Source organism: Acinetobacter sp. ANC 3903, from assembly GCF_002135315.1.
Lineage (GTDB): Bacteria > Pseudomonadota > Gammaproteobacteria > Pseudomonadales > Moraxellaceae > Acinetobacter.
Map to the genome: position 1 here is coordinate 1 of NZ_NEGA01000020.1, position 57,671 is coordinate 57,671.

At 40.9% G+C, this 57,671-nt stretch carries 52 protein-coding genes and 1 pseudogene (1 of these 53 running past the window's edge); 17 read left to right on the forward strand and 36 right to left on the reverse strand.

Annotation, left to right across the window (positions count from 1 at the left end; genetic code table 11):
• From galE to tviB, 29 genes are all read right to left on the reverse strand, one after another.
• A partial coding sequence (galE, locus tag B9T29_RS14090) for a UDP-glucose 4-epimerase GalE (RefSeq protein WP_086176528.1) occupies window positions 1-623 on the reverse strand: 623 nt, incomplete at its 3' end.
• Window positions 616-2,289 carry a glucose-6-phosphate isomerase gene (pgi, locus tag B9T29_RS14095; protein ID WP_086176529.1) on the reverse strand — a complete coding sequence of 558 codons (1,674 nt, stop codon included), beginning with the start codon at window positions 2,287-2,289 and terminating at the stop codon, window positions 616-618. The genes galE and pgi, both read right to left, overlap by 8 nt.
• Window positions 2,289-3,545, reverse strand: coding sequence for a nucleotide sugar dehydrogenase (locus B9T29_RS14100; protein ID WP_086176530.1), 1,257 nt, complete (start codon window positions 3,543-3,545; stop codon window positions 2,289-2,291). Before B9T29_RS14100 ends, pgi begins: the two co-directional genes overlap by 1 nt.
• A gap of 11 nt (window positions 3,546-3,556) precedes the next feature.
• Window positions 3,557-4,432 (reverse strand): UTP--glucose-1-phosphate uridylyltransferase GalU, encoded by an 876-nt coding sequence (gene galU, locus B9T29_RS14105; protein WP_086176531.1) that lies wholly within the window; start codon window positions 4,430-4,432, stop codon window positions 3,557-3,559.
• 25 nt (window positions 4,433-4,457) lie between these two features.
• Complete coding sequence (locus B9T29_RS14110) at window positions 4,458-5,078, reverse strand: sugar transferase (protein ID WP_086176532.1); 621 nt, start codon at window positions 5,076-5,078, stop codon at window positions 4,458-4,460.
• 164 nt (window positions 5,079-5,242) lie between these two features.
• Window positions 5,243-6,364, reverse strand: coding sequence for a glycosyltransferase (locus B9T29_RS14115; RefSeq protein ID WP_171264061.1), 1,122 nt, complete (start codon window positions 6,362-6,364; stop codon window positions 5,243-5,245).
• 1 nt (window position 6,365) lies between these two features.
• Complete coding sequence (locus B9T29_RS14120) at window positions 6,366-8,000, reverse strand: heparinase II/III family protein (protein WP_086176534.1); 1,635 nt, start codon at window positions 7,998-8,000, stop codon at window positions 6,366-6,368.
• A 12-nt stretch (window positions 8,001-8,012) separates the two neighbouring features.
• On the reverse strand, window positions 8,013-10,154 hold the full coding sequence (locus B9T29_RS14125) for a bi-domain-containing oxidoreductase (RefSeq protein WP_086176535.1): 2,142 nt from the start codon (window positions 10,152-10,154) through the stop codon (window positions 8,013-8,015).
• The gene (locus B9T29_RS14130; protein ID WP_086176536.1) at window positions 10,151-11,494 is read right to left on the reverse strand and encodes a hypothetical protein; all 1,344 of its coding nucleotides are present in this window, start codon (window positions 11,492-11,494) and stop codon (window positions 10,151-10,153) included. The genes B9T29_RS14125 and B9T29_RS14130 overlap by 4 nt, the downstream gene beginning before the upstream one ends.
• Window positions 11,481-12,626, reverse strand: coding sequence for a glycosyltransferase (locus B9T29_RS14135; RefSeq protein ID WP_086176537.1), 1,146 nt, complete (start codon window positions 12,624-12,626; stop codon window positions 11,481-11,483). The genes B9T29_RS14130 and B9T29_RS14135 overlap by 14 nt, the downstream gene beginning before the upstream one ends.
• Window positions 12,623-13,699 carry a glycosyltransferase family 4 protein gene (locus tag B9T29_RS14140; protein ID WP_086176538.1) on the reverse strand — a complete coding sequence of 359 codons (1,077 nt, stop codon included), beginning with the start codon at window positions 13,697-13,699 and terminating at the stop codon, window positions 12,623-12,625. The genes B9T29_RS14135 and B9T29_RS14140 overlap by 4 nt, the downstream gene beginning before the upstream one ends.
• Complete coding sequence (locus tag B9T29_RS14145) at window positions 13,696-14,523, reverse strand: O-antigen ligase family protein (RefSeq protein WP_171264062.1); 828 nt, start codon at window positions 14,521-14,523, stop codon at window positions 13,696-13,698. Before B9T29_RS14145 ends, B9T29_RS14140 begins: the two co-directional genes overlap by 4 nt.
• Before the next feature lie 307 nt (window positions 14,524-14,830).
• Entirely contained in the window at window positions 14,831-15,916 is a 1,086-nt protein-coding gene (locus tag B9T29_RS14150) for a hypothetical protein (RefSeq protein WP_086176540.1), read from the reverse strand.
• Window positions 15,903-17,117 carry a polysaccharide biosynthesis C-terminal domain-containing protein gene (locus tag B9T29_RS14155; RefSeq protein WP_086176541.1) on the reverse strand — a complete coding sequence of 405 codons (1,215 nt, stop codon included), beginning with the start codon at window positions 17,115-17,117 and terminating at the stop codon, window positions 15,903-15,905. The genes B9T29_RS14150 and B9T29_RS14155 overlap by 14 nt, the downstream gene beginning before the upstream one ends.
• 2 nt (window positions 17,118-17,119) lie before the next feature.
• The gene (gene wecC, locus B9T29_RS14160) at window positions 17,120-18,358 is read right to left on the reverse strand and encodes a UDP-N-acetyl-D-mannosamine dehydrogenase (protein ID WP_086176542.1); all 1,239 of its coding nucleotides are present in this window, start codon (window positions 18,356-18,358) and stop codon (window positions 17,120-17,122) included.
• Window positions 18,359-18,374: 16 nt separating this feature from the next.
• Window positions 18,375-19,499 carry a non-hydrolyzing UDP-N-acetylglucosamine 2-epimerase gene (gene wecB, locus B9T29_RS14165; RefSeq protein WP_086176543.1) on the reverse strand — a complete coding sequence of 375 codons (1,125 nt, stop codon included), beginning with the start codon at window positions 19,497-19,499 and terminating at the stop codon, window positions 18,375-18,377.
• Window positions 19,500-19,678: 179 nt separating this feature from the next.
• Entirely contained in the window at window positions 19,679-21,526 is a 1,848-nt protein-coding gene (locus B9T29_RS14170) for a polysaccharide biosynthesis protein (protein ID WP_086176544.1), read from the reverse strand.
• Window positions 21,527-21,589: 63 nt separating this feature from the next.
• Window positions 21,590-22,759, reverse strand: coding sequence for a DegT/DnrJ/EryC1/StrS family aminotransferase (locus B9T29_RS14175; RefSeq protein WP_086176545.1), 1,170 nt, complete (start codon window positions 22,757-22,759; stop codon window positions 21,590-21,592).
• A gap of 22 nt (window positions 22,760-22,781) precedes the next feature.
• A complete protein-coding gene (locus B9T29_RS14180; RefSeq protein WP_086176546.1) occupies window positions 22,782-23,438 on the reverse strand; it encodes a NeuD/PglB/VioB family sugar acetyltransferase in 657 nt (218 codons plus the stop codon).
• Entirely contained in the window at window positions 23,431-24,039 is a 609-nt protein-coding gene (locus tag B9T29_RS14185; RefSeq protein WP_086176547.1) for a sugar transferase, read from the reverse strand. The genes B9T29_RS14180 and B9T29_RS14185 overlap by 8 nt, the downstream gene beginning before the upstream one ends.
• Window positions 24,040-24,060: 21 nt before the next feature.
• Window positions 24,061-24,600 (reverse strand): serine O-acetyltransferase, encoded by a 540-nt coding sequence (locus B9T29_RS14190; protein ID WP_086176548.1) that lies wholly within the window; start codon window positions 24,598-24,600, stop codon window positions 24,061-24,063.
• Window positions 24,601-24,646: 46 nt separating this feature from the next.
• Window positions 24,647-25,795 (reverse strand): glycosyltransferase family 4 protein, encoded by a 1,149-nt coding sequence (locus B9T29_RS14195; RefSeq protein ID WP_086176549.1) that lies wholly within the window; start codon window positions 25,793-25,795, stop codon window positions 24,647-24,649.
• Window positions 25,792-26,892: a glycosyltransferase gene (locus B9T29_RS14200; protein WP_086176550.1), complete on the reverse strand. Its 1,101-nt coding sequence runs from the start codon at window positions 26,890-26,892 to the stop codon at window positions 25,792-25,794. The genes B9T29_RS14195 and B9T29_RS14200 overlap by 4 nt, the downstream gene beginning before the upstream one ends.
• Complete coding sequence (locus B9T29_RS14205; RefSeq protein ID WP_086176551.1) at window positions 26,889-28,007, reverse strand: glycosyltransferase; 1,119 nt, start codon at window positions 28,005-28,007, stop codon at window positions 26,889-26,891. Before B9T29_RS14205 ends, B9T29_RS14200 begins: the two co-directional genes overlap by 4 nt.
• 24 nt (window positions 28,008-28,031) lie before the next feature.
• Window positions 28,032-28,580 carry an acyltransferase gene (locus B9T29_RS14210; protein WP_086176552.1) on the reverse strand — a complete coding sequence of 183 codons (549 nt, stop codon included), beginning with the start codon at window positions 28,578-28,580 and terminating at the stop codon, window positions 28,032-28,034.
• A gap of 93 nt (window positions 28,581-28,673) precedes the next feature.
• Complete coding sequence (locus tag B9T29_RS14215) at window positions 28,674-29,261, reverse strand: acyltransferase (protein WP_086176553.1); 588 nt, start codon at window positions 29,259-29,261, stop codon at window positions 28,674-28,676.
• Complete coding sequence (locus B9T29_RS14220) at window positions 29,261-30,433, reverse strand: lipopolysaccharide biosynthesis protein (protein WP_086176554.1); 1,173 nt, start codon at window positions 30,431-30,433, stop codon at window positions 29,261-29,263. The genes B9T29_RS14215 and B9T29_RS14220 overlap by 1 nt, the downstream gene beginning before the upstream one ends.
• Window positions 30,430-31,455, reverse strand: a complete 1,026-nt coding sequence (locus B9T29_RS14225; RefSeq protein ID WP_086176555.1) for an NAD-dependent epimerase/dehydratase family protein — start codon at window positions 31,453-31,455, stop codon at window positions 30,430-30,432. Before B9T29_RS14225 ends, B9T29_RS14220 begins: the two co-directional genes overlap by 4 nt.
• 26 nt (window positions 31,456-31,481) lie before the next feature.
• Window positions 31,482-32,759, reverse strand: a complete 1,278-nt coding sequence (tviB, locus tag B9T29_RS14230; RefSeq protein ID WP_086176556.1) for a Vi polysaccharide biosynthesis UDP-N-acetylglucosamine C-6 dehydrogenase TviB — start codon at window positions 32,757-32,759, stop codon at window positions 31,482-31,484.
• A 412-nt stretch (window positions 32,760-33,171) separates the two neighbouring features.
• Between tviB and B9T29_RS14235 the strand changes: the two genes are divergently transcribed.
• The 12 genes from B9T29_RS14235 to ahr all read left to right on the forward strand — a co-directional run bounded on the left by B9T29_RS14235 (window position 33,172) and on the right by ahr (window position 43,822).
• On the forward strand, window positions 33,172-34,251 hold the full coding sequence (locus B9T29_RS14235; RefSeq protein ID WP_086176557.1) for a polysaccharide biosynthesis/export family protein: 1,080 nt from the start codon (window positions 33,172-33,174) through the stop codon (window positions 34,249-34,251).
• Window position 34,252: 1 nt separating this feature from the next.
• Window positions 34,253-34,681, forward strand: coding sequence for a low molecular weight protein-tyrosine-phosphatase (locus B9T29_RS14240; protein WP_086176558.1), 429 nt, complete (start codon window positions 34,253-34,255; stop codon window positions 34,679-34,681).
• 18 nt (window positions 34,682-34,699) lie between these two features.
• Window positions 34,700-36,892: a polysaccharide biosynthesis tyrosine autokinase gene (locus B9T29_RS14245; protein WP_086176559.1), complete on the forward strand. Its 2,193-nt coding sequence runs from the start codon at window positions 34,700-34,702 to the stop codon at window positions 36,890-36,892.
• Window positions 36,893-37,164: 272 nt separating this feature from the next.
• Window positions 37,165-37,869, forward strand: coding sequence for an FKBP-type peptidyl-prolyl cis-trans isomerase (locus B9T29_RS14250; protein ID WP_086176560.1), 705 nt, complete (start codon window positions 37,165-37,167; stop codon window positions 37,867-37,869).
• Between the two features lie 48 nt (window positions 37,870-37,917).
• A complete protein-coding gene (locus tag B9T29_RS14255) occupies window positions 37,918-38,619 on the forward strand; it encodes an FKBP-type peptidyl-prolyl cis-trans isomerase (RefSeq protein WP_086176561.1) in 702 nt (233 codons plus the stop codon).
• Window positions 38,620-38,974: 355 nt separating this feature from the next.
• Window positions 38,975-39,715 carry a dienelactone hydrolase family protein gene (locus tag B9T29_RS14260; RefSeq protein WP_086176562.1) on the forward strand — a complete coding sequence of 247 codons (741 nt, stop codon included), beginning with the start codon at window positions 38,975-38,977 and terminating at the stop codon, window positions 39,713-39,715.
• A gap of 72 nt (window positions 39,716-39,787) precedes the next feature.
• A complete protein-coding gene (locus tag B9T29_RS14265) occupies window positions 39,788-40,150 on the forward strand; it encodes an HIT family protein (protein WP_086176563.1) in 363 nt (120 codons plus the stop codon).
• Between the two features lie 122 nt (window positions 40,151-40,272).
• Window positions 40,273-41,307 carry an A/G-specific adenine glycosylase gene (gene mutY / locus B9T29_RS14270; RefSeq protein ID WP_086176564.1) on the forward strand — a complete coding sequence of 345 codons (1,035 nt, stop codon included), beginning with the start codon at window positions 40,273-40,275 and terminating at the stop codon, window positions 41,305-41,307.
• Between the two features lie 63 nt (window positions 41,308-41,370).
• Window positions 41,371-41,913, forward strand: coding sequence for a M23 family metallopeptidase (locus B9T29_RS14275; RefSeq protein WP_086176565.1), 543 nt, complete (start codon window positions 41,371-41,373; stop codon window positions 41,911-41,913).
• A gap of 16 nt (window positions 41,914-41,929) precedes the next feature.
• Window positions 41,930-42,175, forward strand: a complete 246-nt coding sequence (locus B9T29_RS14280; RefSeq protein WP_086176566.1) for a hypothetical protein — start codon at window positions 41,930-41,932, stop codon at window positions 42,173-42,175.
• 21 nt (window positions 42,176-42,196) lie between these two features.
• Entirely contained in the window at window positions 42,197-42,781 is a 585-nt protein-coding gene (locus B9T29_RS14285; protein WP_086176567.1) for a DNA-3-methyladenine glycosylase I, read from the forward strand.
• 18 nt (window positions 42,782-42,799) lie between these two features.
• Window positions 42,800-43,822, forward strand: a complete 1,023-nt coding sequence (gene ahr, locus B9T29_RS14290; RefSeq protein WP_086176568.1) for an NADPH-dependent aldehyde reductase Ahr — start codon at window positions 42,800-42,802, stop codon at window positions 43,820-43,822.
• A gap of 83 nt (window positions 43,823-43,905) precedes the next feature.
• Here ahr and B9T29_RS14295 read toward each other — a convergent pair whose 3' ends face one another.
• A complete protein-coding gene (locus tag B9T29_RS14295; RefSeq protein WP_086176569.1) occupies window positions 43,906-44,796 on the reverse strand; it encodes a LysR family transcriptional regulator in 891 nt (296 codons plus the stop codon).
• Between the two features lie 117 nt (window positions 44,797-44,913).
• On the opposite strand from B9T29_RS14295, the pseudogene B9T29_RS14300 reads away from it, so the two are divergent.
• Window positions 44,914-45,360, forward strand: a pseudogene (locus B9T29_RS14300) (MFS transporter); the annotation flags it as partial.
• A gap of 53 nt (window positions 45,361-45,413) precedes the next feature.
• Here the strand turns inward: B9T29_RS14300 and B9T29_RS14305 are convergent.
• A complete protein-coding gene (locus B9T29_RS14305) occupies window positions 45,414-46,058 on the reverse strand; it encodes an START domain-containing protein (RefSeq protein ID WP_086176570.1) in 645 nt (214 codons plus the stop codon).
• A gap of 60 nt (window positions 46,059-46,118) precedes the next feature.
• Window positions 46,119-46,940 (reverse strand): 4-hydroxy-tetrahydrodipicolinate reductase, encoded by an 822-nt coding sequence (dapB, locus tag B9T29_RS14310; RefSeq protein WP_086176571.1) that lies wholly within the window; start codon window positions 46,938-46,940, stop codon window positions 46,119-46,121.
• A gap of 281 nt (window positions 46,941-47,221) precedes the next feature.
• Between dapB and B9T29_RS14315 the strand changes: the two genes are divergently transcribed.
• A complete protein-coding gene (locus B9T29_RS14315; protein ID WP_086176572.1) occupies window positions 47,222-47,473 on the forward strand; it encodes a hypothetical protein in 252 nt (83 codons plus the stop codon).
• Between the two features lie 71 nt (window positions 47,474-47,544).
• Here the strand turns inward: B9T29_RS14315 and dnaJ are convergent, their stop codons facing one another.
• The 4 genes from dnaJ to B9T29_RS14335 all read right to left on the reverse strand — a co-directional run bounded on the left by dnaJ (window position 47,545) and on the right by B9T29_RS14335 (window position 53,539).
• The gene (dnaJ, locus tag B9T29_RS14320) at window positions 47,545-48,657 is read right to left on the reverse strand and encodes a molecular chaperone DnaJ (protein ID WP_086176573.1); all 1,113 of its coding nucleotides are present in this window, start codon (window positions 48,655-48,657) and stop codon (window positions 47,545-47,547) included.
• A gap of 106 nt (window positions 48,658-48,763) precedes the next feature.
• Window positions 48,764-49,141 carry a hypothetical protein gene (locus B9T29_RS14325; protein ID WP_086176574.1) on the reverse strand — a complete coding sequence of 126 codons (378 nt, stop codon included), beginning with the start codon at window positions 49,139-49,141 and terminating at the stop codon, window positions 48,764-48,766.
• A gap of 133 nt (window positions 49,142-49,274) precedes the next feature.
• The gene (locus B9T29_RS14330; RefSeq protein WP_086176590.1) at window positions 49,275-52,412 is read right to left on the reverse strand and encodes an efflux RND transporter permease subunit; all 3,138 of its coding nucleotides are present in this window, start codon (window positions 52,410-52,412) and stop codon (window positions 49,275-49,277) included.
• An 8-nt stretch (window positions 52,413-52,420) separates the two neighbouring features.
• Entirely contained in the window at window positions 52,421-53,539 is a 1,119-nt protein-coding gene (locus B9T29_RS14335) for an efflux RND transporter periplasmic adaptor subunit (protein WP_086176575.1), read from the reverse strand.
• Window positions 53,540-53,685: 146 nt separating this feature from the next.
• Here B9T29_RS14335 and B9T29_RS14340 point away from each other — a divergent pair, with 146 nt between their 5' ends.
• From B9T29_RS14340 to B9T29_RS14350, 3 genes are all read left to right on the forward strand, one after another.
• Window positions 53,686-54,309: a TetR/AcrR family transcriptional regulator gene (locus tag B9T29_RS14340; RefSeq protein ID WP_086176591.1), complete on the forward strand. Its 624-nt coding sequence runs from the start codon at window positions 53,686-53,688 to the stop codon at window positions 54,307-54,309.
• Window positions 54,310-54,456: 147 nt separating this feature from the next.
• Window positions 54,457-57,141 (forward strand): phosphoenolpyruvate carboxylase, encoded by a 2,685-nt coding sequence (gene ppc / locus B9T29_RS14345; protein ID WP_086176592.1) that lies wholly within the window; start codon window positions 54,457-54,459, stop codon window positions 57,139-57,141.
• 292 nt (window positions 57,142-57,433) lie between these two features.
• A protein-coding gene (locus B9T29_RS14350; RefSeq protein WP_086176576.1) for a solute carrier family 23 protein crosses the window boundary here: on the forward strand, window positions 57,434-57,671 show its start. Its footprint extends 1,064 nt past the window's final position; 238 of the gene's 1,302 nt are visible here — the first part of the coding sequence; its start codon is at window positions 57,434-57,436; its stop codon lies off the right edge, out of view.

A 57,671-nucleotide genomic window follows, 5' to 3' on the forward strand; every position in this document is an offset into this window, starting at 1 on the left:
ACTTGAGTGACAAATGGCATCAGGTTATTCGGAATGCCTTGCGGATCTTCTCCAATACGACCACTTTTATGCGCACCGACCGGGTTGAAATAACGCAGTAAGGCAATCGACCAGCGTTCATCTGCCACGGATAATTTCTGTAAAAGCTGTTCAACAATCAGTTTGGTATAACCATAGTTATTACTTGGCATACCTGTAGGCATGTCTTCATTTAAAGGCGATACATTGGCTTCATCATACACTGTGGCCGATGAACTGAAGACTAAATTAAATACCCCAGCACGCTGCATGGCCTGTACCAGTTGAATGGAGCCAGAAATATTATTGTCAAAATAAGCCAGTGGAATTTGCTGGCTTTCCCCTACCGCTTTTAAACCGGCAAAATGAATCACGGCATCAATGTGATGCTGCTGAAAAACCTGATCTAAAACCTGTGCATCACGAATGTCACCCTGCACAAAAGTGAGGGTTTTTCCACTGATCTGTTGTACACGGTTTAAAGATTCTTCCGAACTATTGCAGAGATTATCCAGCACAATGACATCATGCGCTGAATTTAACAGTTGCACGCAGGTATGTGAGCCAATAAAGCCTGCACCGCCGGTCACTAAAATTTTAGCCATGGGTTTTTCCTAATAATATATGTATTAAGCCTTGAGTCGAGGCATCTAAATCTGAAATATTCTGACTTTCACCACTTAAAATCGGCAGCAGCTGATTGGCAATTTCCTTGCCTTTTTCAACCCCCCATTGATCAAAGGGATTAATATTCCAGAGTACAGACTGCACAAACACTTTATGTTCATACATGGCAATCAACATACCCAGACTATAAGGTGTCAGCTCTTTGAGTAAAATGGTGCTACTGGGCTGATTGCCTGCATATTGTTTATAGGCAGGTAAATTATTGAGTTCAGTCTGATCTAATGCCTGATTACCAAATGCCAGCAAGCGTGACTGTGCCAGACAGTTTGATAAGGCCAAATGATGCTGCTCAATCAAGGCATCGGCATTGTCCACATAAGTAAATTGCTGGGCATTATAACGTTTTACTGGTGCAATAAAATCACAGCTGACTGCTTGTGTACCTTGATGCAATAACTGATAAAAAGCATGCTGGGCATTGGGTCCGACCTCACCCCAAACAATCGGGCAAGTATTGGTTTCAACGTGTTCACCTGTACGTTGAATCGATTTACCATTCGATTCCATTTCCAGCTGCTGTAAATAGGCTGCAAAGTATTTTAAACGGCCATCATAAGGCAAAATGGCATGGGTCTGGATATCTAGAAAGTTGGTATTCCAAGCGCCCAGCAAGCCCATCAATACCGGAATATTGTGTGTAAAAGGAGCATTCTGGAAATGCTGATCCATCGCATAAGCTCCGGCCAGCAGCTGCTTAAAGCCCGCAACCCCTATACTGAGCGCTACGGGCAAACCAATACATGACCAGAGTGAATAACGCCCGCCGACCCAGTCCCAAAGCAACAACTGATTTTCAGGAGCAATACCCCACTCGGTCATTTTCTCAGGTTTGGTCGAGACTCCGATAAAATGGTGTTTGAGAATATGCGGATGCTGACCTAAAGCTTTTTCCAGCCATAAACGCACGGTTTGCGCATTGGATAAGGTATCGATGGTGCCAAAAGACTTGGATGAGATAATAAATAAAGTGGTTTCAGGGCGCAGCTGATGCAGCAATGCTGACAGCTGGCTGCCATCCATAGTCGAGACAAAATGTACATTTAAAGGCTTGGTGGTCTGTTTTTTAAAATCAGATAGCGCATGACTGACCATCACTGGCCCAAGATCCGAACCGCCAACACCAATATTGACCACATCCTGAATCACTTCACCGGTCGCACCGCGAAATTGACCGGCATGGATTTTTTCCACCAAGGCATACATGCGCTGAAGTTGCTGATGAACCTGCGCTGCAACTTTAGCATGCTGTTGATTATGTAGAGGCAAACGTAATGCCCAGTGCATCGCCGCACGCTGTTCGGTATAGTTAATGGCTTCACTAGAAAACAGCCGTTTAATCCAGGACCTGAGTTCTTGTGCATTGGCCCATTCAACCAACCGGTCAATTACCGCCTGATTGACCCGATGCTTGCTAAAATCAAAAACCATATTGTCTAAATTTACAGAAAATTTTTGAAAACGGTCATCTTCTTCTGCAAAAAAATCGGTTAAATGCTTGTTCCCAAGTTCATTTTTCAAGTTCAGCAGCTTGCTTAAAACTGTATCAGTCGCTTCTACTGGATAAGGTTGTATTTGATTCATCATTAACGCCCTACCCCCATATAGGCAAATCCCTGCGCTTTTACATAGTCTGGATCATAAATATTTCGACCATCCAAAATCACGGGATGCTGCATTATTTTTAATAAAGTCGGGTAATCGGGACTCCAATATTGTTTCCAGGCGGTTAACAGGCATAAAGCATGTGCGCCGTTCGTGGCTTCATACTGGTCGGTACAATAAATCAAGTCCTCACGATGACCATAGACTTTCTCAATTTCCGCCAATGCCTGCGGATCATGCAGTTTGACCGTCACCCCTTGCGCCCATAAGGCTTTCAGCATGATATGAATAGGGGATTGCTGGATACGTGCCGTATTTTCTTTAAAAGAGGCACCCCAAATTGCCACCGTTTTAGCTTTTAAATCGCCATGGTAATAATTCCACAGTTTTCTAAACAGCAGCTCTTTTTGTTGTTCATTGATTTCCCACACCTGCGCCAATAGCTGACTTTTAGCCCCTGTCCCGGACACGGTATTGGCCAAAGTGAGAATATCATGCGAGAAGTTCTCTCCACCAAAACCCGCACCTGGATACAGATACGACGACCCTATCCGACTATCTGCTGCCATACCCTGACGCACATGCTCGATATCAATGCCCAGTTTTTCCGCAACTACGGCGAGGTCATTAATATAACTAATGCGTGTCGCCAACATGCCTGAAATGCTGAGTTTGGTAAATTCAGCATCTAAAATGGGCATAAATAAATATTGCTGATGACGCGGAAATAATGGACGCAGTAATTCCTGGATTTTGAGTTGAACCTTACTTTGCTCACAGCCCACAATCAACTGTTCGGCTTGAGTCATGCTGGTCAAGGCATTTCCCTCCTGAATGATGTCAGGTAAATACACCCAGTCATCTTCAGGTAAATACTTTTGTAATTTGTCCGTACCATGCAAGCCTAGCGTGGACGCATTAATCATCAGTTTAGGATGAATAATTTGACGCTGACCGATTTCTTTTAATATTTCAATCCCCAGATGTTCTTCAGTCGGATTAAAACTAAAGAAATAAGCATCCATATCCAGGGCAATATCATTCAGGTGACAGTATTTTAAAAATCCATTTTGTTGCTGTTTATCCAGTAACTGTTTGACAGCATCATCTTGGGCATAAGCTTGTTCTAAAGCACTTTTTTTTAGAAAATCACACCAATACACCTGATGCCCACATTCGGCCAACAATGCTGACAGGACACCTGAATACAGGGTTTGTCCAAAGACTGCAACCTTCATCATTTACCGCCTTATAATGCAAGTTCCTGGATAAGCACTTTAAAGTCCTCACCCAATTTAGGATGATCTACACCATAATGTAACACGGCTTTGAGATAACCCAGTTTGCTGCCGCAGTCAAAGGTTTGACCTTTCATTCGATAGGCTTCAACCGTTTCCGTCTTTTGTAATTCTGCAATCGCATCGGTCAGCTGAATTTCATTCCCTGCACCTTTAGGTGTTATTTCTAAAAGTTGCATAATCTTGGCAGGCAGGACATAACGACCCACGACAGAAAGATTGGAGGGTGCCGTCCCAACCGCCGGTTTTTCTACAATCCCTTGCATTTTAATACTTTCACCTTCTGCAGGGGATGCAACCACATCCACAATACCGTATTGATCAACCAGATGATCCGGCACAGCTTCCACCATAATTTGTGAAGATTGAGATGCGTTAAAACGTTGAATCATCAAACTTAGGTCATTGACCGGATCATTGTCTTTAACCAGTACATCAGGCAGTAAAACAGCAAAGTCATCTTCTCCAATGACATCTTTGGCACAGAGCACGGCATGACCTAGACCTAGTGGTTGTGGCTGACGTACGCTAATCACACTGACATGCGGGGGTAAAATCTCGGTAATTTCTTTCAGCAAATCGAATTTCTTTTTGTTTTCTAAAGTGGTTTCCAGCTCAAAGTTCCGGTCAAAATAGTTTTCAATGGAGGCTTTGGAAGAGTGAGTCACCAAGATGATTTGTTCAATCCCAGCTGCGACAGCCTCACGTACCACATACTCAATGGCTGGACGGTCGACCACAGTGACCATTTCTTTAGGGATGGATTTGCTGGCAGGTAAAAAACGTGTACCGAGGCCTGCGACTGGGAGAATGGCTTTTTTGATCATAAGATTTGACTTGCTAAAAATAAGGTTATTTCTGGGAAGAATCTGCTTGAGATATACTTTGACTGGAAAATCTTGTAGCACCTACTTCTTGATCTGGCGCATTAATGCCTTCTTTAGACCGCATAACTTTAACTGTTTTAATCATGATTTTAAAATCGAGCAATATCGATTGTGTATCGACATATTGAACATCAAGATCAAATTTTTCTTCCCAGGATAAATGATTCCGACCACTCACTTGTGCAAGTCCTGTCATACCCGGCTTCACCTCATGGCGACGCATTTGGTGAGGAGTATAATGTTCAAGAAATTCTTTCATTTGAGGACGAGGGCCCACAATACTCATGTCGCCTTTTAGGACATTAATCAATTGTGGCATTTCATCCAGGCTTGTAGAACGCAATTTATGGCCAAAAGGAGTAATGCGTTGATCATCAGGTAAAGGATTTCCTTCTTTATCCGTTGCATTCAACATAGACCTGAATTTAATCATTTTAAAGATTTTTACATCCTGCCCTGGTCGTTCCTGCAGAAAAAATATAGGTGAACCTATATTTTTACGAACTTTATAAGCAACCCAAAGGAAAATTGGACTCAACAGAGCTAATGCTGTTAAAGCTATTAGAAAATCAATTAAACGTTTCATTTATATAACCTTAATTATCCTTATTTAGTCCTCAAGAAAGTTATTAAACTAAAATTATTCAATGCTTATTGATGCAGCAATTTTTATGAAGATGCTCATATTCCACAACTTTTCTCTTAAAAAGTATTATATCTTGAAATGGTTTATTTTTGATGTAAATTTACTTAAATCATAGATATAAGCTTTTCAACTGTAACATCACGTAAATACTCAGCTTTTATTTTTTCTCTATTTTCCAAGCATAATTGCTGATATTTACCGCTTTCCTGAATTTGCTGGATTTCATTCCTCAAGGCCTGAATATTGCAAGGGGCAATTAAAGACACATTCTGAAAATTTTCTAATGTTTTTCCAGCTACACCAACGCCACCATATAAAACATATTTTCCGGTAGATAAATATTCATATAATTTAGAAGGCATAGCAGTAGCAAATTCTGGAGTCAATTGTGCATATAGAATGTCAGATTGATTATATATTTCTAAAAGTTCATTAAATTGACGACGGCCCCAGAAATTTAAATTCTGTTGGTCAGAATCAACTAATGTATTAATTCTTTCAAAATCTGTGCCCGCACCCACAATATTAAATTGAACATGCGGTAACAGTTTGCTTGCTTCAATCAGTGTTGATAAATCTTGCGCCAAACCTACATTACCAATATAAGTTACAGTAAACTGATTAGAGTGATTCTGCTGAACGTGACTTAACTTTTCAAAAACTGAAAGTGAGACTCCATTTGGAACTTTAACGATTAATTCTTTATTAGAGATATATTTAGAAATATAATCAAACTCATGATCATTAGTCACACTGATAAGATCGAACTTCTTTAAATTAACCAAAGCACTTTGAGTAAAAACTCTTTTCGCAATTCTATTTACTAATGACTTTGTATCCAAATACTCCCAGCTTAAATCACGAATATCTAAAATTTTAGTTTTTCCAGATTTAAGTAAAAAGCTTAAATGAAGTAAAAACATCGATGGAATTGTGATTAAGTTTACCTCACAATTGAGTTCATTAGCTTTATTTAATGCCAATGAAGCTATTTTCATTTCCAAAAAAGCACGTTTTATAAAAGATGAAATTTTTGTATCAACAAATGGAATTTTAAAATGTGAAAAATTTTCATGCTCTAAAAGCTGAAATTTTTCATCATCCATAGAAATCAGTTTAACTTGGTGTCCCGCTGCTAGAAACGAATTTACAAAACTAAGTACACGATTTCTTGAAGCATTTTCATTTTCCAGACTATTGGCACTAATAATACATATATTTGACATTTTAAAAATCTGTATCTCTGCAAGAAATTGAAATCTCATAAGTATTTGATAATAAATTTATTTTCAAACACTTATTTGAAATTGATTTGCCAAACTCAGGGTTCCAATAACCATCCTTAAATATAGTTTCAACCTCACCTTTGATTTGAATATCAATGATGTGACCATTTAATTCACATACAAAATCGTGATTTGATTCTTTTTTTATTTTCACGTCAGGATGAAAGTGAATATATGAAATTGCAGATTTAAATGTACCACATAAATTATCTTTCAAGAGAATTCGGTTTTCTTGGAAAACCACAGAACGAGTATGAGTCACGCCTGTTAAGCTTTTATAAGATGACGAAAAATCGATTATTTTATTATCATTATAATGGATTGTATTTAATTTAGGACTTACCCTTCTCGCAACTCTAAAACCAGACCAAATTTCACTGGAATTTTGCTGATCGATTTCAACTGTATTATGAGCAGACGTTCCGCGCTGATATAGCCTTTCAGCACCTAAACCGTATTGAGATATGCCAGAATTTACTATAAATCTTGAATCCCCGATACTTAATTCAAAACTGAGAGTATCTGCATGGGCATGTCCTGGCTGATAACTTGGACCGACTTCAGCAACATCCATAATAAATTTATAAGCTTCACGTTGGACAGCAATATAGCCACTGTTAGTTAAACTGACATCCGTCATATCTGTTAAGGCTACATTTATTTCTAAGTTTTCAGCATAATTTCGCAAATTTTCATAGGTGGATGCAATACCAAAGGCAGCATCATTAAAAAAGGAAATTTCGCCATCTGGATGGGATAGATGCTTCAGCCATTCAAGCATTTTAATAATTTTATTTTTTAAATGGCTAACATCAATTAAGTCATTAGCTGAATAACAAACAGCAATTAATTGATAAATATCTAAAAGATCTTCTAAAAAAATTGCATGGTACATTGGTGTTAATTCAAAATTTGCACCATCGGCAAGAACCTGTTCGTCAATTTCTTTTTTATAAATTTTTAGCCCCAAGTTCAGCCATTTTTTCGATTCCATAGTATCAAAATACAGTCCTGCAAAAATCAGCGCTTTTGCATTGGCAAATAAATGATTAGCCAAGATATGCCATTCAACGGTTTTAGATAAATGTTCAGCTTGTAAAGCTAAACTCTGGAGCTGAACCTCGTTGAGTGTATTTCCTTGAAGTGACCATTTAACCCAATTCACGATTCTTAAAGAATTTGGATAAGGTTCCCAGGCATTACCTGAAGAATAAGGATTTTCATCAATCCATTTATGAATTAAATCATTATGCCAGTGTTTACGCTCAATTGTATTTTTTGCATTTAAATCATCAAAATAATGCAGGTTGTATAACCATAATTTTTCTTGCTGCGGAGTATTCCAATCCTCAGCCGTGTTTAACTGACCTAAATGATTTAAGAATAAAAATTGGGTTGGACTAAGCATACTAATAGGCTTAGCGATTTTATTTTCCCAACTTTTCGAACAATTTCTAAGCTGAATGTTAAATACGGTTTGCTTGGTTTTTGGCTTAAGCAAAAGATAGTGCAGCCGATAAGACAACTGCACAAATTTTAAATATTTAATAGTATGAATTAATTTTAGTAGTTTCATAGCAAATAAAACTTATGCCTGCTTTTCTCTAAGTAATTGCGCTGCTTGGATTGTGACTCGTGCAACCTCTAAAATTTCCTCTAGAGGAATTGGAGTATTTTCTCCTTTTTCAATTGCTTCAACAAAAGCTTGGACACAGTTTTCCTGCCCTTTATCCTGCCGCCATAAGTTCATTTTCTTAAAGCCTGACCAGCCATAGCCAACCATTTTTCTAAAATTATCTAGTTGAAGAACTTTACCCCCAGTAAAGACCTCAATTCGTTCTTTTGGAAAAGCATTAGAGCCATTAGCTAAGTAGAAAATTGTACCAAACGAACCATCTTCGAATGCCAAAGTAATACAAGCCTTATCTTCAACCAAGTCTTGATCGAATTGACTTCCCAGCCCTTGTGCTTGATAACTTACAATTTTTGAACCCGCAAGAAATCTCATTAAATCAATAAAATGACATGCTTCCCCAATAATACGGCCACCCCCTACTTCAGGATCTTGAGTCCAATGATCTGCTGGTATAGCACCTGCATTCATAGTCATGATAAAAGTTTTAGGCTGTTTTACTGTTGCTAGCAGTTGCTTCATTTTTTGAATTTGAGGTGAAAAACGACGGTTAAAACCAACCATTAAATGCGGTTTAGCTGTAGATGGATTAGAATGATAGAACTCTTCAATCGCATCTACTTCTGCTAAATTTAATGCTAAGGGCTTTTCCACAAAAACATTTTTATTCGCATTCAATGCGTCCAGAACAAATTTTGCATGTGTATTATGACGAGTTGCTATAATACAGGTATTAATTTCGCTATTTTGCCAAATATCATTGAGCTCTGATGAGGCAATTTTGAAGCCAGCTTTCTCACCATGAATTACACTATTCATGCCACTTGCTGTCACAATGGTATGCAAATTAACATTGGTTTTCTTAAATGCCGGAATGAGTACACGTGACGCATAGTTACCAGCACCAATACAACCCAAAGTAACTTTAGCAACTGAGTTGATTTGATAATTCGGTAAATCTAAACGTTTGAAATGTCTATTTTCGACCTGATGTTCATATTGTAAAACAATACCTAGACTATCACGCACATTGGTAAGCACCTCATATGCAGAAACTGCATCTTCAAATTTGAAACGGTGGCTCACTAATGTTTCAACATCTAAAGCTCCTGATGCCATCATATCCAATACAGCAACAAAATTACGCTGCTCTGTCCACCGAACAAAACCGATTGGATAGTCATTACCTTTCGCTTCATAGAATTCATCATAACGGCCTGGACCATATGAACATGAAACCTGGAAACTTAATTCTTTTTCATAAAAATCAGCACGATTTAATTCTAAACCCACAACACCAACAAGAATAATACGGCCGCGTTTACGACACATTAATGCTGCCTGATGTACAGGATCATTTGACTTGGTTGAGGCGGTAATAATTACGCCATCCACACCTAAGCCGCGTGCAAATACTTCTGCCACTGTTACTGGATCTTGACCTAAAGCAGGATTACAAATCTCAGCCCCATATTTTTTTGCCAACTCTAATTTTTTTTGATCAAAATCGACAGCTAAAACACGACAACCATTTGCTTTAAGTAATTGAATCGCCATTAAGCCGATAAGACCAGCACCAATGACAACAAAACTTTCCCCTAAAGTCGGCTGTGCCAAACGGATACCTTGTAAAGCAATTGCACCTAATACGGTAAAACTTGCAGCTTCATCAGAAACATTATCTGGAATTTTTGCACATAAGTTTTTAGGTACTTTAACTACATCAGCATGATGACCATTGGAAACAACTCGATCGCCAACTTTAAAACCTTCAACTTGTTTACCAATTTCTTGAATCACCCCTACATTGCAATATCCTAATGGCAAAGGCTGATTAAGTTTTGATTGTACAGCTTCATAAGTTGTAAGCAGACCATCTGTCTTTACCTTATCTAGTACCATACGTACTTTTTCTGGTTGTTGGCGTGCTTTATCAATTACATTTGCTTTACCAAAATCAACCAACATACGTTCTGTACCAGCAGAAATAAGAGAAATTCTGGTAGAAATAATAAGGTGACCTGTATTTACTTGAGGAGATGGGGCTTCAACAATTGAAGTACCGCCTTTAGATAAATCTTGGAAAATTTGTTTCATGATATATTCTTCAACATTAAAGGTACTTTACCAGCACTTGTTTTTACAGGTTCAGGTATAAATTTATAACTAAAAATTATGTCAATATTACTAGAATCGAAAGTGCTATTGATAAAATCATCAGAATATATATTTTTAGAACTGAAATAAATTGTTGCATAACCTGGTTCCGATTGATGCACTTGTATATGCTTGACACAATCAAAAATTTTATGATGCCTACCAAAAATAAATCCAGTTAAATAAATTTTATTATTGCTCTTATCTAATATATATTCACCAGATCGTCCTTCAGAAATTTCAAAACAATCTAAAATATTTTCTTTATAATTAGGAATTACTATATCTTCCGTATTATATCTAATTAGGGGTGATACCATATTATAATAACTAGTTCCGACAAGATTTTCGGCATTATCTATACAAATAGTCTCAACAAAACCATACGTATGGAATGGCGTATAGCTATACTTTTTGTTTTTTTCATAAGCTAGAATACATCTTTCAGTATGACCATACCATGAGATAGATGAACATTGAACTAACTGTTCTGCATTATTTCTGGCAATAGGGGATGGAAGTTCAGATCCCAAAAACATTCCTTTTATATTGTTTTTAAAGTAACTAAGTAATGGATGATTATTTTCATTCAGCCAAAAAATTAAATCAAAAATAGCACTAGGATAGCCATGTAAATAAACAGGATTATATTTAATACAAGCTTTAAACAAGTGATCTGCTATTACAGGAAATGGCTTATAAATATCAACAGTCAATTGATGTCGAATAGAATCGTAAGAAACTACATTTTCTATATCAGACCGCCCACCAAACATAATTTTTAAATGATATTGTTTATAAGCTAAATTAGCCCAAATGTGATGCATATGTGCCCACTCATGAGGTACTGAACTAGGCTCAATATAAAATGCAAATGGTTTTCCACTACTACCACCTGTATTAGCTAAGCTTTTCTTTAATTTATAATTAGAACGATATTCTAATGGTACATCTTGTAAAATTAATTTATTTATAACAGGAATTTCTTTAATATCATCGTATGATTTAAGATCAACAGGTCTAAAGTTACAATCATTATAAAAATCATTATAAAATGGAATATTATCATATGCATACATAGAAATATATTTAACTTTATTAAATATAAAATCTTTTTTCTTTGCAGCATTATATTTATCAAATTGATTTATCTCTATAATTCTCTTTTTATAAATCCCCCCCATAAAAGGCCTTATACCATATGGAATTTTAGCAACCATATTACCGACACTATAAGGCAAATTGACTAAATTTTTCTTCATAAAATCAATGTAATTCATCTTGCTTACCTTCATGTATATTTAAAATATTGTGAAAAATTTCCCTCTGCTTTAACCATTTAGTTTCTGGTGTAGTATAGGTACTTAACTGATGTAAGCCATTAGCTATTAATAATTTTTTTAAATTTTCATTTTCTTTAAGGCTAATTATTTTTTCAACAATATCTATTGCATTAAACGGGTCAAAATAAATTGCAGATTCTTCACATAACCCACGCGAAAAATCTCTATCTGAAGTCAATAATGGTCTTTGGCTAATAAATGCTTCAGGATAAGCACTGGTAGAAGATTCCGCTAATGTAGGCAAAAATACTGCATTATTTTCTAAATACTTTATAGCCAACATTTTATAATCGACTGGGCCATAATTATTTAATAGATTCTTCGCTTCTTGATTTTTGCATAAGCTTTTAATTTTATCAAAATCAGATTTTTTCAACATGAAGTTAAAATTAATATCAAAAATTTTTCTCTCTACTAAAATATCACATACTACTGCAACAACTTCTAAATTTTTATGAGGATAATAAGAAGAAGGCACTATTAAATTAAATTTATCTTTATTATTAGAAATATTATTCTCTTTAATATTTTTTTCAAAAATAGGTGAGTAGCAATTTTCAACGACAAAAATATTATCTAAACTAACATTTAATAATTTAGATAAATTTTTTCTGACAACATTTGTTTCTACCACATAATAATCTGCATTTTTTTTGAATAAATACTGCTTAACAACATACATTAATTTAATTCTTATTTTTTTTAAAAAGCTATATTTTAAGTAATCCTGTACTTCAGAATAAAACATTAGACCTAAAGCAAAACCTTGTAAATTTGGTGCCTTAGAACGCCAATATGAAGGGCCAAAGACTGTGAAAACTAAATCTGGATTATATATAGCTTCTATATTTTTCATTATTTTAGATAGTTTTATTTTATTTTTGCTTTGTATAACTTGATAATTTTTAAATGCTAACTTGGCTTTATCTGAAAGTTGCTGATCTATTTGTACTGTAGCGACTACAATAGCCTCAATAGATTTATCATTAGATAAATTTTCTAAAAAACTAAGACCTACTTGAACCCCTCCACCAATATTAAGAAGGCTACAATCAACTAAAATTTTCATCTAATGGTCCACATATTAATTACATTAATTAACTTTTCTGAAAAAAATGTGCTTGTGAATGATTCAAATACTTTCTTTGAATTTAAACTATGTGAAATGATTAACTCATGATTATCATAGGCTTTCATATGATTGGCTAGTTCAATTATATTTTCAGATTTAAAAATCAATCCATTATCTTTTGTTGCTAAATGAGTTGAAGCTCCAACTGCATCAGAAACAATAACAGGTAGGCCACAACAAATTGCCTCATTGACCACCATCCCCCAACCATCATATCGACTTGGTAATACAAATATTTCACAAGCATAATATGCTGATGAGATATTTTGTGCTGGTATTACCCCACGAAATAATACCTGTGATTCAATCCCCAAATCACTTACTAATTTTCTATAATTATAGCCTTCTTTCTCATTACCGACTAAGACAAGGCACCATTCTGGATCATTTTTATAACTTTGTGCGAAAGCTTTAATTAATAAATCAATTCCTTTACGAGGATAAAGTACACCTATGCATAAAAAGGCTTTACGACCTGCCTTAAATTTAATGATTTCATTATCAGGATCTTTAGAAATTAATGAATTAAACGAATAAGGTAAAATCTCTATTTTATTAGACTTAACTCCCCATTTGATAAAATCATTTTTTGCATGCTCACCAATTGCTAAAGCACCTAAAGCAAAATTATTAATATAATGAGCATGAATAAATTTTCTATAGCAGGAAAGATACCATTTCCACCCCGGCGTCGCATTTTCGCTCCAATGAATCCACTTAATACCATTTTTTGAAAATTCTTTGCGCAATTTCAGCAATAATGAATGCCCATAACCCGGTAGAATATGAATATAATTTTTAAGTTCATCTAGATTAATTTTAAATTCTTGATGATCTATATATTTTTCATAGGATTTAATTTGAAAGTCTTTGTTCCAACCCATTTCACTACGTGTACTAGGAATTTTATCATAGTAATAAACTTGAAAATATTCACACTTTTCATTTAACTCATCAAAAAACTGTGCCTGATGATGGGAAGGTTGATTCATCCAAATAACTAATTTCATAAAAAATTTCTAGACCTAGATAAAAAACCAAGAGTAAACCAAAAAATTAAAACATGATAACCATTTGAAAAAATAGTATCTGGTTCTAATAAAGTTGAAAACAAACCGCATAATAAAACCAGATATAAATTATAATTTATTTTTTCAAAATTAATAATTACCTTTCTTAAAGAAATAAATAAAAATAGAAATAATGGAGAAAAGCCTATTAAACCATAATTTAAAATAAAATTTAGCCAAGCATTGTGAATTTGATTATACTCAAAACCATAATTAGTTAAACTATAACCACCACTACTATAATAACCAAATAAATAATTATTTTTAAATAATTCTAAAAAATATACATATTGTGAAGATCTACCCGTAGTAATATCTTCCACTCCGGATAATCTTAAGTATTTACCAAAATAAATAAAAATCGTTAAAAATAATCCTAAAGTAATTAGAAAAGTTAAAAACTTACTTCTCCAACTTACCTCCCACATAGTTATAAATACACATAATGCCAAACAAAAATAGATCATCCCCCCCCTTGAACCTGTTGATAAAACACACAGAAAAGCAGATACAAATAGTAGTTTTTTAAATTTTGATGACCTTGCAAAGTTTAGTAAGTATAATGTAAGTAAGGCGACTCCAATTCCCCAACTAGTTCTAGCGATAGAAAAACCAGAAGAGCTAAGCATTACCTCAGAAAATTCATAATCCAACCATAGTTGATTTTTATAGTTTAAAGTTGGAAAAAATAATGATAAAAATACCCATAAGAATAAAATACTAGTTAATAATAATACTTTATTTGAGAGATATAAAAAACTCATACTTTTACCAAAAAAATAAAAGATTACAAATGAAGTAAACATTATAATATATTTTAAATCATTAACACTTGAAATTAAATTATAAAAAATAGCAATAATTAGACAAAATATAATAAAAATATCATCGTTATTATAATAATTCTTTTTCATAAAAAAGAAAATTAGATATAAAACCACAATACCACTCAGCATTATAATTTTAAAATCAGATATTAATTGGCTTGATACAAAAGGAAACCAATACAAGTTAGCAATTATAAAAAAAATTGAAATAAAATAAAATAAAAATTTTCTTTTTAATATCATTTTAAACTAACAACCCTTCAACTATTGATCTTATATCATTATCTTCGAAAAAGTCTTTATTTTTATCCATATATAAATTATAAGATTGATTGATTATATTTACTGCATTTTTAAATTTTTCAGTAGTCCAATATATAACTATACCAATCTTATTAATTTCAGATAAAATTTCTAGAGAGATACAGTGATTAGAAATAAAGGGTATACCAAAGCCACAGTATTCCCATACTTTATTTGGAGCACAATATAAATTATTTAAATTGATAAGGTCATAACTCATAATACCTATAGAAGCATAGCTGGTAATTTCTAAATGAAATGGTGCTGGAACCATTCCTAAATATTTAATATTATTCGAAACTTTAACTAAACTTTCTGCATAACCATGATCTGGTCCCATTAACCAAAACTCATATTCAGGCAGCTCTTTCATTGCCGCCGCTATAGGCATCAAATTACGATCACCACCAATATGCCCCTGATACAAAATAATTGGTTTATCAGTAGCAAACTTCTCCAAAATCGCTTTTGTTTTCTCATGCGTCGGCTGCATTCTCTTTGTACGAGGATGACTATAAGGTTTATTTGGAAAAACAATCGGTCTTTCCTTTAATTCCAACCAAACTTGTAAAATAGCAGCACGATTTATTTCAGGACTTACGACTTTTTTTGCTTTCTGAGCAATTGGCTTTATGCTTTCTAAAAGACCACGATGAGTATCGTATAACTCATGTAAATGAAGAATATATTCATTAGTCTCTAAGAATTCTAATCCTTTACATGCACGTGCTGTATCTAAAGAACCCAGCCAAATTAAGTCTTCATTACTTGCAAACTTACTTAAAGTTTTTTTAACAAAGGATCTATAATCAATATAATTTTTTAGTTTTCTTAACTTATTAACTTGATGTGACTGCTGCAATATAAATTCTTGAAAATTTTCTTTATTTAACCCACTATCTTGAGTAGAAATAAATTTTACTTCATATTCTTCAAAATCAAGTAAACACTGCATAACTGTCATTATGGGTGGTAAATTTACAACATGAGACCTTAATAAAACCCAAATTGTTTTAGATTTTTTCATTGCTCACCCCCTTATAGAACAAAAATTGTATAATCGTTAATACTAAATACGAGGCTAGAAATGCCCATGCCAAACTTTCAGCTACATTTTGGCTTGATAAGATATAGGTTACAGACAAAAGAGTTACTGCCCAAATCAAATTCATCCACATACCAAACCAAGCCCGGTTGACAGATGGCCAAAGGCTAGCAAATATGGCATTCACACTAAAAAATATAATAGTTAAAAGCATGATATAAAAATTATTTATAATTACATCATTTTTGCTATCAATGATGTAAAAGTATAAATCTTTAAATAAAAACAGCATTACTGCAACAATTATGGAAAAACCAATATTGTATTTTGCAATTTTCGAAAAATCTTTTTCACCATTTTCACTTGAAAACTTAGAAATTAAATAACCATTTAATGCATTTGGAATAAAAACTGCCACCAGATACATTTGATATATAATATTAAAATAAGCTAAGTTTTCATAACCATCTTGTTGACTTGACATTAACTTAAATGAAAAACCAATTACAGGTGCAACCAATATTCCAGAGAATATTACTGGAAATGTTAAATTTCTAAAACTACTTTTTATAATACTTAAATCAGCTTTCGAAATTTTAGTGGCTTGAATACTTAAAATCTTCTTTGCAGAATAAAAATTAAAAACAAACAAACTAAATCGATATAAGATTAAAGATAAAAATACACCTAAAACACTAAATTGATATATAAAAAATATACTTACAGGTAAAAAAATAAAAAAATTAATTAGATTATTTTTAAATATTTTATCAAAACCTTTCATTCCATTAAGTACAGCTTCGCTTATTGAATTATAAGCACTGAATAATGTAAATAAAAGTAAAAATAAATATACTCCTAAATCAACAATGCTTCCTTGTCGGTCAACAGATAAGAAAAATATTAGAGTACTTAAAAATAAAGAAAGAAATGTAGATAATATATAGTTATATTTCACATACAATTTTGACAAATTGGTATTTTTATTTTTTGCTACAAAACTGTTAACTGCGACAGATGCTCCCATATTTGAAACAGCACCAATTGTTGCTGTAAGCGCAAGCACAAGCGCAATAAAACCATATTCATCAGGTAAAATATACCTAAAACTAATAATATTAATTAATAATATTATTAGTTTAGAAAATACACTTGCACCTAATGAATAAATAACTTTATTCATTATTAGATACCAACAGCATTCACATTATATATAATATTTTGTTCTTTAAACTGTTTATGAGCAACTAATACCACTTTGATGTCAGCATTTAAAGATTCTGTCAAATCGACTAAATTTACTTTTTCTAAATTTTTAGGTAAGGTCTTAATATTCGGCTCAATGGCTAAAATATTTAAACCTTGTTCTGCCAATTTCTTTGTAATTTCTAAAGCTGGGCTTTCACGCAAGTCATCAATATCTGGTTTAAATGCTAGGCCATAACAGGCAACTGTTACATCTTTAATGGTTTTTTCTGGGTGTGCCTGTAAAAAATCTGCAATTTTAATTTTTACCTGATCAATCACCCATTCAGGTTTTGCATCATTCACTTCACGTGCAGTACGGATTAAACGCGCTTGCTCAGGTGTTTTTGCCACAATAAACCACGGATCAACTGCAATACAATGCCCACCCACACCTGGCCCCGGCTGTAAAATATTGACACGTGGGTGACGGTTAGCCAAAGCAATCAGTTCCCACACATTAATATCGAGCTTGTCACAAATCACAGATAATTCGTTGGCAAAGGCAATGTTTACATCACGGAAAGAGTTTTCAGTAAGCTTGCACATTTCGGCTGTACGTGCATTGGTTTCAATGCAACCGCCTTGCACAAATGTTTTATACAAATTACTTGCTGCTGTTGAACTCAGCTGATTCATCCCGCCAATAATTCGGTCATTACTAATCAGCTCTTGTAAAACTTTACCTGGCAACACACGTTCAGGACAATGTGCTACTAAAATATCTGCTTCACCTGCCTGCTCAGGGAATGTTAGATCAGGACGTGCTTCAGCTAACCAGGCCGCCATTTGTTCGGTTGCGCCTACCGGTGAAGTTGACTCAAGAATAACTAAATTACCCGGTTTCAAATAAGGTGCTAACGCTTTAGAAGCTGCTTCAATATATTTAAGATCTGGCTGATAATCATCTTTAAACGGTGTCGGTACGGCAACAATATAAGCATCTGCTTCAACTGGTGTTGTCCGTGCAGATAACATACCTTTTGCAACAACCACTTTCACTAAGGCATCCAAGTCTGGTTCAACAATATGTACTTTACCTTGGTTAATCATATCGACAGCATGTTGATTGACATCTACCCCTGTAACTTTAATGCCATGCGCAGCAAAAGTCGCTGCTGTAGGTAAACCAATATACCCTAAGCCAATGACACAAATATGTTTAAATTGATTATTCATAATATTACTTATTTACTCAGTTATTCTTTAAAAATTCAATAATTTGCTGACATGCAGTTCCATCACCATAGGGGTTATGAGCTTCTGCCATTTGTTGATACAGTTCAGTATTTATTAATAAATCCGTTACAGATTTTTCAATCACAGCCGCATCCGTTCCTACCAGTTTAACCGTCCCTGCCTCTACAGCTTCAGGGCGCTCAGTGGTATCACGCATAACCAATACCGGCTTGCCTAATGAAGGTGCTTCTTCCTGAATACCGCCAGAATCGGTCAAAATTAAATAACTGCGATTCATTAAATACACAAATGGCAGATAATCCTGCGGTGCAATTAAATGAATATTTGAAATTCCGGATAGAAGCTCATTTACAGGCTTTTGCACATTTGGATTTAAATGCACCGGATATACAATCTGTACATCTGAATATTTTTGAGCAATATTTGCCAATGCCTGACAAATATTCAAGAAGCCTTGACCAAAATTTTCGCGACGGTGACCAGTAACTAAAATCAATTTTTTGCTTTCATCTAAAAAGCTGAATTGGGCTTTAAAATCTGCAATAATTTTGTGATCAGTTTCTACTTTTTCTTTCACCTTTAATAAAGCATCAATTACAGTATTTCCTGTAATTGTTATATTTTCCGGATTAATATTTTCTTTTATTAAATTATTATAAGACAACTGAGTCGGTGCAAAATGATAATTTGCCAATGCTCCCGTTAACTTACGGTTTGCTTCTTCCGGCCACGGCGAATAAATATCACCTGTGCGTAATCCAGCTTCAACATGACCGATCTTCACTTTATGATAATAAGCAGCCAGTGATGCTGCAAATGTGGTTGCTGTGTCACCATGCACCAGTACTACATCTGGTAACCATTCTTCAAAAACAGCTTCCAAGCCCTTTAAAACACCAGAAGTCACATCAGAAAGTGTTTGACCTGGCTTCATTAAATTTAAATCAAAATCAGGAGTTAAATTAAATAGTTCAAGTACTTGATCCAACATTTGACGATGTTGACCCGTTACACAAACCTTTGTTTCGAAGTTTTCATTATTTTCTTTTAACTGCAACGCCAAAGGCGCCATTTTAATTGCTTCGGGCCGTGTACCAAAAACAAGTAGAACTTTTTTCACGTAAAATCCCTATCTAAATTATAGTAAAAATAAAATTTAATTAAGGCTAATATTCTAGCAATATTAATTGGTATTTTAAATAAAAGATTTTGTTTACTTTTTTTTATCACGACTTTATTTATGGGACTACTGGACTAAAAAATATAATGATGCCCCCACTAAAATAACCGCATTCATACTTAGCGATTAAAACCAACTACATATTTATTTAATAATGTATATAATGTTTTTGTTTCAGCATTTTCTCTACTCAGTATATTCAATTGATCAAAAACATTTAAAATCTCTTGCAATGAATAATATTTTTCATAAGACTTCAATATTCGAGAATGCTGTGTATTTTCAACATCTTCCTGATCAATCAACAATTCCTCATACAGTTTTTCCCCAGGACGCAGTCCGGTAAACTGAATCTCGATATCCCCTATGCCATTTTCATCGATCGGGCGGAAACCACTTAAACGAATCATTTGCTTGGCTAAATCGACAATTTTTACCGGCTCTCCCATATCCAGCAAAAATACGTCACCACCCGTACCCATGGCCCCTGCCTGAATTACCAGCTGTGCAGCTTCTGGTATGGTCATAAAGTAACGAGTCACTTCCGGATGCGTCACCGTGACTGGTCCACCTTGTGCAATCTGCTTTTTAAACAGCGGCACTACTGAACCCGATGAACCTAAAACATTACCAAAACGCACGATACTGATTTGTGTTTGCGGTTTTGTTGCAGCCAAACCCTGACAGTACAGTTCCGCCATCCGTTTAGACGCCCCCATAACATTGGTCGGGCGCACGGCTTTATCGGTGGAAATCAAAACAAAAGTTTCCACTCCCTGATTCACCGCTGCATCCACACTGCGTGCGGTACCAATCGAAGTATTATAAATGCCTTCAAATGGATTCGCTTCCACCAATGGTACATGTTTATAGGCTGCGGCATGATAAACTGTTTGTACCTGATATTCGGTAATAATACGTTCTAATTTGGCCTGATTGGTGACAGAACCCAGAACAGGAACAACCTGGATACCCGAATTTTGCAGCTCACGGTCAATCGAATACAGCGCAAACTCAGACATTTCAAACAGAACCAATATTTTGGGCTGATGTTTGACAATTTGACGACACAGTTCCGAACCAATCGAGCCCCCTGCGCCGGTCACCATCACCACTTTATTTTTAATGTTTTTTTCTAGAAGCTCAGGCTTTGGCGGTACAGGGTCACGGCCCAGCAAGTCAATAATATCTACCTCACGGATATCGGAAACCTGCACCTGCCCCCCGACCAGTTGGGTCACACCGGGCAATTCCATGATTTTGACATCAGCCAGCTCAAAAGACTCGATTATCTCTTTTTTACGCGCCCGGCTGACCGAGGGCATAGCTAACAAGATTTCTTCAATATGAAATTTACCTAATTTACCCAAAGCTTTTTTCGGCGCATAAATTTTTAAACCGCTGAGGGACTGACCGTGCAGCGAGGCTTTATCATCAATAAAACAAATTGGCAGATAATCATCCGATCGATGCAGGGCAGCCGCAATCTGTTGACCTGCCAGCCCTGCGCCATAAATGGCCACCCGCTTACGGTTCTGTTTTTTGGCAAAAGTCCGCAGCGTGGCATAACGAATCACCGCGCGGCTCCACCACATGTAAGAAAACAGCACAAAGCCGTACATGAGTGGAATACTCATGGGAATAAATGCCAAGTTAAGTTTTTTTATGGCATACAAACCCACAATCTGGATAAAAGTCGCAATGGATAGACGCAGTAAATAGTCTTCGTTAAATGAACGGACAATGGCACTATAAATACCCAATAAGGTAAAAACCAGAACGCCAAAAACACCCACATAGACATACCAGAAATCCAGCCCTTGCATGACTGCAACGTTTGGTGTGGCCAAACGGATGGCATACACTAGCCACATGATCACAGGCAAAATACAGATATCCATCGCCCCTAACACGATTTGTTTTTGACGACGCGGCAAAGATGCTAAATATCGGATGATGTCTTTCACAAAAGGCTCTAAATCGGTAAAAGTCAGATAACTGAATGGCGCATATTATACGCCCATTCCGCTTTAAATATCTGCCATCACCGTCTGAATTGCGGTTATGGTTTTTTGCATGCTCTGTTCAGACAAAGTGGGGTGTACCAGGAACATCAGACTGCTTTCACCCAAAGTTTGCGCATTGTGCAAACGCTGTTCAGGACGCCAAGGGGTATGGTCAAATGCCTTTTCCAAATACACTTCCGAACATGAACCGCTGAAACAGGGTACACCCAAAGCATTAATTTCAGCCATGATACGGTCACGTGACCAGCCTTCAGGCAATGCAGCGGTATTGACTTGCACATAACATTTATAAGCCGCATGCACATAGTCACTTGAAGGTTGAGCAACGGTAAAATAGGGACTATTGGCAAATGCACTTTGAATTTTATGCATATTCTCAAGGCGTTTTGCTGTCCATTCCGGCATTTTTTGCAGCTGTAAACGGCCGATCACCGCCTGCATTTCCATCATGCGCCAGTTGGTACCAAAGGAGTCATGCAACCAGCGGAATCCTGGTGGATGCTGTGTGTGGTAGACACTGTCAAAGTTTTTGCCGTGGTCTTTATAGGACCACATTTTTTTCCAAAGTGCTTCATCATTAGTGGTGACCATGCCACCTTCGCCACCTGTGGTCATGATTTTGTCCTGACAGAAGGACCATGCACCAATATGACCGATGGAACCGGCAGATTTGCCTTTATACATCGCACCATGCGCCTGGGCACAGTCTTCAATTACGAAGAGGCCTTTTTCCTCGGCCAATTGCATAATCGGGTCCATATCACACATCCAGCCGGCCAGATGCACGCAGATAATCGCTTTGGTCTTTGGTGTTAATACGGCTTCAATACTACGGCTTGAAATGTTTTGTGAATCCAGTTCAACATCGGCAAAGACCGGATTGGCCCCGGCCGTAACAATTGAACTTGCCGAAGCCAAAAAGGTACGTGAGGTGACAATCACATCATCACCCTGACCAATGCCCAGTGCTTTTAAAGCCAGATCCAGTGCTACAGTGCCATTCGCCACAGCGACGGCATAATCCGTTCCGGCAAATTGTGCAAATTCCTTTTCAAATTCACGACATTCCTGACCGGTCCAATAATTCACTTTATTGGATAAGAGAACTTTTGAAACCGCATCCGCCTCAATTTGCGTGAAACTTGGCCACGGCTCAAATGCACTGTTTAACATGGAATTTTCCTAGCTTTAAATTCTATCTGGATTCAACTATACGCGCCGGATTGCCCACCACGGTAACGCCAGCCGGGACACTTTTGGTCACCACGGCGCCCATACCGACAATCGCACCACGACCGATAACCAAAGGTTGACCGGGGCTGCCCTGCTTGATCATGGCACCTGCACCAATATAGGCATGGTCTTGAATATGAATATTGCCGTTGCATTTTACCCCTGGCGCAAAGGTAACGAAATCCCCAATCACGCAATCATGCTCCACATAGCTGTATAAATTGGCATGAAAGCATTTACCAATTTTAATATTCGAGGTAATAGTCACAAATGGACTCAGGGCTGCGCCAGCTGCAATCTGGGCATTATCCATCAGCACCACATTATCTGCCTGAACTGACCAGAGCTGAATATCATCCGCTTGCAGGCGATTGGCGATTTTTTCACGGACTTGGCTATTGGCAATCCCAATCAGCACATATTTTTGCGCAGCGGGTTCAGCCAGAAAGCTTGCATAGTTCATGGCTCGATGAGCATTGACCGTTGTGATGGCTGTCTGTGCATCATCAATAAAGACAATTTCAGAACTGTCTTGTTCACGGGCCAACTGCTGCCGCGCCACCGGCATCAGGCTACGCCCACAGCCTGAAGCACCATATATGGCATAGAGTTTAGTCATTTTTCTGTTCCGGTGTACCGGTAAATTTGGTCATGGTTGCCTCGCCTTCGGCACTGATGTCATCCTTGGCCAGCACTTTTTTCACGGTTTTTAGCATAATTTTAAAGTCCAGCCACAGCGACTGATTTTCGACGTACCAGGTATCCAGCTTGAATTTTTCTTCCCAACTGATGGCATTGCGCCCATTGACCTGTGCATGTCCTGTCATGCCCGGACGTACGTTATGACGCTTGGCTTGTTCGCTATTGTATAAAGGCAGATATTCCATCAATAATGGCCGTGGTCCAACTATACTCATCTCGCCTTTAATCACATTCCACAGTTCCGGCATTTCGTCCAGACTGGTGGCACGCAGCATTTGACCAAATGGGGTGAGACGCTCACTATCGGGTAATGGATTTCCGTTCTCATCCACCGCATCTTTCATGCTGCGAAACTTGATCATTTCAAAGGGTTTGCCATGCAGTCCCGGGCGTACCTGACGGAACAGGACAGGTGAGCCTAAATTTTTACGTACCTTATAGGCCACAAAAAAATAGACTGGAGACAGCAGCAGCAAGGCCGTCGAAGCAATCACCACATCCAGAACACGCTTTAACATTCATTTCACTCATTATATATATTAAAGATCAGTCCAACGTCTATTCACTAATCCACCCGGATTGTTCATATGCAACACTTTTGCATAATTGCCCGCAGCGGTGGCACCTTCTGGAATATCTTTGGTGACGACACTGCCCGCGCCAATCGTTGCATTAGAGCCAATTTTAACCTGATTCACAATACAGACCTGAGGACCAATATAAACATTATCACCAATTTCGGCAGCCTGACGTCCCCCATTCGCACCAATGGTACTAAATTGCGACAAATTTACATTATTCCCAATGACTGTTGAAGGATTGACCACCAATGGGCCACCATGACCGATATACAGGCCATAGCCAATCTTTGTGGTGATGTGAATATCAATGCCGTATTGCTTTTTCTTGTAATAATAAATGGGATACGCAAATTTTGCCCAAATGGTTTTTGCGCTGGCGAGTCGCAACCAGACTGAAAAGTTAAAACCACGATTAAACAAATAGTTTTTTAAAAAGAGTTTAAAGCTGATCTTTCCGGTATAGCGATACAAGTCACTTTTAATGTATTTCACGATCATAAGACCATCTCTGAATTATTTATCCTGTCCAGCCAATTCATCTCGGTCATGGCTTAGCAATGATCTGCATTTCTGTCAGCATATGTCGGTTCACTTGATGCACATCATATTTATTGAGTGCCATTTCCCGTGAACGCTGTCCCATATAGGTAATCAGCTGGGGATCTTCAATAAAATACTGCATGCTTTGCACCAAATCATCGACCGATTTAACCGCCACCAGATACCCATTCACGCCATTACTCACCGTTTCACGGCAGCCTGGGGCATCGGTGGTAATAATGGCTCGACCCATTGCCATGGCCTCCAGCACGGTACGTGGGGTTCCTTCCCGGTAAGAAGGCAATACATAGACCGAACTTGCTGCGATGGCTGGACGTACATCACTCAGTTTACCCCAATACTTCACGGTTTTTTCCTGTACCCAGGTATCCAGCTCAGCTTGCGAAATCGCAGAAGGATTGTCATCGATCCAGCCGACCAGATGAAATTCTGTTTCAGGATATTGGGCCTTGATGATGCGGGCTGCTTCAGCATATTCGCGTACACCTTTATCACCGAGTAAACGGGCAATCAACAGGAATGAGGCTTTCACTTGTCCATCTTCATTTAGCGGTAAAGGCATGAGCTCAAAATCCTGCACATTCACCCCTGAACCATTGACCACCACAGTCAGTTTGTTTGCAGATAAGAGCTGCATGTCCTGAAAAAGTTTTAAATCGTCAGGATTCTGGAAAAACACTTTATCGGCATGTTTCAGTGCCTGGGCATATAAGCCATGCACCAGTTTCTGGAACAAGCTGCGTTTGCCCGATTCAATATTTTGAAAGGCATAACCCAGTCCAGTGATTAAGGCAAAACGCTGTGGTACCCGCGCCAGCCATGCCGCCAGTGTTCCGTAAATCACCGGTTTAATGGTATAGCTCAGCACTATGTCCGGCTGAACCTGGCGGATCATCTGATACAGAGTGTGAAGCAGCTTGAGATCGGCCAGTGGATTGGTGCCTGCGCGTTGCATGGGGATGCAATGAACCTGATAGCCCAACTGCTGCAACTGCTTTAATTCATCGGGAAAATCCGTCAGGTCCGGTGCAAACACATGAATTTCATAACCTTGAGCATGAATCGCTTCTAACAGTTTGCCCCTAAAGTTCAAGGCTGAAGGCAGATAGCTACAAATCATCAAAAACTTCATGCACCTTGTCTCCACATGCCCAGATACTGCTGACTCACGCTCTCAATACTAAAATGTTGTTCCACCCGTGCACGAGTGGCTTGTTTCAACTGTAATTTGTCCGCCTGGCTCGAATGGACATAATCCAAAATGGCATTGGCCAACGCCTCAGGATCGCGTGGCGGCACAATGGCACTCAACTGATCGACAATATATTTGGCATCGCCCACATCAGTACTGATACAAGGCAGACCGGATGCCATGGCTTCAACCAGAACATTAGGGAAGCCTTCGGTAATCGAGGTCATCAAAAAGGCATCCACCGACTGATAAAATGCCGGCATATCAGAAACCTGATCGAGCAAATGGACTTTATTTTTATCCAGTTGATATTGCTCAAATAAAGCTTTTACTTCGGGATTCTCTAAGTTTGCCCCACTGCCGGCAATTTTAAAAATAATCGGCTGATCTTTCAGTTTTGCCAGAGTCGCAAAAAGATAGGGATAGCCTTTTGCAGTGTGATAACGCCCGGCAAAACCAATCACGCAGGGTTCATGCAATTCAGGGTTGGGCTGGAATGTGTCCAGAAACACGCCATTGGCAATCACCTGAGCATTGTTGTTTTTCAGGCCAAAGCGTTGATGCTGTTGCAAGGATGAATGCGCACAATAAATCACGCCTTTGGGCTGCGCAGCGAGAACTTTACTCATGACCAAGGCGACTTTGGTACTCAGCGACTCCTCTTTAGGAGAGGCCAGTGAATGATGAATGCCCCAAAAAATCTCGGGTTTTGGGCTGAGACCGATGCAACTTAAACTGGTCAATACATTGGCATGATACATCCAGCATTGCACCGTTTTTGGCGCAATAGACTTGAGTAAATGCCGCAGTTTGCTGATTGTCTCCAGTGTATTCAGCCCATTCCAGCCCAATGCATAATAGGATTGGCATTGTCTCAGGGTTTCGGCATACACCTCCGAAGTTTTCATCAGCGCAATAATCACATGCGCATACTGATCCTGGGTCTGCTGAATCAGGCGTGCCAGCATCATTTCGGCCCCACCCACTCCGGCAAAGTTGGTAATCACATGCACCACAGTTGGTTTCTGCTGATTCATGCGGAAGACTCCATCAGCTCCAGATAACGCTGTTGCACGGTATGTTTATGGAATTGCAGACAATGTTCGGTCAACTCAGTGTCATCATAAGTGACATATTCACCGAAAATTGCCTGCTGCATTGCCGCAGTCATGCCCGCCTGATCATTACATTCCACCAGTAAGCCAAATTTAGCATTAGCCAAAATTTCCATTGGACCGCTCGGGCAATTGGTACTCACCACTTTAACTTTTGAGGCCAAAGCCTGAATCAGCACCCCGGGCAAGCCTTCCCAGTTGGAACTCAAGACAAACAGCTCGGCATATTTAAAATAGGCATAGGGGTTGGGATCGAAGCCGGGCAGATCGACCACATCGCTTAAGCTTAAGTCATGAACCAATTGCTCTAGTTCACCGCGTAATTCCCCTTCTCCCAGAATAATCAAACGGGTTTTCGGGTGTTGTTGATACAAAGCATGGAAAGAACGAATCAGAAAACCGAAATTTTTGGCTTCGGTTAAACGCCCCACCGCCAGAATGACTTTATGCGCAGGCTGGAAGAAACGATGCTCAACCGCAACTTGCAGTTTTTCAGCATAGGTCTCGTCAATCACCGGGTTATAAATGGTGACTAAATTGTCTTGGGCATAGGCATAATATTCACGAAAATCATCTAGCACGCCATTGGACACACAAACCACCTGACTCGCGGATGGATAGGTCATTTTGACCAAGGTTTTCAGCAGCCACTTTGCCATGCCCTGCAATTTCAAATTTTTCGAAGGCGTGGAAACCTCACGCAAAATCAACCGGACCTGACTTTTAGCTAAACGTCTGGCCAAGGCAGTAATAATATTCGTATGGGTCTGGGTCGCCACCAGCACATCATAATCCACAGCCTGCAACAACTTTTTCAGTGGGAAAATGGCATTGGCAACACGGCCACAGCTTAAATCAATCAATTGAATCTGCGGATCTACCTCAGGCAGTAATTTACCTTTTACCCCGCTGATGTCACAGACCACCACATCCACTTTACGCCCCTGCTGGACCAGGTTATTGGCCAATTGAATCACGGTACGTTCTGCCCCACCACCACCTAAGGTCGGCAAAAAAAACATGATTTTATTGAGCATAACAATACCTAAAAATGGAAGAAATTAATCGGTGCTTTTAGAAGCTTGCAGAACCATTGCACGTTGCACACGCTGCTGATAATCACTGATGTCAGCCAATTCAGAATCGCTGGCACAGCTGGCTTGAATCTTAGTGGCGTAGTCCGCAAAACTTGAAACCACCTTGGCGGGCACACCAATCGCAACACTGTTATCCGGAATATCTTTGGTCACCACCGAACCGGCACCAATGACGACATTGGAGCCAATCTTCACCCCCGGCATAACAATAGTATTAACCCCGATAAACACATGCGAACCAACCTGAATCGGGGCAAAGCGTTGATAGCGTTTGCCGTACTGATCTTTGACCAGACAGGTACTGCCATCATGGGTAATAAATTTTACCCCGGAAGTCACTGTGACATGATCACCAATAGCAATCAGAAAGGGTTCTGAACCCCAGCTTTTAATATAAATTCGGCAGTGTTCACCTATGCTGACACCTTTTTTCCGCGCATAAGCCACACTGCCTTTGGCCATAAAATAAACCAGGTCAAAGAGTGTATTGAAGACGGATTTTATCAATGCCATGCGCATGACCTTTAGAGCAGCAAAACAAAAAATGCGAGAAGTGGGCTATTTTACGCCTAAATTGGCTTTAGGCATATGATTGTATTGCCGGGCTTATTTGATTTTTCTGGCAGGAATACCGACATATATTCCCGGCTCAGCAAGCGTTTTGGAAACCAGACTGCACGCTCCAATTACACTATTGTCCGGAATCTTGACGCCATCCAGGACCGTCACCCGGGCACCGAGCCAGATGTTTTCACCTAGGCTGACCCCTTGCTTGGTAATTGCGTCTTTAACTAAAAGATCAGGTTCACCAAATTTATGGTTACTGGCAATAATAATACTTTGCGTACCAATACGAGTGTTATCGCCTATGCTAACCCCACCACAGCCATTGATAAATGACTTGGAATTGATGCTGACATCCTGACCAATGCTGACAGTACCGCCAAAACATTTGATATAGCAGCTTTCACCAATAAAGCTGTTGTCGGCAATAGTGAGCGTTGCGCCTGGTTCCACAATCAGGCTGACCTGATCGCCGATATAGACGTTTTTACCAATACGCACCTGTCCGGCAATTTCAAGCATGGTGCCTTTGCCAAAATATTTAAACCGAGTAGCAAAGGCCTGATTATAAACAACCTTGCGGCATTGTGCAGTGAACCAGTTCATGAGTTTTAAAGCTTTAAAAAACATCACTTGTTGCTACTCCACACAGAGAATAAAATGGAAAAGTTATAAAAAATCAAGGAAACTGGCACGGCAAGCAGCATATAAATTTTATCTTCTACCAGAATATACAAGCTGAAAAATAAAACGAATTTAATCAATAATTCGATGATCTGCAATCTAAACAGCACATGGCTGTTGCGCTGCGCAATCAGGAAGGCCGAACTGGGCGGATTACAGAAAATGGCCCAATAGCCCAAAGCCAAAATCTGGAAATAAGTGGAGATGCCGACCCAGTCTTTGCCAAACACCCATAAATACAGCGACTCTGGCAGCACAAAGAATGCAGCAAATAGCGGCAAAGATAGCAGGCTGAGCAGCACACTGCTTTTCAGGGCTTCCTGGCTATTTTCCAGATGTTTAAATTTGCGGATAAAGAACTGGCGAATGGTTTGCGACATTAAATTAATCGGCACCCGCAAAGTCCGCTCCACAATGGCATAAAAGCCCATCGCCTGCACACCGACAAAATGTGACACCACATAATAAGGCAAGTTATGCGAAAAGCTGTTCAGCAAGGCATGCGGAGTATTGGAATAAATAAAATCTTTATAGTGCTTAAATGCCTGCCAACTGACCTGATAAAGCTGATTTTTTATAATATAAATCAATATAAACAGGAGCATCAGCACTGAACTGATGCTGTAACTGTTGACCAGACTGATGCTCATCAAGAAGGGCAAACCCAGCTGTACCAGCACCACAATCAGGCTACGCAAAATATTCAGTCCGGCACAGAAATATTCGGCATGCGCGGCAAATTTATAGTTATAGATAGTTTGAATCAGGGTATTAGCCAACACACCGCTACAGATGGCAGCAACCACAGCCGCATTAAAAATAAAACTTAAGATGATGGCACTGACCGCCACAATACCTGTGGAGAACATCATTCCTTCAAAGATCAGGCTTTTTTTGTCCTGCTCTTCCGCGACCAATAAGGCTTGATCGAGACGCAAATTGGCAATGGTCGATAAAACGCTGACCACAGCCAATGCAATGCCATATTCACCAAAATCCTGAACCGAATAAAGACGCGTTAAAAAAGGAAGTGCGATAAATGTGATTATCGCACCTACTAATAAACTCGACGTGATTAAGCCAATCGACTGATATTTGGCGAAAATACGCGCAATCATGTCAGATTTTTAACATACCAGCGCATCGCCAGCTGAATACCGGCATCAATTCGAAACTCAGGTGCATAACCCAAGGCTTGCTCAATTTTGGCAATGCTGGCTTGGGAGTGACGCACATCTCCGGCACGGAAGTCACAGTATACTGCATCTTTGGTATAATTTACGCCATTTTCCGCAAGTGCCGCCTGAATTGCACGATACAAATCATTTAAGGTGGTACGGTCACCCACTGCGACGTTATAGACCTGATTTTTTGCGACATTATCTTGTGTGGTCGCTGCCAGAATATTGGCTTGCACCGTGTTATCGATAAAACAGAAATCCCGGCTGGTTTCACCATCACCATTAATGAATACATCATCACCGGCAATCATGGCTGCGGTCCATTTCGGAATCACCGCCGCATAAGCCCCGTTCGGATCTTGGCGCTGACCAAAAACATTAAAGTAGCGCAAACCAATCGCTTTAAAACCATAAGTTTTAGCAAAAACATCAGCGTAGAGTTCATTGACATACTTGGTCACGGCATAAGGCGATAAAGGCTTGCCAATGTTTTCTTCCACTTTCGGCAATGCCGGATGGTCACCATAGGTTGAGCTGCTGGCTGCATAGGTAAAGCTGGAGACTTTGGCATCACGCGCAGCAGTCAGCATGTTTAGGAAGCCGCTGATATTGGTGGCATTAGTGGTAATCGGGTCAGCAATCGAACGTGGTACTGAACCCAGAGCGGCTTCATGCAAAACATAATCCACACCAGAACAGGCTTTTTGACAGTCTTCGATTTTACGGATATCGCCTTCATAAAAGGTGAATTTTGCCCATTGCGCCGCACTGACCAATGACTGTACTTCATCCAAGTTATGTTGATGACCTGTAGCGAAGTTATCCAAACCAATAACAGTTTGATCAAGTTTTAATAGTGTTTCTAACAGATTGGAGCCAATAAAACCGGCAACCCCCGTGACCAGCCAGGTTTTCGGTGCTTGCTTTAACTGTTCACAAACCAGCTGATATTGACTCATGACGATACTTCCTAACACTTTTTAAATTACAAACGAAGATCAGATTCAGACTGTGCAAGTACATATTTCAAATCATATAAAACATGTTCCGCTTTGCCCAAGGCACGAATTTTCTCTACGCCCATCTCTTTAAACTGATGATGTGCCACCGCCAGAATAATGGCGTCATAGCTGTTTTCTGTTAATGTCGAAACAGGATCAATCCCATATTCATTCTCGGCCTCAGCACGATCTACCCATGGGTCATAAACATCTACATTCACGTGATATTCTTTCAGTTCATTGACGATATCAATAATGCGGGTGTTACGGATATCGGGACAGTTTTCTTTAAAACTTAAGCCTAAAATCAGCACCTTGGCATCTTCCACCTGAATGCGTTTTTTCAGCATGCCTTTCACCAGCTGAGTCACCACATAAGCGCCCATGCCATCATTCAAACGGCGGCCGGCCAAGATAATTTCAGGGTGATAACCAATCGCTTGTGCTTTATGGGTGAGATAGTAAGGATCAACCCCGATACAGTGACCACCAACCAGACCCGGACGGAACGGCAGGAAGTTCCATTTCGTTCCCGCAGCCTCAAGCACCGCTTCAGTATCAATCCCCATTTTATTGAAGATCAAGGCAAGTTCATTAATCAGCGCAATATTGACATCACGCTGGGTATTTTCAATCACTTTTGCCGCTTCGGCGACTTTAATATTGGACGCTTTATGGGTTCCAGCTTCAATAATCAGGTTATAAACCTGATCGACAAAATCAGCGACTTCTGGAGTAGAACCTGAAGTGATTTTGAGAATATTGGTCACGCGGTGCAATTTGTCACCCGGATTAATGCGCTCTGGGCTATAACCAGCAAAGAAATCCTGATTGAATTTCAAGCCTGAAACTTTTTCCAGTTCAGGAATGCAGACTTCTTCAGTGGCTCCCGGATAAACCGTCGACTCATAAACAACAATATCGCCTTTTTTCAGCACTTTACCAATACTTTGCGAGGCTTTGACCAATGGCGTCAAATCCGGCTGTTTATATTCATCAATCGGAGTCGGCACTGTCACAATAAAGAAGTTGCAGTCTGTTAAATCTTCTAAATTTGCACTATAGGCTAATTGATGGGCTTGTTTTAATTCTTCAGGCGAAACCTCTAAGGTATGGTCTTGACCGCTTTTTAATTCATCAATACGCTTTTGATGAATATCAAAACCAACAACAGGGACTTGTTTTCCAAACTCTACAGCTAAGGGTAAACCGACATAACCTAGCCCAATAATTGCTATTTTCAGTTCAGAGAGTTGTAACATATAGAAGCCTATGCGATCGATGAATTCTTGATCATCGTGACGTTGTAAATAGCATTATAATATAACAGAAATTGTAGTAATTTTAATTGTAAAATATTGTCTTTATGGGAGAGATCATTCAAACGGGCAATTTATGTGAATCTTAAAATGAGAGCTTATAAATGCCAAAAATATCACACAATAAATAAATTTAATTTTCTTGCTATTCCTTATTTAAGGATAACCCAGTAGTATTTCCACGCCTATACCCAACATCTTACGATTCAACAACATCTTAAACTAGGTAACAAAACATTAATGGTATAAAATATTATTGTTCAAATTTTATTTATTGGACAAGTTACGCCTATATATTAATTTCAAATTATTTTTATAAACAGGATTTAGAGTGAGTTACTACCGTTATAGCGTTATGTTTGCACTGAGTTTAGGAATGACTGGTTGTGCAATCACTTCTGGTTTACAAACTTATGATTTACCTAGTGAAGGGGTTTATCAAACGGATTTGGGCACTCAAGTCAATGTAATAAAACTCACCCAAGACTCTTTATTTGCCGTACAGCCGGCTGAAATTAATATTCGTCAGGATTATGCCCATTTATTTCATACTTCCCATAAAAATTATAAATTGAGTCCCGGAGATATTCTTTCAATTTATCTTTGGGCTTATCCAGACATAACCCCTCCTACAAGTTCAATTAGTAGTGAACAATCTGCTCAAGCTAATGGTTATCAAATTGACCAAAGTGGTTATATTCAATTTCCCATGATTGGCCGTTATAAAGCAGCAGGAAAATCATTAACACAGGTTAATCAGGAATTACGCAATCAGCTCTCTCGTTATTTAAAAACACCGGATGTCATTGCCCGGGTATTGTCCTATCAAGGCCAGCGCTTTTCTGTACAAGGTAATGTGATGAAAGGTGGACAATTTGCACTCAGCGATCAACCTGTCAGTGTGTATACCGCTTTAGGCATGGCAGGTGGAGTGAATTCCCAGCAAGGAGATAATACCTCCATTACCCTGGTCAGACAGGGCCATAGCTATCAGCTCAATAGTATTGAGCTGGAAAAAGCTGGACTGTCCTTACATAACCTGCTGATCCAACCTAATGACACCTTATATGTCAATTCACGTGAAAACCAAAAAATTTATGTCATGGGGGAATCGGGTAAAAACCAATCCCTGCCGATGCGTGATCAGGGTATGAGTTTAAGTGATGTTTTAGGTGAAAGTTTAGGTTTAAATCCGCTGTCTGCGAGCCGAAGTAAAATTTATGTCGTCCGTAGCAATGCGATGAATCCCTTGACTGAAGTCTATCAGCTGGATTTAACCAGTATTGCAGATTTTGGTTTAGCCAATAAGTTCAAAATGCGCAGCAATGATATTGTCTATGTCGATGCCTCTGGCCTGGCGCGTTGGCAACGTATAATTAACCAGATGGTGCCTTTTTCTAGCCTAGTTAATACGGCTAATAATTTGGGCAACTAATATGAATATTCAAAATATTCTTGTGGTTTGTGTAGGCAATATCTGCCGTAGCCCGATGGCTGAATATTTCTTAAAACAGCAGTATCCAAACCTTCATATTGAGTCTGCAGGTATTGCCGCTTTAGTCGGCCATACCGCAGACTCCAAAGCGACACTTTGTATGCAGCATCTAGGTATTGATATAAGTACTCATATTGCAAAAAAACTGGATGCAAAGCAAATCAAGCAAGCAGACTTGGTTTTAGTGATGAGTCAAAATCAGCAAAAGCATATAGAGCAGACCTGGCCTTTCGCGAAAGGAAAAACTTTTCGCTTAGGGCATTGGCAAGGCAGAAACGTTCCTGACCCTTACCAGCATGAGCAATTGGTCTTTGATGAAACCTGTCAGTTAATACGGGATTGTATTAGTGACTGGACACAACATATTTAACTTTTTGATAGCAAAATTATGAGCCAAAATACCAATACTGAAGATACTATTGATTTAAAAGAGCTGTTCTTTTCACTGATTGCGCAATGGAAACTTATTGCACTCTGTGTCATTTTAAGTCTGGTTTCTGCACTGCTGTATTTAAAAACAACGCCTGATACCTATTCAGTGGATGCTCTGGTACAAGTAGAGGAAAGTAAGGGAACATCTGCTGCTTTATTGGGTGATTTATCCAATATGATTGAGCAGAAGCAACCGGCTCAAGCTGAAATAGAACTGCTAAAATCCCGTTTGGTGCTGGGTTCTGTCATTAAAAACCTAAACCTGGATTTAAAGATTTCTGGGACAAAAAACGGTTTTTTTGATCGTTTGTTAAATCCACACAATTATCAAACCCAATATCAAAACAAATCTGTTTTATTTAAGGATGATGCCCAGTCCTTTGAGATTCGCAAGTTTGAAGTTCCAGCTGACTATTTAGACAAAAATTTGTTGCTTGATTTTAATGGCAATAAATTCACTCTAACGGATGCAGCAACCCAGCAAGTAGTTATTAGTGGCCCTATCAACCAGGAGAGCCAACACAGCTCAGCATCCGGAACCTGGAAAGTCGCCATTTACACTCAAGACCAGTTAAAAGACCGCTATAATATTCAAAAAATGTCTTTACCCGCAGCAATGGGTTCTATCACAAATAACTATTCTGTGGCCGAAAAAGGCAAACTGACCGGCATCTTGGGCCTAAATTATCAAGGTCAAGACAAAGAACATATTACCAAAGTTCTCAACTCAATTCTGGTTGCCTATAGCCACCAGAACATTGAACGCCGCTCTGCTGAAACTGCGCAAACGCTTAAATTTCTTGAAGAACAGTTACCAGAATTAAAACAGCAACTTGATGTAGCTGAACGTGAATTCAACAAATTCCGCCAACAGTATAATACTGTTGATGTGACTAAAGAATCCGAACTGTATTTAACCCAGAGCATTCAGCTTGAAACCTCCAAAGCTGAACTGGAGCAGAAACTGGCGGAAGCTTCTGCAAAATACACCAATGAACATCCGGTGATGGAGCAAATGAATGCTCAACTGGGCGCAATCAATAAGAAAATTGCCGAGCTGAATGACACCTTAAAACAGTTGCCAGACTTGCAACGCCGCTATTTGCAGCTTTACCGTGAAGTTGAAGTCAAACAGCAGCTTTATACGGCCCTGCTTAACTCATACCAGCAATTGCGTATTGCTAAAGCCGGTGAAATTGGCAATGTCCGGGTTGTAGATACAGCCGTTGAGCCAATTAAGCCAATTGCGCCGAAAAAAATGCAAATTTTAATTTTGGCCATATTCCTGGGTGGTTTCCTGGGAACCTTACTGGCTTTATTACGCAATATGATGCGCTCAGGGATTAAAGATGCCGATCAAATTGAAAATGAACTGGATTTACCGGTCTATGCCACTGTTCCGCGTTCACCGATTCAAGAAAGTCGAATTAAGCTTCTGAAAAAGAAAAAGCATATTCCTATTTTAGCCGTTAAAAATAGTGATGATATTGCCATCGAAAGCTTACGCAGTATGCGTACTGCCATTCACTTTGCTTTAAGCAAAGCTAAAAACAATATCATCATGATTTCCGGCCCTGCTCCAGAAGTCGGTAAGTCCTTTATTTCGACCAACCTAGCGACAATTTTGGCACAAAGTAATAAGCGGGTATTAATTATTGATGGTGATATGCGTCGTGGTTATTTACATAAGTATTTCAACCATGACAACCAATCCGGTTTGGCTGAGTATTTAAATAGTCAACAAACACTTGAAAGTATTGTTAAATCTACTGACGTTACCCACCTGGATGTAATTACTCGCGGCAAAAGTCCAGTGAATCCTTCAGAGCTTTTAAGTTCGGCAAAATTCTCGGAACTTTTAGAGCAAATTTCGCCCCGGTATGATCACGTTATTATCGATACCCCACCTGTACTGGCAGTAACAGACGGTATTATCATTTCACAATATGCGGGTGTAAATTTAGTCATCGCACGATATGCAAAATCACAGATGAAAGAACTGGAATTGACGGTCAATCGTTTTGAACAAGTCAATGTTAAGGTCAATGGCTTTATTCTGAATGATATTCAACGTGGCCCGGGCGCTTATGGCTATGGCTATGGCTATAACTATACTTATGGTTATAAGGCCTCGAAAGATAATGATTAAATCTTTTTTATCGATATCGTTTAAAGCGGTGTAGGCTAAAAGCCAGTGGAAATCACTGGCTTTTGCTTTTGAGGCTTATTTTTATGGAAAATAAAAAACAGATATTTTATTGTATGAGAAATGTTTTATATATTCAGACTGTTATAGAATAGTTGGGTTGATAAGAATATATTGGATTTCTGTACACCACGATTCCCTCGAAACGTGTTGAATAGAAAAGTCTGCTAAAATTAATGCAACTTTTTTAATATAAAATGATTTTGGGAAAACCTATGAGTAAAGCCTTACCCATCGCTGTCGCTGTTATTTTAGGCGGTGCTGCACTTGTACCTGTTTATTATGCAACTCAAAACCCGGCTACTGCGACATCAAAAGCATCAAAAAATGCCTCTGCTGTTGAAAAAATCAGTTATGCACTTGGTTATGAAGTCGCACATCAAACACCACCTGAATTAGATATTAATAGCTTTGTTACAGGTGTACGTGAAGGTCATGCTCGTAATAAACCGGCTTATACAGAACAAGAGCTTCAACAAGCTTATCAGCAGTTCCAAAAAGAGATGCAACAGAAACAGCTTGATCAAGCAAAAACAGCTCAATCATCAAGTGACAATTTCTTGGCTGAAAACAAGAATAAACCAGGTGTAATCACCACGGCTTCAGGTTTACAGTACAAAATTATCAAAGAAGGTACAGGTAAGCAGCCGACTGCAACTTCTGTTGTTACCGTGCATTACAAAGGCCAACTGGTCGATGGCAAGGTATTTGACAGCTCGATTGAACGTGGTCAACCTATTGAATTCCCCCTCAATCAGGTGATTCCGGGTTGGACTGAAGGCTTGCAACTGATGAAGGAAGGCGGTAAAGCTACCCTTTATATTCCTTCACAATTAGGCTATGGTGAACAGGGCGTTCCTGGCATGATTCCTGCCAATAGCACCCTTATTTTTGATGTTGAACTGATTAAAGTAAAATAAAAAATGAAGGAGAGCTTTTGCTCTCCTTATTTATCTTGAGATAAGAAAATGAAAACACCTATAACACTACTTTGTTTATGCATGTGCACCACGGTAAGTTTTGCAAAACCGGTGACCAATACCAGCAGTTTAAAGGAACAAGTTGGTTACAGCTTTGGTTATTTAATGGCACGTAGCAATGCTGAATCGTTTAAAGATTTAGACCTGGAGGCTTTCATCCTTGGTTTAAAGACAGCCACTGAAGGCGGTAAATCTGCCCTGACCGATGAGGAAATGGCTCGGGTTCTGAATCAACAGAAAAAACAGAGTGAAGCTAAACAACTAATTGAATTAAAACAAAAAGCCGAAGCCAATGCCAAGACTGGGGCTGAATTTCTAGCTGCCAATGCTAAAAAAGAAGGCGTTCAGACCACCAAATCGGGTTTGCAATATCAGATTTTAAAACAGGGTAATGGCAAATCACCAAAGGCCAATTCCATGGTGAAAGTCAATTATGAAGGCCGATTGATTGATGGAACGGTATTTGACAGTTCAATTGCCCGAAATCAGCCAGCGGAGTTTCAGCTGAGCCAAGTCATTCAGGGCTGGACTGAAGGTCTACAGCTCATGAAAGAAGGTGCCAAATATCGCTTTTTCATTCCAGCGCAACTGGGTTACGGCCAAATTGGTTCTGGTGATGTGATTGAACCGAATAGCACCTTAATTTTTGATGTTGAACTGCTTGAGGTGTTACCTAAATCCAGCAAATAATGGATTGGTCACTTTTCACTAGAAAATAGCGAGTGAGTCAATCTCAGACTCCCCAACAGTCATGGCTGCTCGCTTTTTATCAGGATTTATCATACCCCATCATGCGCTTGCTCATTAAAGAAGCCATTATTGCTAAATTTTGCCTCTCAATTAGCTATCTCTCCCCTCCCTCTTAGATAAAATTAAAAACTATATTTATTCAATATTTAGATTAATTATGTAGCGAATTAAAAGCATGTTTCAATTTATGCATAATAGTATGCCGTCAAAATTGTCCAATCTTGTACAATCATTAAAGAAATTCATTTCTATATTTTAATCAATACGTTTTTTATTCATTACAAGGATTGAATCAATGACTTTCAGCATTAAAACCCGCGAAATTCAGTACACCGCGCCAGACGGAACACATTTGATTGGATACTTTGCCGCACCTGAATCAGAAAAACCGCTCGCGGGCATTATTGTTGTACCAGAATGGTGGGGACGAAATGATTACACAGAACAACGTGCGCGCGAGCTGGCCGAACACGGCTATGCAGCTCTTGCCATTGATATGTACGGAGATAAAAAAGTCACCACGGCTGTGCCTCAAGCCAGCGAATGGATGATGCAAACCTTTGAAGATCCTGAAACAATTGTGACTCGTGCGTCCGCAGGTTTAGCAACATTAGCAGCGCAAGACGAGGTAAATGCAGATAAACTCGCAGCTGTAGGCTTTTGTTATGGTGGTAAGGTGGTACTTGATCTGGCACGTTCCGGAGCAAATCTACAGGCTGTAGCGACCTTTCATGGCAACTTGACCCCGAAAGCCCCGGCACAACCCGGACAGGTGAAAGCAGAAATTCTAGTGCTCCACGGAGAACTGGACAGCATGGTCAGCCTGGAAGATGTAGCGCGCTTTAAAGAAGAAATGCAGGCTGCTCAAGTTGAGCATGATGTCATTATCTTCGAAGGTGCTAAACATGGCTTTAGCAACCCGCTTGCAGACGAGCGTGCCAAAGCCAATGGTGTTGATTTGGGTTATAACGCGGCAGCTGAACAGCAAGGTTTATCTGCCATGTACCAACTATTTAAAAAGCGACTTGGTGAATAACGATGAAGGTGAAAATGGCTCTGCTATTTTTACCCATCCAGTGACATGGATCATTTAAGAGAGGATAGAACAATGACTGAAAACAATTGCCCATATTGTAACTTTGATGAATATGACATCATTGATAAAAATGATTTCGGTGTAATTTTACCCGAGCCAAATGCTTTATCTAAAGGTCACTCGGTTATTGTTCCTCTGCGCCATGTCAGCTCTTTTTTTGATATCACTGATAAAGAACGTAAAAGTTTGATGTCCCTGCTTGAGCTTGCCCGTAATGAATTAAAGTTACGTTACCATCCTTCAGGTTTCCATATTGGCTTTAATGATGGTGCGGTGTTTGGTCAGGCGGATGAACATCTGCACATCCATATTATTCCATGCTATGAAGGCCAAACCCTGAAACTGGATGAACGTTGGGGTATGCTCAGCGAATAAAAATGGACTGGGCTTTATCAATCAAAAAATGATGCTTCGGCATCATTTTTTTGCTTATAGCACCACCGCAGTCCCAGATAATTTTCGTTATACTATTCATCTATTCCCAATCTACGGTTCACATGTCACAGTTTTCTTTTGCCGATGCCCTGCTTTCCTGGTTTGATATTCATGGTCGTCATGATTTGCCCTGGCAAGTGGTAGACGATCCTTATAAGGTCTGGGTCTCTGAAATCATGTTACAGCAAACCCAAGTTAAGACTGTGCTGCAATATTTTCAGCGTTTTATTGAGCGCTTTCCCACAGTTGAAGATTTAGGACAGGCCAGTTGGAATGATGTGGCACCGTATTGGGCCGGTCTGGGTTATTATGCCCGCGCTCGAAATTTGCATAAAGCTGCGGGAATAGTGGCTCGTCAAGGTCATTTTCCCTCAACACGTGAGGAATGGATGGAACTTCCCGGTATTGGCCCATCCACTGCAGGGGCATTGATGTCACTGGGTTTGCGTCAGTACGGCGTGATTATGGATGGCAATGTCAAACGGGTCTTGGCACGTTTCTTTGCCATTGAAGATGATCTGTCCAAGCCTGTGCATGAACGTGCCATGTGGCAGCTGGCAGAACGGCTTTGCCCGGTCGAACGCAATCATGACTATACCCAGGCAATTATGGATCTGGGTGCGACCATCTGTACGCCGAAAAAACCGCTCTGTTTATATTGCCCGATGCAACAGCCCTGCAAAGCACATCAGCAGGGGCTAGAAACCGAACTACCGTTTAAAAAGGCCAAAAAACCTGTTCCGGTAAAATCAGCACAAGTTTTGCTGATTCAGTCGCATGATCAATGGCTATGGCAACAACGCCCGAATAGCGGATTATGGGGTGGCTTATGGTGCCTGCCCATTATTGAAGATGCTGCCGAATTTGAGCAACTGTGCCAATCTTTAGGCTTAAAAAAACTGCTGCATCGCGCTGCAATCAGTCATAGTTTTACCCATTTCACCTGGCAACTGGAAGCCCTGTGTTTTGAGCTGGATGCGGATCAGCAGGAACATCTTGCAATCGAGCTGAATGGCACATGGTTAACGCCACAAAAGGCAACAGCCATGGGCCTGCCCACTGCAATGAAAAAATTGATCTCTGCTGTAAATTTATGACATAGTCAGGCATAAGACTTTAAAAGAATTTTCATAGTCATAAGCATGAAAAAAGGATGCCGCGTGCTACGTTTTATTTCGGCCTTATTTTTGGGTTTGAGCATTTTATGGATTGCGGCATGTACCTCGACGCCGAAAAAGCCTTCCACTACCCCACTTCCTCCCGTTCAGGTGCAAAAGCTGAAGAGTATGCAACTGAAATCATCCTTGCCTATTCCTGTACAAAATATCAAGGCCAAACAGTTAAAAGATACCTGGGGCGCTTCCCGCAGTAGTGGCCGCACCCATGAAGGCATTGATATTATGGCTCCACGTGGAACAAAAGTGTTTAGTGCCACAGAAGGCCTCATTGCCGACTTACGCAATAACAATTTGGGTGGTAAAGTGGTTTGGATTTTGGGACCGGGTGGAAGCTGGCATTACTATGCGCATCTTGATGATCATAAGCGCAATTTAAATGTTGGTGATTATGTGAAAAAGGGCGATCTCATCGGCTATGTCGGCAATACCGGCAATGCACGCCATACTGCCCCGCATTTGCATTACGGCATTTATCTTGAGGGTAAAGGTCGTGGTGTGGTGAATCCCTATCCGTATTTACGTTAATTTTTAGGAACTATTCATGTCAGAAGCGTTGATCAACCGTTTGGTCGAATTTGCTGAATCAGGCAACCAGCAAAAAATTGTTTTGGCAGGACAAACCCACCAGGGCTGGGTGATGGAAATTACTGAAGAAGCGCTTTTGATCAGTACCGGTTTTGCCGAAAAAGCAGGCAAAGACATGTGGATTCAATTCACTGACTTACCGCAAGCTGAACTGTATTACTGGGATAACCAGCAAGATCAATGGACTGAATTCAAGCTTTAAATCTAGTCGGGAGCATCAAAAATGTCGATTCAACGCTGTGGCTGGTGCTCGAATAATCCACTGTATATGGCCTACCATGATCATGAGTGGGGCCAAGCCAGTCATGAAGAGGCCCACTTATTTGAAATGTTGTGTCTGGAAGGACAACAGGCCGGTTTGTCCTGGATTACCGTGCTGAGAAAGCGTGAAGCTTACCGTGAACATTTCTTTCAATACCCGATTGCCAAGATCGCCCAGTTCAGTGATGCAGAACTTGAAGACAAACTGCAGGATGCCGGCTTGATCCGGCATATCGGCAAGCTCAAAGCGATTCGAGACAATGCCATTGCCTGGCAACATTTAACACAACAATTAAAACCACAACACAGCAATGTCAGCGACTGGTTATGGAGTTTCGTCAATCACCAGACTGTAGTCAATGATGTTCCTGATTATCGTCAGGCACCCGCCCAAACCGACACCAGCCTTGCACTATCCAAAGCCTTAAAAAAGAAAGGCTTTAAATTTGTTGGACCCACCACCTGTTATGCCTTTATGCAAGCGGTGGGTATGGTCAATGACCATGAAAATCACTGCGCGTTTAAAACAAGTTCATCATTAAAATGATCATGAAAGGATTTTGCCATGAGTAATAATATTATCCATGCCTATGCAGCCATGCAGGCAGGTGCAGCACTAGAGCCCTACCAATTTGATGCCGGAGAACTGCAGCCGCATCAAGTGGAAGTTAAAGTCGAATATTGCGGCCTATGTCATTCTGATATTTCCGTAATCAACAATGACTGGAAATCTTCGGTTTATCCGGTGGTGGCCGGGCATGAAATTATTGGCACCATTACCCAGGTGGGTTCAGAAGCCAAAGGTTTGAAAGTGGGACAACGCGTTGGCATCGGTTGGACTGCTGAAAGTTGCCAATATTGCGATCCGTGTATATCGGGTCAGCAAGTGCTATGTACTGGCGGACAAACGGCGACCATTGTTGGACATGCCGGTGGATTTGCCGACAAAGTCCGTGCCGGCTGGCAATGGGTGATTCCTCTACCTGAAGATCTGGATCCTGAAAGTGCTGGACCGCTACTCTGTGGTGGTATTACCGTATTTGATCCGATTCTAAAACATCAAATTCAAGCCATACATCATGTGGGTGTGATCGGGATTGGCGGCTTAGGTCATATGGCAATCAAACTGCTGAAAGCCTGGGGCTGTGAAATTACCGCCTTTACTTCAAATTTAGACAAAACTGAAGAACTGAAAGCCATGGGCGCAGATCATGTGGTGAATAGCCGTGACCTTCAAGCCATTAAATCGCAACGCGGCAAGTTTGATTTATTGCTGAGTACCGTTAATGTCACTTTAGACTGGTCGGCCTATTTAAGTACCCTAGCCCCAAACGGTACTGTGCATATGCTGGGTCTGGTTCTTGAGCCTATGCAGATCTCAGCTGGTTCGCTAATTGGGGGTGCCAAATCAGTAACTGGTTCACCGACAGGTTCTCCTGCTGCACTGCGTCAGTTATTGAAATTTGCTGCGCGTAAAAATATTGCACCGCAAATTGAAGTTTTTCCGATGTCACAACTCAATCAAGCAATTGAACACCTACATTCCGGTAAAGCCCGTTATCGTATTGTGTTAAAAGCTGATTTCTAATTTTTCTTTCATCTTGCTAAATTTTAGTCTACCCAACCAATACAGTTGGGTAGATTTCCATAGATACTTCACATTTAAATCGCTTATAAATATCCTGCAAGCTTCCGCGCAAGAAACTCGATAAATAGATGCACCCGTTTCGGCAGGTGCTCTTGCCGATAATAAACCGCATGGATTTTTTGCTCACGTGGATGAATTTGATCTTCAAATAAGGCGTTCAGGCGGCCGGTCTGTAAATCTTCTTCCACCAAAAAACGTGATAAACAGCTGATTCCGACTCCTTCTAAAGTCAGCTGGCGAACTGTTTCACCACTGGAGGCCTTGATTTTAGGATGTACGCTAAAATCTTCACCATGCAACTGAATTGGCCAGCTATTTAAATGTGTCGGTTGACTAAAACCCAGTAAGGTATGCTGCGATAAATCCGCAGCGGATTGCGGTATTCCCTTCTGTTCTAAATAGATCGGACTAGCCACAATATAGAGTCGGCTTCGGCACAATAATTTGGCGCGCAAACTTGAATCCTGCAATTCACCAAAACGGATCGCGACATCGGTTTTATGTTCCAGCAAATCAATGATTTGATCATGAGTATTCAGTTCAATTTCAATATTCGGATAATGCTGGATAAACTCCTGAATCAGCGGCACAATTACATGCAAAATAAAGGGTGTAGCGGAGTCCACCCGAATCAGACCGGAAGTATCACTATCCGATTGCAGCAATGCATCTTCGGCTGCAGCCAGATCATTGAGAATTTTACGGGCTTTTTCTAGAAATAATTGCCCTTCCTGGGTCAATTTAAGCTTACGGGTAGTGCGTTCCAACAAGGTCACATTCAGCTTATTTTCAAGACGTTGCAAAGCACGACTGACTCCTGAGGTAGTCTGCGCTAAGCGCTCGGCTGCCATGACAATCGAGCCGCTATCTACAATGGTCACAAAGGCCTGTAATTCATCGATGGTCGATTTCATCTTCCACTCATTTATTGATTTTTGATCAATAATATTTTGCAAATTCACCTATTTTTTAGCAACAATAAATTGTTCAAAATCGCGATCATCTTAAAACTTAAATACTGAGTCCATTATGGTTGTTCCATCGGCAATCATTTGGGTGGTAAGTTTGCCGACCTGTCTTTAGATAAAACCCTGATTGGCTTTTTAATACTGTTAATGCTGTTAATACTATTAATGCTGATGATGCTGCTCTTTCCAGTTTTAGCAACGACGGCGATCGGTGCAGCATTAGCTTTAGTTATCTGGGGTTCGGCTGCCTTTGCTGTGGTTCCCCCCCTACAAATGCGGGTAATGTCAGTTGCACACGATGCTCCTGGTCTGGCATCTTCAGTCAACATTGGTGCCTTTAACCTCGGAAATGCCTTAGGTGCAATTGCAGGCGCAACCGTACTGAATATGGGACTGAACTATACGGCGGTTTCATTTTCCGGTGCTGGACTCAGTCTGATTGCTTTGCTGTTGGTACTGATTCAAATCAAATTCGTAGCTCATAAAGCAGTGGATTATCAGCCCTGCTGATAAAATAAAGCGAAGAAAAAGTCCGCATCATGCGGACTTTTTATTTTTCCTGATTAACGTAAAGCTTCAGGTAACAGCGGAATATTCGAGGATTTGACGAGTTCTGCTTTCATCTTTTGCAGCATCTGATAAGGTTGTTGCTGTACAAACATATTCACAAAAGTTAAAGGAATAGAGCCTTCCGGATTGGCATAACCATACGTTGAAACTTTAACCTTATTGTTAGCTAACTTCTGAAAAGTCCAATCCCCTTCATAATGGGTTAAACGAATATAATCGGGATTTTTCGGATAGCCTTTATCGACTGCCTTGTTTTTAATGCTGATGATGCCCTGTGCATCTTTCATCATTTTACCTTGTACCACTAAATCGCGATCTTTCAGCGGAAAAGGAAAATCCAGCACCATATACAATAAAAACTCACCTTTTTTATCGTCGCGTGAAAGGACTTTGATACTGCCCATATACGGCACCCATTTCACCGCATGGTCGACATCCAGAATCAGACCAACAGCTTTTTCAACAGGCGTATCGTAGGTGGTTTCAGCTTTATATAAAAATACCGGGTTTTGACTGTTTTGATAGGTCCAAACTTTAATATTATTCTTGTTAATACTGAGCTTGGCATTATCTACAGGTTTAGCCTGTACAGTAGCAAGCATTGCTACTGTACAAGCCATAAATATCACTTTTTTCATTCCATTGTGCTTCTTATTTTAATTTTGCTGTGTATTGTTATAAATGATTTTAACGATTTTTTATACCTTAATATCGTTAAAACCCAGTACATCTTTCATGTCATATTTACCCGCTTCACGACCCACCACCCAAGCTGCGGCACGTACTGCACCAGCGGCAAAGTTCATACGGTTGGTTGCTTTATGGGTAATTTCAACACGTTCACCTTCGCCAATAAACATTACGGTATGTTCACCGACAATATCACCACCACGAATAGTCTGGAAACCAATACTTTGACGTTCGCGTGGACCCGTATGCCCTTCTCGATGATAAACTGCATCTTTTTTCAGGTCACGACCTAAAGCACCGGCAATCGCCTCACCCATCATCAATGCTGTACCTGACGGTGCATCGACTTTATGACGGTGGTGCGCTTCAATTACTTCAATATCAACAGTATCACCAAACACTTTGGAAGCAAGTTCCAACAGTTTGATGGAAACGTTTACGCCAACCGAATAGTTTGCCGCATAGACCACAGGAGTTTGAGTTGCACTGTCATCCAGGAAGGCTTTTTGTTCGTCATTCATACCAGTGGTACCAATCACAATTGCCACGCCTGCTTCACGGCACAATTTTAAATGCTGGGCAGTTGCAACCGGTGCAGTAAAATCAATCACCACGTCACAGTCTTGCAAAACTTCTTGCAGACTACCCACCACTTTTACACCAACAGCACCAATACCTGCCATCTCACCGGCATCTGCACCAATCAGGCTGCTTTCAGGGCGTTCAACTGCTGCTGCAAGCTGGTAACCTGCTTCTTTCACTGCCTGAATAAGGATGCGTCCCATACGGCCGCCTGCACCCAATACACCAATGCGTGGAGCTGCTGACATAACATATTCCCAATGTTGATTCTAAATTGTTCTTACTATATCAAAACTCTGTACTAACACTAAGTTTCAGTCTGAAATATTTTATTGAAAAAAAGAGAAACGGGTTCTGACTAATGCTTATGCCTAGGCACAATGTAACAGCTCAGCCTCAACTGGTTCATGTATTGAAAGTTCAGCGTTAAAAATAAATGATTTTACTGCTGATTTTCATCTCCCTGTAAACATCACTGCGCAGACTACGCAACACGAATGATCAAAAGATGAATTATAAGGAGATCAGCATGCATTCGAAAAAAATTGCGTTAACCGTTTTTGTGGCAACACTGGTTACCACAGCATGGGCAGAACCTACAGTCCAAGCAGGGGATACTTTAGAAAGCTTGTCGAAAGTTAAAATTAGCGTCAGCACACATTCGACTATGCAAGATCAAGGCTCAGAAAAAAAATCGGTAACAACTGAGTCAACCCCCCATTCTGAAACAGTATCGCAACTGGTAGATGTTGAGGCTATTGACAAACCGATCATCGAATAAGCGCTCAAATGGCTATAAAAAAAGGGGGGACTATTCAATATTCCCCCCTTTTTTTCAAACTGTGTCTGAAATTAATCAAACAGGCCAAAGAACGATTTTTTCTTAGGCGATGATTTATTGTCGTCACCATCCATGGTTTCTTGCAATTCTTTCAACAACTCACGTTGACGTGCAGTCAAGTTCACCGGTGTTTCGACTACCACGCGGCAAAGCAAGTCACCCTGCATGCTGGTACGTACCGGTTTAACCCCTTTACCACGCAGGCGGAACATTTTGCCAGTTTGAGTTCCCTCAGGAATTTTCAGGCTGACACGGCCATCCAGGGTTGGAATCTGAATTTCTTTACCAAGTGCTGCATCGGCAATAGATACCGGCACATCCATATACAGGTCTGCACCGTCACGCTGAAAGATTTCATGCTCACGCACAACCACTTCTACGTATAAGTCACCAGACTGACCATCACGGATTGCTTCACCCTTACCGCTTAAACGTACGCGGTCGCCGTTGTCCACCCCTGCAGGAATGGTGACTTCAAGGGTTTGCTGACGGTCTTTTACGCCTGAACCATGACAAGTGTTACATGGGTTCTTGATGATTTTGCCTTGACCGCGACAGGTGCTACAAGTCTGCTGAACAGAGAAGAAACCTTGCTGCATGCGCACTTGACCTGCACCATGACAGGTTTTACAGGTTTCAACATCGTTCGGGTTTTTAGAACCTTTACCATCACAGGCCTCACAAGGTGCCGGTGCAGTAAAGGTAATGGTTTTCTTCACGCCCTTAACCGCTTCTTCAAGGGTTAATTCAATAACGTAGCGCAGGTCTGATCCGCGACGTGCACGTTGCTGACCACGGCCACCGCCGCCACCAAACGCACCACCAAAGATGTCGCCAAACTGACTGAAAATGTCTTCTGCGCTGAAACCGCCGCCGAAGCCGCCACCGCCCATGCCGCCTTCAAAGGCGTTATGCCCCATACGGTCATACATGCTGCGTTTTTCGCTGTCGGATAAAATTTCATAAGCTTCAGCAGCTTCTTTAAATTTTTCTTCAGCTTCAGGGTTGTCCGGGTTACGGTCTGGATGATATTTCATCGCCAACTTACGGTAGGCTTTTTTAATTTCATCATCACTAGCGGTTTTAGCGACGCCCAAAACCTCATAATAATCACGTTTAGCCATGTCTGGCGATGCTCCTCACGGAATTTTATTTAATACTTAACTGTGGAGTGAAATTGGGATGCAAACAAATTTTACAAGGGGACGAGGGGAAAAAAATTTATCCAGCCTAGAAAACGGCTTTATTTTTGAAAAATCGGGAAATCCCTTTAAGCCAGGCATTCAACAGGAATAAAAAGGCAATCATGGCAAAAACTACGCCTGCAACAGTACAACCTTTTACCCAAACTGCACTATCCCAATAAAAGAAAATCAGCGGAATAAACCACAGTGCTGCAAAACACACCAGAATCATATAAATCACAATATTACGCATGATCCAGAGGGCTTGGGCTTCAAGCCAGACCTCCACTTCATCCACCTGTGTGACTTTTCGCGCAAACCAATAAGCAAATATGCCACTAATCACAGTAAATAACGCGAAAAACATCAAGACATAGGAAATCGCAACGGAACGGCGAAGTCGGCTTAAGTTGTCTTGCTTCATGTGCGTTTCAACCCCATTTACCGCATGTTTAGAGTTTTAATATGCAGTAAATTGCTTGATAAAAATGTATACAAATATTAGGTGCTACTATATTGAAATTTTCAACATTTCGCACCTGCTTATTGTCAAAAAATTACTCCGTTTGGCTATTTTTTTGCACTTTAAACCATTGCGCATACAATGCCGGTAAAAAGAACAGCGTCAACAGGGTCGCCACAATCAAACCGCCCATAATGGCAACGGCCATCGGACCAAAGAAAATACTGCGTGATAATGGAATCATCGCCAGTACTGCAGCCAGCGCTGTAAGCACAATCGGACGGCAACGACGCACGGTTGCATCAATAATGGCATTCCAGGGGTCATGTCCAGCCTGAATATCCTGTTCAATCTGGTCAATCAGGATTAAAGAATTGCGCATGATCATTCCCGACAGGGCAATGGTTCCCAGCATCGCCACAAAACCAAAGGGTTTATTCAGCAATAATAGAAACAGTACTACCCCGATCAACCCTAAAGGCGCAGTCAAAAACACAATAAACGCGCGTGACATACTCTTGAGCTGAATCATCAGCAAGGTCATCACCACCGCCAGGAAGAACGGCATACCGGCATTGACCGAGTTCTGTCCACGAGCTGACTCTTCGACCGTACCGCCCACTTCAACTAGATAACCGCTTGGCAGTTCGGCACGCAGCTGATCCATTTGATCGACCAGTTCATTCACTACGGTAGCCGGCTGCAAGTTGGTGCGAATATCTGCACGCACGGTAATGGTCGGCAAACGGTTACGATGCCAAATCAGGCCATCTTCAAATTTATATTCAATTTTGGCAATTTGCGCCAATGGCACCGAGCCCCCATTGGCAGTGGGTACCGCCAGACTGGACAATGATTCCACACTAATCCGTTCGTTCTGATCACCACGCAAACGAATATCAATCAGTTCACGTTTTTCACGATACTGGTTAATCACGGCACCGCTGATAGAACTGTTCAGGAATTGTGATAAATCTAAGCTTGATACCCCCATTTGACGGGCACGGTCCTGATCAATATGCAGCTGAATGACCTTACTTGGCTCGCCCCAATCCAGATGGACATTGCTGGTATTTGGATTATCTGCAATGACCGCAGACACTTTATGCGCCCACTGACGCACCAGATTCAGGTCTTCACCGGAAACGCGGTACTGCAATGGATAACCGACTGGCGGGCCATTTTCCAATAGTGAGACCCGGGTACGCACATCTGGCAGCAGTTTGCGGATTTCCTGATCCAGAGATCTGCGGATTTCATCGCGGTCATCCAGAGATGAAGCCAAGACCACAAACTGGGCAAAACTGGCTTGTGGCAATTGCTGATCCAGCGGCAAATAGAAACGGGTGGAACCTGTGCCGACATAGGCCACATAGTTGTCGATGCCCTGTTTGGTCGACAGGAATTTTTCCACTTTCTTGACGGCATTTTCTGTGGCCGTGAGCGATGCACCTTCTTCCAATTTTAAATCGACCAGAATTTCGGCACGATTGGATGGCGGGAAGAATTGCTGTGGCACCAGTTTAAACATCAGCACCGACAGCACAAAAATGCCGACCGTGGTGGCAATCACGGTTTTACGATAGGTCAGGCACTTATTTACCAATCCTCTAAATTTTTGATAAAACTTGGTTTGATAAGGATCATGATGTTCACCGGCATGATGCAGCACCGCCGGAGGTTCGGGTTGCTTGCGTAAGCGTGCCCATAAGCGCTGATACCACGGCGCTTTCTGAAGCAGATCTTTATTAAAATCTGGAAGTAACTTATCGCCTAAATATGGGACAAAAAGAACCGCTGCAAACCATGACACCACCAAGGCAATGGTCACCACCTGGAAAATGGAACGGGTATATTCCCCAGTACTGGATGCTGCAGTGGCAATCGGCAAAAAGCCGGCTGCGGTAATCAAGGTGCCTGTCAGCATTGGAAAAGCCGTGGTTTTCCAGGCAAAGCCTGCGGCTTCAAGCCGGCTATAGCCCTGCTCCATTTTAATCGCCATCATTTCAATCGCGATTATGGCATCATCCACCAGCAGGCCCAGCGCGAGAATTAAAGCGCCGAGTGAAATTTTATGCAGTCCGACATCAAATATATTCATGCCGGCAAAGGTCATGGCCAGCACCAGTGGAATGGAAAATGCCACCACCAGCCCGGTACGGAAACCCAGAGAAAAGAAACTGACCAGCAACACGATAATCACTGCTTCTGTCAGCACTTTCATGAATTCATTAACGCTGCGTTTCACTGCAACAGGTTGATCGGAGACTTTTTTCAGCTGCATGCCCAAAGGCAAAGATTTTTGTAAATGGGCAAATTCAGTTTCCAGATTTTTACCTAAAGCCAGAATATCGCCGCCTTTACGCATGGAAACTGCAATGCCGATGCCATTTTCACCCATAAAGCGCATACGTGGCTGGGCCGGTTCGCTAAAGCCGCGATAAATGTCGGCAACATCGCCCAGTTGAATGGTTTTGCCTGCCACCAAAAGCGGCATGTGCTTGAGTTCATCAACATTTTGCAACTGGCCACTCACCCGCATTTGAATACGGTCGGTCCCTGTTTCAAAGAAACCTGCACTGGCCATGCTATTTTGCTGTTGTAGCGCTTGCTGAATCGCGGTGACCGGGATGCCGAGTTGTGCCGCTTTGGTATTGGACAGTTCAATCCAGATTTTCTGGTCTTGCAGGCCCACCAGATTGACTTTTGCAACATCCTTGACACGCTGCAACTGCAACTGCAAACGGTCGGCATATTCCTTCAATATGGCGTAGTCATAATCCTTACCGGTCAAGACATAGATATTTCCGAAGGTATCGCCAAATTCATCATTAAAGAAAGGCCCTTGTACGCCACTCGGCAGTTGATGCTGGATGTCACCGATTTTTTTACGCACCTGATACCAAACATCGGGAATTTGACTGGAGCGTAATGAATCTTTGGCGACAAAAGTCACCAATGACTCACCGGGACGCGAATAGGCCATAATGCGTTCGTAATTGCCGGTACTCATCAGTTCCTTTTCAATACGATCCGTTACCTGCAAGGACACTTCCTGTGCGGTTGCACCCGGCCAGTAGGTCTGGATCACCATCACCTTAAAGGTAAACGGCGGATCTTCACTTTGTGCCAGTTTGGAATAGGAAACGATCCCGACTATACCCAGCAGCAGCATGAAATAAAGGATCAGGCCTTTATTTTTCAGTGCCCATTCCGACAGGTTAAAGTTCATGCCTAAATTCATGATGCAGCTCCTGCCGAAATTTTCACGACACGATTTTCACGGTCAATCGGCTGGATTTTTTGTTTTTCACGCAATAAGTGCACGCCGCCAATCACCACATAATCTTGCGGATTCAGGCCAGACAATACCGGCACGCTGTCGCGACCATAAGCCCCCAATGTTACTGCTACCTTGTGAATGGTCTGATCGGGTTTCACCACCCAGACATAAGCCTGCTGGTCATTGGCAGAAACACTGGACAACGGCACGCTGAGTACATTGTTTTGGGTGTGGTTAAAAAACACCCGCGCACTCTGACCCAGCTGAATGGCAGAGTTGCCTTCCCGCAAAACCACCTTGACACTAAAGGTACGGGACTGATCGGCTGCCGGAGAGATTTCCCGCACATAGGCGGCAAATTTGTCTTCAGGCTTGGACCACAAGGTGACCCACGCCGTTTGACCGACTTTAATCTCTGAAATGGCCTGTTCCGGTACCCCGATCACCACTTCACGATCACCGGCAATCGCCATCTGATAAGCCGCCTGTCCAGCAGCGACCACCTGCCCCACTTCAATATTACGCGCGGTAATCACCCCGTTTTTATTGGCAATCAGCTGGTTATAACCGGTCTGGTTACTGCTGACTTCATAATTGGATTGTGCCTGCTTTAAAGCTGACATCGCCGATTTGTACTGGTTTTCAACCGCGTCGTATTGTGAACGGCTCACGGCATTCATCGGTAGCAGCTGTTTAAAACGTTGCAGTTCATCTGCGGCAATTTTTGCGGCCGACTGAGCACTTTCCAGTTGAGCTTTTGCTGCATTGAGCTGCAGCTGGGCATCTTTCACATCCAGTTTTGCCAGTACCTGCCCCACTTTGACCTGATCACCGACATCGACATAACGTTCGATAATCTGTCCGCCCACCCGGAAAGCCAAAGCCGTTTGCTGGCGTGCCTGCACATCTCCAGCATAGCTTTTCTGCTCGTTATGAGTACTGTTCGGCTGAGTCACCATCACCAACGGGACCTGTTCTGTTTCGGTTGCCTCCGTGCTGCAGCCCAATAAAGTCACACTGCAAATAATCATCATGCTGGCAAGGGCGGTTTTTACTGCAATCTTTACTGTGCTCATGAGGTTGGCTCTTATCTCAAAATGTTTTTTAGGGCAAAATAAGCATTATCTTAAACTGATCGTTTTTTAATTAATATACTTATCGGTACATTAATTGGGAATCGAGGGTCAAATCAATGACCTTTTTCATTTTTTTGGAAAAAATTGTGCAAATAAATGTGGGTCGCCCCAAAGACTTAGAAAAACGTCAGCGCATTTTAACTGCAGCAAAAAGCTTATTTTTAAGGTATGGCTACCATGGTTCCAGCATGAACCAGATTGCCCAGGAAGCGGGTGTCACCAAACTGACGGTCTACAATCACTTTCAGGACAAAGCCAATTTATTTGTCTGTGCCATTGTTGCAACATGCGAAGAATTACTCAGTGCTCGTCCCTTAAACCTGCAAGCCGACAGTAATTTTTATCAAGAATTTGTGCATGCCTGTGAGCTGGCCCTCAATATCACAAACTTGCCAGAAGCCATCAAACTGGAACGCTTATTGGTGGAACTGGCGGCAGAACAGAATCCACTGGCACAGACATTTTATAATGCCTGCCATCTACGTATGAATGCGCTGTGGGAAAACTTTTTTCAGCAGGCCATCGAATTGGGCTTTATTCAGCCAGAAGCATTAAAAAACCTGACCTTACTGATCCTTTCTTTATTGTTTGGCATGCGTCATCATGAGGTACTGCTTGGGGTTCGGGAAGTGCCTACTGCTGAAGAAAGGCAGCAGATTATTCAGTACAGCATTGAAATTTTTATGCTGAAATATCAAAAAAAACCTTAAAAGCTATTGTTCCATTTTACTGACTGCGCAAACAGCACCTCAATTGCGAGTTTTAGCAGCAAAAAATACCGACTTTTGTCTGTCCCCTACTTGGAATGTCATTGAATCGGGGTATATTCAAAGGAGTAGCCTAGGAGAATGAAAAAAATGATTCAACAAATTGATGCTCCACTGCGTGAGGATGTACGCTTACTTGGGAACTTGCTGGGAGAAACCCTCAAGGAGCATGCTGGACAAGATTTGTTTAATCAGGTCGAACAAATTCGTGCCCTATCTAAGGGGGCGCGTGATGGCCAGGTTGAAGCCGAAAAACAGCTGGAACAACTGTTCTTGAGTCTGGAAGATGATGAAATTCTTCCGCTCACCCGTGCATTCACCCACTTTCTGAATTTTGCCAATATTGCCGAACAGTACAATGTGGTTCGAAGTCGCCGTAAGAGTGAATTTGATGAAAATGCACCCTCTCCCAATCCGCTCGATCACCTGTTCAAAAAATTCAAAGACCATGAAATTTCAGCCGACACTCTATTCAAACAAATCTGTGAACTGAAAATTGAACTGGTGCTCACGGCGCATCCGACAGAAGTCAGCCGCCGAACTTTAATTCAAAAATATGATGACATTAATGACTGCCTGTTTAAGTCTGATCAACAAAAGCTGACTCCACGTGAACGCAAAGCTGTACTAGAAGAACTCAAACAATTGATTTGTTCTGCCTGGCAGACCGATGAAATTCGTCAGCACCGCCCTACGCCAGTCGATGAAGCAAAATGGGGCTTTACCACTATTGAGCAAACCCTGTGGAATGCAGTTCCCAAGTTCATTCGTGAACTGGATGAAATGGTTGAAGACCACTGTGGTCAGCGTTTACCCTTAACCGTTGCACCGGTGCGTTTTGCCTCATGGATGGGTGGTGACCGTGATGGTAACCCGAATGTTACCCATAACATTACCCAGGAAGTGTTGTGGTTATCGCGCTGGAAAGCGGCTGATTTATATCTGCGTGATATGGAAGACTTGCGCTGGGAATTGTCGATTCAGAACTGTAGCGATGAACTGATGCAGGCACTCGGTCATGCGCATCCTGAACCGTACCGTGAATATCTGCGCGATACCCGAGAACGCTTAAAGGCCACCCGTCACTGGCTTGCACAAAAGCTGCAAGGGCAAGATGCCGATGACAGCCTGGTGATTAAAAGCAAAGATGAATTATTGCAACCTTTATTGCTGTGCTACCGTTCACTGATTGCCTGCAACCTGCCTGAAATTGCAAATGGCAAACTGCTTGATTTTATTCATCGGGTCAACTGCTTTGGCATTGAATTACTCAAACTGGATATCCGTCAGGAATCTGGTCGCCATCGTCAGGCGATTTCAGCGATTACCGAATATCTGGGTCTGGGCAATTTTGAAACCTGGACCGAACAGGCACGTCAAAACTTCCTGTTGCAGGAATTGCAAAGCAAACGTCCGTTGTTGCCCAAACATCTGAATGAACCGAAACAAAGCCTGATTGAACATCCGGACGTGCAGGAAGTGTTTGCCACCATGCGCACGCTGGCCGAACAACCGGAAGAAAGTCTGGGTGCGTATATTATTTCCATGGCGGAATATCCAAGCGATGTCTTGGCGGTGTTACTGCTGCAAAAAGAAGCCGGCATTAAGCATCCGCTTCGTGTTGTTCCCCTGTTTGAAACCCTGAAAGACCTAGACGGCGCAGCCGCCACCATGAACACCCTGTTCAATATGCATTGGTATAAACAGCATATTCAGGGCAAACATGAAGTGATGATTGGCTATTCTGACTCAGCCAAAGATGCCGGATTCATGTCGGCCAACTGGGCGCAATACCGTGCGCAGGAAGAACTGACTGCCATTGCAAAAAAACATGCGGTGCAACTCACCCTGTTCCATGGCCGCGGTGGTTCGATTAGCCGTGGCGGTGCACCGACCCAGCAAGCGCTGTTTTCACAACCGCCGGGCTCTATTTCCGGTGCCATCCGCGTGACCGAACAAGGGGAAATGATCCGCTTCAAGTTTGGTCTGGAAGGCATTGCCTTACAAAATCTGGAGATTTATACCGCAGCCACTTTAGAAGCGACCTTGTTACCGCCACCGGTGCCTAAAGATGAATGGCGTCAGTTAATGCACAGCATGACCGACCTGTCTGTACAGGTCTATCGTGAAACCGTGCGTGAAAATCCGCATTTTGTAAAATACCTGCGTACCGTGACACCGGAACTTGAACTGCAAATGTTACCGCTCGGTTCACGTCCTGCAAAACGTAAGGTTAGCGGCGGTATTGAGTCCTTGCGTGCCATTCCCTGGGTCTTTGCCTGGACGCAAATCCGCTTGATGCTTCCGGCCTGGCTGGGTACAGGTGCGGCGATTAATCAGGTGATTGACCAAGGCCAAAAAGATTTGCTGGATGAAATGCTGCAACAATGGCCATATTTCCAGACCCTGATTGATATGCTGGAAATGGTACTTTCCAAGGCCGATGGTCATGTGGCGCTCTATTACGAATCACATCTAACTGATGATGAAGATTTAAAAATCCTGGGCAATGAACTACGTCAGCGCTTAAAAGATGCGGTACAAACCTTACTGGCTTTAAAAGGTGAATCTCAACTGCTCAGCAGCAATGAAGTGCTGGACCAATCTATGCGGGTACGTAAACCGTATTTATTGCCGCTGCATTTATTGCAGGCTGAACTGATGAAACGCCGCCGTCGCTATTTGGCAGAACGTCAGGCCGAGCATACCCCGGTCGATCATGCCTTGATGGTCAGTATTGCAGGTATTGCAGCAGGACTGCGCAATACGGGATAAGCCTATTTTTCTCAGGACCAGCACACTCCTTGAGTGTGCTTTTTTTGACCATACAATAAAATTTTAATATTTTTTTATAAATGGAATAACAAAAATTCATGATAAATCAATGGTACAAATGATAATATTAGCTATTGATTTCACATTATTTTTAAAGACTAAAACTTTTACCATTTGGTAAAAATATTTGAAAAGTCAGGGCATTAATTTAAACAAAATTTTATTATAGCGATTAAATCTTCTAAAAAAGAAGCGTATGATGTGCACAATTTAGCTTTTGAGTGCTCAAAAAATGTCCAATTGGTTCCCCCAATGGCGTCCCTATAAAGGTAGCATCGATGCACAACCCGTAGGTACCAATGAATATCTCCCGCCTGCACAAAGTGTGGTTTTAGGCATACAACATGCTTTCGCCATGTTTGGTGCGACAGTACTCGCACCATTTTTGATGGGCTTTGATCCTAATCTGGCTATTTTAATGTCAGGGATCTGTACCATTCTGTTTTTCTTGATGACCGGTGGTCGTGTAC

Bases quoted from the DNA above. Each gene is read 5' to 3' on its own strand.
- B9T29_RS14215 (WP_086176553.1), bottom strand. From the start codon at position 29,261: ATGTTTTTTAAAGCTTTAAAACTCATGAACTGGTTCACTGCACAATGC.
- pgi (WP_086176529.1), bottom strand. From the start codon at position 2,289: ATGATGAATCAAATACAACCTTATCCAGTAGAAGCGACTGATACAGTT.
- B9T29_RS14315 (WP_086176572.1), top strand. From the start codon at position 47,222: ATGCATTCGAAAAAAATTGCGTTAACCGTTTTTGTGGCAACACTGGTT.
- B9T29_RS14130 (WP_086176536.1), bottom strand. From the start codon at position 11,494: ATGAATTACATTGATTTTATGAAGAAAAATTTAGTCAATTTGCCTTAT.
- B9T29_RS14285 (WP_086176567.1), top strand. From the start codon at position 42,197: ATGTCGATTCAACGCTGTGGCTGGTGCTCGAATAATCCACTGTATATG.
- ahr (WP_086176568.1), top strand. From the start codon at position 42,800: ATGAGTAATAATATTATCCATGCCTATGCAGCCATGCAGGCAGGTGCA.
- B9T29_RS14245 (WP_086176559.1), top strand. From the start codon at position 34,700: ATGAGCCAAAATACCAATACTGAAGATACTATTGATTTAAAAGAGCTG.
- B9T29_RS14175 (WP_086176545.1), bottom strand. From the start codon at position 22,759: ATGTTAAACAGTGCATTTGAGCCGTGGCCAAGTTTCACGCAAATTGAG.
- B9T29_RS14330 (WP_086176590.1), bottom strand. From the start codon at position 52,412: ATGAACTTTAACCTGTCGGAATGGGCACTGAAAAATAAAGGCCTGATC.
- B9T29_RS14140 (WP_086176538.1), bottom strand. From the start codon at position 13,699: ATGAAATTAGTTATTTGGATGAATCAACCTTCCCATCATCAGGCACAG.
- B9T29_RS14145 (WP_171264062.1), bottom strand. From the start codon at position 14,523: ATGAGTTTTTTATATCTCTCAAATAAAGTATTATTATTAACTAGTATT.
- galU (WP_086176531.1), bottom strand. From the start codon at position 4,432: ATGATCAAAAAAGCCATTCTCCCAGTCGCAGGCCTCGGTACACGTTTT.
- B9T29_RS14295 (WP_086176569.1), bottom strand. From the start codon at position 44,796: ATGAAATCGACCATCGATGAATTACAGGCCTTTGTGACCATTGTAGAT.
- B9T29_RS14155 (WP_086176541.1), bottom strand. From the start codon at position 17,117: ATGAATAAAGTTATTTATTCATTAGGTGCAAGTGTATTTTCTAAACTA.
- B9T29_RS14190 (WP_086176548.1), bottom strand. From the start codon at position 24,600: ATGATCGTGAAATACATTAAAAGTGACTTGTATCGCTATACCGGAAAG.
- B9T29_RS14220 (WP_086176554.1), bottom strand. From the start codon at position 30,433: ATGATTGCGCGTATTTTCGCCAAATATCAGTCGATTGGCTTAATCACG.
- B9T29_RS14250 (WP_086176560.1), top strand. From the start codon at position 37,165: ATGAGTAAAGCCTTACCCATCGCTGTCGCTGTTATTTTAGGCGGTGCT.
- B9T29_RS14265 (WP_086176563.1), top strand. From the start codon at position 39,788: ATGACTGAAAACAATTGCCCATATTGTAACTTTGATGAATATGACATC.
- wecC (WP_086176542.1), bottom strand. From the start codon at position 18,358: ATGAATAATCAATTTAAACATATTTGTGTCATTGGCTTAGGGTATATT.
- B9T29_RS14100 (WP_086176530.1), bottom strand. From the start codon at position 3,545: ATGAAGGTTGCAGTCTTTGGACAAACCCTGTATTCAGGTGTCCTGTCA.
- B9T29_RS14325 (WP_086176574.1), bottom strand. From the start codon at position 49,141: ATGAAGCAAGACAACTTAAGCCGACTTCGCCGTTCCGTTGCGATTTCC.
- B9T29_RS14150 (WP_086176540.1), bottom strand. From the start codon at position 15,916: ATGAAAAAATCTAAAACAATTTGGGTTTTATTAAGGTCTCATGTTGTA.
- B9T29_RS14195 (WP_086176549.1), bottom strand. From the start codon at position 25,795: ATGAAGTTTTTGATGATTTGTAGCTATCTGCCTTCAGCCTTGAACTTT.
- B9T29_RS14225 (WP_086176555.1), bottom strand. From the start codon at position 31,455: ATGAGTCAATATCAGCTGGTTTGTGAACAGTTAAAGCAAGCACCGAAA.
- B9T29_RS14125 (WP_086176535.1), bottom strand. From the start codon at position 10,154: ATGAAACAAATTTTCCAAGATTTATCTAAAGGCGGTACTTCAATTGTT.
- mutY (WP_086176564.1), top strand. From the start codon at position 40,273: ATGTCACAGTTTTCTTTTGCCGATGCCCTGCTTTCCTGGTTTGATATT.
- B9T29_RS14255 (WP_086176561.1), top strand. From the start codon at position 37,918: ATGAAAACACCTATAACACTACTTTGTTTATGCATGTGCACCACGGTA.
- B9T29_RS14280 (WP_086176566.1), top strand. From the start codon at position 41,930: ATGTCAGAAGCGTTGATCAACCGTTTGGTCGAATTTGCTGAATCAGGC.
- B9T29_RS14120 (WP_086176534.1), bottom strand. From the start codon at position 8,000: ATGAAACTACTAAAATTAATTCATACTATTAAATATTTAAAATTTGTG.
- B9T29_RS14305 (WP_086176570.1), bottom strand. From the start codon at position 46,058: ATGAAAAAAGTGATATTTATGGCTTGTACAGTAGCAATGCTTGCTACT.
- dnaJ (WP_086176573.1), bottom strand. From the start codon at position 48,657: ATGGCTAAACGTGATTATTATGAGGTTTTGGGCGTCGCTAAAACCGCT.
- B9T29_RS14115 (WP_171264061.1), bottom strand. From the start codon at position 6,364: ATGTCAAATATATGTATTATTAGTGCCAATAGTCTGGAAAATGAAAAT.
- B9T29_RS14235 (WP_086176557.1), top strand. From the start codon at position 33,172: ATGTTTGCACTGAGTTTAGGAATGACTGGTTGTGCAATCACTTCTGGT.
- B9T29_RS14110 (WP_086176532.1), bottom strand. From the start codon at position 5,078: ATGAAACGTTTAATTGATTTTCTAATAGCTTTAACAGCATTAGCTCTG.
- dapB (WP_086176571.1), bottom strand. From the start codon at position 46,940: ATGTCAGCAGCTCCACGCATTGGTGTATTGGGTGCAGGCGGCCGTATG.
- B9T29_RS14180 (WP_086176546.1), bottom strand. From the start codon at position 23,438: ATGACTAAACTCTATGCCATATATGGTGCTTCAGGCTGTGGGCGTAGC.
- B9T29_RS14135 (WP_086176537.1), bottom strand. From the start codon at position 12,626: ATGAAAATTTTAGTTGATTGTAGCCTTCTTAATATTGGTGGAGGGGTT.
- B9T29_RS14205 (WP_086176551.1), bottom strand. From the start codon at position 28,007: ATGCTCAATAAAATCATGTTTTTTTTGCCGACCTTAGGTGGTGGTGGG.
- B9T29_RS14260 (WP_086176562.1), top strand. From the start codon at position 38,975: ATGACTTTCAGCATTAAAACCCGCGAAATTCAGTACACCGCGCCAGAC.
- ppc (WP_086176592.1), top strand. From the start codon at position 54,457: ATGATTCAACAAATTGATGCTCCACTGCGTGAGGATGTACGCTTACTT.
- B9T29_RS14200 (WP_086176550.1), bottom strand. From the start codon at position 26,892: ATGAATCAGCAGAAACCAACTGTGGTGCATGTGATTACCAACTTTGCC.
- B9T29_RS14185 (WP_086176547.1), bottom strand. From the start codon at position 24,039: ATGTTAAAGCGTGTTCTGGATGTGGTGATTGCTTCGACGGCCTTGCTG.
- B9T29_RS14335 (WP_086176575.1), bottom strand. From the start codon at position 53,539: ATGAGCACAGTAAAGATTGCAGTAAAAACCGCCCTTGCCAGCATGATG.
- tviB (WP_086176556.1), bottom strand. From the start codon at position 32,759: ATGTTACAACTCTCTGAACTGAAAATAGCAATTATTGGGCTAGGTTAT.
- B9T29_RS14210 (WP_086176552.1), bottom strand. From the start codon at position 28,580: ATGGCATTGATAAAATCCGTCTTCAATACACTCTTTGACCTGGTTTAT.
- B9T29_RS14240 (WP_086176558.1), top strand. From the start codon at position 34,253: ATGAATATTCAAAATATTCTTGTGGTTTGTGTAGGCAATATCTGCCGT.